This window comes from Nocardia sp. NPDC057272 (genome assembly GCF_042668615.1).
GTDB lineage: Bacteria > Actinomycetota > Actinomycetes > Mycobacteriales > Mycobacteriaceae > Nocardia.
On sequence record NZ_JBHUYK010000007.1, the window covers coordinates 169,729 to 226,340 of the forward strand.

The 56,612-nt window shown below is 69.5% G+C and carries 53 protein-coding genes and 1 pseudogene (2 of these 54 only partly in view); 24 read left to right on the plus strand and 30 right to left on the minus strand.

Annotated elements, in window-relative coordinates; all coding sequences use genetic code 11:
* From ACFULV_RS13355 to ACFULV_RS13370, 4 genes are all read left to right on the plus strand, one after another.
* A protein-coding gene (locus tag ACFULV_RS13355; RefSeq protein WP_378627246.1) for a type VII secretion target crosses the window boundary here: on the plus strand, positions 1-269 show its 3' portion. 61 nt of this gene lie to the left of the window's left edge; only the last 269 of its 330 coding nucleotides appear in the window; the start codon falls outside the window, past its left edge; the stop codon is at positions 267-269.
* A 2-nt stretch (positions 270-271) separates the two neighbouring features.
* Positions 272-1,252, plus strand: a complete 981-nt coding sequence (locus ACFULV_RS13360; protein ID WP_378656227.1) for a hypothetical protein — start codon at positions 272-274, stop codon at positions 1,250-1,252.
* Positions 1,253-1,299: 47 nt separating this feature from the next.
* Positions 1,300-1,971, plus strand: a complete 672-nt coding sequence (locus tag ACFULV_RS13365) for an O-methyltransferase (protein ID WP_378656229.1) — start codon at positions 1,300-1,302, stop codon at positions 1,969-1,971.
* Positions 1,972-2,078: 107 nt separating this feature from the next.
* On the plus strand, positions 2,079-3,008 hold the full coding sequence (locus tag ACFULV_RS13370; RefSeq protein WP_378627250.1) for a LysR family transcriptional regulator: 930 nt from the start codon (positions 2,079-2,081) through the stop codon (positions 3,006-3,008).
* Between the two features lie 9 nt (positions 3,009-3,017).
* Here ACFULV_RS13370 and ACFULV_RS13375 read toward each other — a convergent pair whose 3' ends face one another.
* The 9 genes from ACFULV_RS13375 to ACFULV_RS13415 form a co-directional block, all read right to left on the minus strand.
* Positions 3,018-3,830 (minus strand): carbohydrate ABC transporter permease, encoded by an 813-nt coding sequence (locus ACFULV_RS13375; protein ID WP_378627251.1) that lies wholly within the window; start codon positions 3,828-3,830, stop codon positions 3,018-3,020.
* On the minus strand, positions 3,820-4,767 hold the full coding sequence (locus ACFULV_RS13380) for a carbohydrate ABC transporter permease (RefSeq protein WP_378656232.1): 948 nt from the start codon (positions 4,765-4,767) through the stop codon (positions 3,820-3,822). Before ACFULV_RS13380 ends, ACFULV_RS13375 begins: the two co-directional genes overlap by 11 nt.
* Positions 4,768-5,625 (minus strand): metallophosphoesterase, encoded by an 858-nt coding sequence (locus tag ACFULV_RS13385; protein ID WP_378656235.1) that lies wholly within the window; start codon positions 5,623-5,625, stop codon positions 4,768-4,770.
* Positions 5,622-6,992, minus strand: coding sequence for an ABC transporter substrate-binding protein (locus tag ACFULV_RS13390; RefSeq protein WP_378627254.1), 1,371 nt, complete (start codon positions 6,990-6,992; stop codon positions 5,622-5,624). The genes ACFULV_RS13385 and ACFULV_RS13390 overlap by 4 nt, the downstream gene beginning before the upstream one ends.
* Positions 6,993-7,028: 36 nt before the next feature.
* Positions 7,029-8,150 (minus strand): ABC transporter ATP-binding protein, encoded by a 1,122-nt coding sequence (locus tag ACFULV_RS13395; protein WP_378656238.1) that lies wholly within the window; start codon positions 8,148-8,150, stop codon positions 7,029-7,031.
* A gap of 302 nt (positions 8,151-8,452) precedes the next feature.
* Positions 8,453-9,676, minus strand: a complete 1,224-nt coding sequence (locus tag ACFULV_RS13400; RefSeq protein WP_378656240.1) for a cytochrome P450 — start codon at positions 9,674-9,676, stop codon at positions 8,453-8,455.
* A gap of 89 nt (positions 9,677-9,765) precedes the next feature.
* A complete protein-coding gene (locus ACFULV_RS13405) occupies positions 9,766-10,617 on the minus strand; it encodes an alpha/beta fold hydrolase (RefSeq protein ID WP_378656243.1) in 852 nt (283 codons plus the stop codon).
* A gap of 21 nt (positions 10,618-10,638) precedes the next feature.
* Positions 10,639-11,085, minus strand: coding sequence for a PaaI family thioesterase (locus ACFULV_RS13410; RefSeq protein ID WP_378627261.1), 447 nt, complete (start codon positions 11,083-11,085; stop codon positions 10,639-10,641).
* A gap of 169 nt (positions 11,086-11,254) precedes the next feature.
* Positions 11,255-12,241, minus strand: coding sequence for a zinc-binding dehydrogenase (locus ACFULV_RS13415; RefSeq protein WP_378656246.1), 987 nt, complete (start codon positions 12,239-12,241; stop codon positions 11,255-11,257).
* Between the two features lie 207 nt (positions 12,242-12,448).
* On the opposite strand from ACFULV_RS13415, the gene ACFULV_RS13420 reads away from it, so the two are divergent.
* Positions 12,449-13,669: a DUF418 domain-containing protein gene (locus tag ACFULV_RS13420; RefSeq protein WP_378656249.1), complete on the plus strand. Its 1,221-nt coding sequence runs from the start codon at positions 12,449-12,451 to the stop codon at positions 13,667-13,669.
* A gap of 20 nt (positions 13,670-13,689) precedes the next feature.
* Here the strand turns inward: ACFULV_RS13420 and ACFULV_RS13425 are convergent, their stop codons facing one another.
* From ACFULV_RS13425 to ACFULV_RS13435, 3 genes are all read right to left on the minus strand, one after another.
* Complete coding sequence (locus ACFULV_RS13425; RefSeq protein ID WP_378656251.1) at positions 13,690-14,367, minus strand: class I SAM-dependent methyltransferase; 678 nt, start codon at positions 14,365-14,367, stop codon at positions 13,690-13,692.
* A 150-nt stretch (positions 14,368-14,517) separates the two neighbouring features.
* On the minus strand, positions 14,518-15,489 hold the full coding sequence (locus tag ACFULV_RS13430; RefSeq protein WP_378656254.1) for a zinc-binding dehydrogenase: 972 nt from the start codon (positions 15,487-15,489) through the stop codon (positions 14,518-14,520).
* Between the two features lie 33 nt (positions 15,490-15,522).
* Complete coding sequence (locus tag ACFULV_RS13435; protein WP_378627269.1) at positions 15,523-16,194, minus strand: TetR/AcrR family transcriptional regulator; 672 nt, start codon at positions 16,192-16,194, stop codon at positions 15,523-15,525.
* Between the two features lie 91 nt (positions 16,195-16,285).
* Between ACFULV_RS13435 and ACFULV_RS13440 the strand changes: the two genes are divergently transcribed.
* From ACFULV_RS13440 to ACFULV_RS13455, 4 genes are all read left to right on the plus strand, one after another.
* Entirely contained in the window at positions 16,286-17,773 is a 1,488-nt protein-coding gene (locus tag ACFULV_RS13440; protein ID WP_378656256.1) for an MFS transporter, read from the plus strand.
* 106 nt (positions 17,774-17,879) lie between these two features.
* Positions 17,880-18,530, plus strand: a complete 651-nt coding sequence (locus ACFULV_RS13445; RefSeq protein ID WP_378656259.1) for an urease accessory protein UreF — start codon at positions 17,880-17,882, stop codon at positions 18,528-18,530.
* 31 nt (positions 18,531-18,561) lie between these two features.
* The gene (gene ureG, locus ACFULV_RS13450; protein ID WP_378627274.1) at positions 18,562-19,269 is read left to right on the plus strand and encodes an urease accessory protein UreG; all 708 of its coding nucleotides are present in this window, start codon (positions 18,562-18,564) and stop codon (positions 19,267-19,269) included.
* Positions 19,259-19,927, plus strand: a complete 669-nt coding sequence (locus ACFULV_RS13455; RefSeq protein ID WP_378627275.1) for an urease accessory protein UreD — start codon at positions 19,259-19,261, stop codon at positions 19,925-19,927. The genes ureG and ACFULV_RS13455 overlap by 11 nt, the downstream gene beginning before the upstream one ends.
* 61 nt (positions 19,928-19,988) lie before the next feature.
* On the opposite strand, the gene ACFULV_RS13460 is transcribed toward ACFULV_RS13455, so the two are convergent.
* From ACFULV_RS13460 to ACFULV_RS13475, 4 genes are all read right to left on the minus strand, one after another.
* Positions 19,989-20,768: a hypothetical protein gene (locus tag ACFULV_RS13460; protein ID WP_378627276.1), complete on the minus strand. Its 780-nt coding sequence runs from the start codon at positions 20,766-20,768 to the stop codon at positions 19,989-19,991.
* Positions 20,769-20,973: 205 nt separating this feature from the next.
* Positions 20,974-22,395: an NAD(P)/FAD-dependent oxidoreductase gene (locus ACFULV_RS13465; protein ID WP_378627277.1), complete on the minus strand. Its 1,422-nt coding sequence runs from the start codon at positions 22,393-22,395 to the stop codon at positions 20,974-20,976.
* 157 nt (positions 22,396-22,552) lie between these two features.
* The gene (locus ACFULV_RS13470) at positions 22,553-23,437 is read right to left on the minus strand and encodes a tat pathway signal sequence (protein ID WP_378656261.1); all 885 of its coding nucleotides are present in this window, start codon (positions 23,435-23,437) and stop codon (positions 22,553-22,555) included.
* 129 nt (positions 23,438-23,566) lie between these two features.
* On the minus strand, positions 23,567-23,773 hold the full coding sequence (locus ACFULV_RS13475) for a hypothetical protein (protein WP_101467248.1): 207 nt from the start codon (positions 23,771-23,773) through the stop codon (positions 23,567-23,569).
* 189 nt (positions 23,774-23,962) lie between these two features.
* On the opposite strand from ACFULV_RS13475, the gene recC reads away from it, so the two are divergent.
* From recC to recD, 3 genes are read left to right on the plus strand one after another with little or no spacing between them, the layout of a single operon-like run.
* Positions 23,963-27,418: an exodeoxyribonuclease V subunit gamma gene (recC, locus tag ACFULV_RS13480; RefSeq protein ID WP_378656264.1), complete on the plus strand. Its 3,456-nt coding sequence runs from the start codon at positions 23,963-23,965 to the stop codon at positions 27,416-27,418.
* Positions 27,415-30,777: a UvrD-helicase domain-containing protein gene (locus ACFULV_RS13485; protein ID WP_378656266.1), complete on the plus strand. Its 3,363-nt coding sequence runs from the start codon at positions 27,415-27,417 to the stop codon at positions 30,775-30,777. The genes recC and ACFULV_RS13485 overlap by 4 nt, the downstream gene beginning before the upstream one ends.
* Entirely contained in the window at positions 30,774-32,708 is a 1,935-nt protein-coding gene (gene recD, locus ACFULV_RS13490; RefSeq protein WP_378656269.1) for an exodeoxyribonuclease V subunit alpha, read from the plus strand. The genes ACFULV_RS13485 and recD overlap by 4 nt, the downstream gene beginning before the upstream one ends.
* 49 nt (positions 32,709-32,757) lie before the next feature.
* Here the strand turns inward: recD and ACFULV_RS13495 are convergent, their stop codons facing one another.
* From ACFULV_RS13495 to ACFULV_RS13505, 3 genes are all read right to left on the minus strand, one after another.
* Complete coding sequence (locus tag ACFULV_RS13495; protein ID WP_378656272.1) at positions 32,758-34,695, minus strand: DUF4153 domain-containing protein; 1,938 nt, start codon at positions 34,693-34,695, stop codon at positions 32,758-32,760.
* 72 nt (positions 34,696-34,767) lie between these two features.
* On the minus strand, positions 34,768-35,805 hold the full coding sequence (locus ACFULV_RS13500) for an ATP-binding protein (RefSeq protein ID WP_378656274.1): 1,038 nt from the start codon (positions 35,803-35,805) through the stop codon (positions 34,768-34,770).
* Positions 35,802-36,503 (minus strand): response regulator, encoded by a 702-nt coding sequence (locus tag ACFULV_RS13505; protein ID WP_378656277.1) that lies wholly within the window; start codon positions 36,501-36,503, stop codon positions 35,802-35,804. Before ACFULV_RS13505 ends, ACFULV_RS13500 begins: the two co-directional genes overlap by 4 nt.
* 263 nt (positions 36,504-36,766) lie before the next feature.
* Here ACFULV_RS13505 and ACFULV_RS13510 point away from each other — a divergent pair, with 263 nt between their 5' ends.
* The gene (locus tag ACFULV_RS13510) at positions 36,767-37,684 is read left to right on the plus strand and encodes a DMT family transporter (RefSeq protein WP_378656279.1); all 918 of its coding nucleotides are present in this window, start codon (positions 36,767-36,769) and stop codon (positions 37,682-37,684) included.
* On the opposite strand, the gene ACFULV_RS13515 is transcribed toward ACFULV_RS13510, so the two are convergent.
* The gene (locus ACFULV_RS13515) at positions 37,658-38,338 is read right to left on the minus strand and encodes a TetR/AcrR family transcriptional regulator (RefSeq protein WP_378627293.1); all 681 of its coding nucleotides are present in this window, start codon (positions 38,336-38,338) and stop codon (positions 37,658-37,660) included. The two genes, ACFULV_RS13510 and ACFULV_RS13515, sit on opposite strands and share 27 nt — an antisense overlap.
* Positions 38,339-38,485: 147 nt before the next feature.
* On the opposite strand from ACFULV_RS13515, the gene ACFULV_RS13520 reads away from it, so the two are divergent.
* The gene (locus ACFULV_RS13520; RefSeq protein WP_378656281.1) at positions 38,486-40,060 is read left to right on the plus strand and encodes a succinic semialdehyde dehydrogenase; all 1,575 of its coding nucleotides are present in this window, start codon (positions 38,486-38,488) and stop codon (positions 40,058-40,060) included.
* A gap of 42 nt (positions 40,061-40,102) precedes the next feature.
* Positions 40,103-40,930, plus strand: a complete 828-nt coding sequence (locus ACFULV_RS13525) for an SDR family NAD(P)-dependent oxidoreductase (RefSeq protein WP_378627296.1) — start codon at positions 40,103-40,105, stop codon at positions 40,928-40,930.
* A gap of 135 nt (positions 40,931-41,065) precedes the next feature.
* On the opposite strand, the gene ACFULV_RS13530 is transcribed toward ACFULV_RS13525, so the two are convergent.
* Both ACFULV_RS13530 and ACFULV_RS13535 read right to left on the minus strand, forming a co-directional pair.
* Positions 41,066-41,869, minus strand: a complete 804-nt coding sequence (locus tag ACFULV_RS13530) for a putative protein N(5)-glutamine methyltransferase (protein ID WP_378656283.1) — start codon at positions 41,867-41,869, stop codon at positions 41,066-41,068.
* Between the two features lie 64 nt (positions 41,870-41,933).
* Positions 41,934-42,806 carry a YdcF family protein gene (locus ACFULV_RS13535; RefSeq protein ID WP_378656286.1) on the minus strand — a complete coding sequence of 291 codons (873 nt, stop codon included), beginning with the start codon at positions 42,804-42,806 and terminating at the stop codon, positions 41,934-41,936.
* A 163-nt stretch (positions 42,807-42,969) separates the two neighbouring features.
* On the opposite strand from ACFULV_RS13535, the gene ACFULV_RS13540 reads away from it, so the two are divergent.
* Positions 42,970-43,821 (plus strand): bifunctional 5,10-methylenetetrahydrofolate dehydrogenase/5,10-methenyltetrahydrofolate cyclohydrolase, encoded by an 852-nt coding sequence (locus tag ACFULV_RS13540; protein WP_378656289.1) that lies wholly within the window; start codon positions 42,970-42,972, stop codon positions 43,819-43,821.
* A 180-nt stretch (positions 43,822-44,001) separates the two neighbouring features.
* Here ACFULV_RS13540 and ACFULV_RS13545 read toward each other — a convergent pair whose 3' ends face one another.
* The 3 genes and pseudogenes from ACFULV_RS13545 to ACFULV_RS13555 form a co-directional block, all read right to left on the minus strand.
* On the minus strand, positions 44,002-45,390 hold the full coding sequence (locus ACFULV_RS13545) for a hypothetical protein (protein ID WP_378656291.1): 1,389 nt from the start codon (positions 45,388-45,390) through the stop codon (positions 44,002-44,004).
* A 111-nt stretch (positions 45,391-45,501) separates the two neighbouring features.
* Positions 45,502-45,918 (minus strand): annotated as a pseudogene (locus ACFULV_RS13550) (L,D-transpeptidase); the annotation flags it as partial.
* Between the two features lie 231 nt (positions 45,919-46,149).
* Positions 46,150-46,593, minus strand: a complete 444-nt coding sequence (locus ACFULV_RS13555) for a winged helix-turn-helix transcriptional regulator (RefSeq protein WP_378656294.1) — start codon at positions 46,591-46,593, stop codon at positions 46,150-46,152.
* Between the two features lie 66 nt (positions 46,594-46,659).
* On the opposite strand from ACFULV_RS13555, the gene ACFULV_RS13560 reads away from it, so the two are divergent.
* On the plus strand, positions 46,660-47,553 hold the full coding sequence (locus ACFULV_RS13560) for an NADP-dependent oxidoreductase (protein ID WP_378656297.1): 894 nt from the start codon (positions 46,660-46,662) through the stop codon (positions 47,551-47,553).
* Between the two features lies 1 nt (position 47,554).
* Here the strand turns inward: ACFULV_RS13560 and ACFULV_RS13565 are convergent, their stop codons facing one another.
* The gene (locus ACFULV_RS13565; protein ID WP_378627306.1) at positions 47,555-48,214 is read right to left on the minus strand and encodes a cyclodeaminase/cyclohydrolase family protein; all 660 of its coding nucleotides are present in this window, start codon (positions 48,212-48,214) and stop codon (positions 47,555-47,557) included.
* A 150-nt stretch (positions 48,215-48,364) separates the two neighbouring features.
* Between ACFULV_RS13565 and ACFULV_RS13570 the strand changes: the two genes are divergently transcribed.
* Complete coding sequence (locus ACFULV_RS13570) at positions 48,365-49,402, plus strand: LLM class F420-dependent oxidoreductase (RefSeq protein ID WP_378627308.1); 1,038 nt, start codon at positions 48,365-48,367, stop codon at positions 49,400-49,402.
* 63 nt (positions 49,403-49,465) lie between these two features.
* On the opposite strand, the gene ACFULV_RS13575 is transcribed toward ACFULV_RS13570, so the two are convergent.
* Both ACFULV_RS13575 and ACFULV_RS13580 read right to left on the minus strand, forming a co-directional pair.
* Entirely contained in the window at positions 49,466-49,801 is a 336-nt protein-coding gene (locus tag ACFULV_RS13575; protein ID WP_101468711.1) for an STAS domain-containing protein, read from the minus strand.
* Positions 49,802-49,933: 132 nt separating this feature from the next.
* A complete protein-coding gene (locus tag ACFULV_RS13580; RefSeq protein WP_378656299.1) occupies positions 49,934-51,433 on the minus strand; it encodes a SulP family inorganic anion transporter in 1,500 nt (499 codons plus the stop codon).
* Positions 51,434-51,571: 138 nt separating this feature from the next.
* On the opposite strand from ACFULV_RS13580, the gene ACFULV_RS13585 reads away from it, so the two are divergent.
* Genes ACFULV_RS13585 through ACFULV_RS13595 form a run of 3 tightly spaced genes read left to right on the plus strand, consistent with a single transcriptional unit; the run spans position 51,572 to position 53,797 of the window.
* On the plus strand, positions 51,572-52,051 hold the full coding sequence (locus ACFULV_RS13585; RefSeq protein ID WP_378627311.1) for a cation:proton antiporter regulatory subunit: 480 nt from the start codon (positions 51,572-51,574) through the stop codon (positions 52,049-52,051).
* A 59-nt stretch (positions 52,052-52,110) separates the two neighbouring features.
* Positions 52,111-52,593, plus strand: coding sequence for a cation:proton antiporter regulatory subunit (locus tag ACFULV_RS13590; protein WP_378656301.1), 483 nt, complete (start codon positions 52,111-52,113; stop codon positions 52,591-52,593).
* Between the two features lie 10 nt (positions 52,594-52,603).
* Complete coding sequence (locus tag ACFULV_RS13595; RefSeq protein ID WP_378628328.1) at positions 52,604-53,797, plus strand: cation:proton antiporter; 1,194 nt, start codon at positions 52,604-52,606, stop codon at positions 53,795-53,797.
* Positions 53,798-53,851: 54 nt separating this feature from the next.
* On the opposite strand, the gene ACFULV_RS13600 is transcribed toward ACFULV_RS13595, so the two are convergent.
* Positions 53,852-54,505, minus strand: coding sequence for a response regulator transcription factor (locus ACFULV_RS13600; protein ID WP_364405344.1), 654 nt, complete (start codon positions 54,503-54,505; stop codon positions 53,852-53,854).
* Positions 54,502-55,518 carry a histidine kinase gene (locus ACFULV_RS13605; RefSeq protein ID WP_378656304.1) on the minus strand — a complete coding sequence of 339 codons (1,017 nt, stop codon included), beginning with the start codon at positions 55,516-55,518 and terminating at the stop codon, positions 54,502-54,504. The genes ACFULV_RS13600 and ACFULV_RS13605 overlap by 4 nt, the downstream gene beginning before the upstream one ends.
* 176 nt (positions 55,519-55,694) lie before the next feature.
* Here ACFULV_RS13605 and ACFULV_RS13610 point away from each other — a divergent pair, with 176 nt between their 5' ends.
* The 3 genes in view from ACFULV_RS13610 to ACFULV_RS13620 are tightly spaced (at most 29 nt apart) and all read left to right on the plus strand, a layout consistent with a single transcriptional unit that may run on beyond the window.
* The gene (locus ACFULV_RS13610) at positions 55,695-55,970 is read left to right on the plus strand and encodes a hypothetical protein (RefSeq protein ID WP_378627316.1); all 276 of its coding nucleotides are present in this window, start codon (positions 55,695-55,697) and stop codon (positions 55,968-55,970) included.
* Between the two features lie 29 nt (positions 55,971-55,999).
* Positions 56,000-56,458, plus strand: a complete 459-nt coding sequence (locus ACFULV_RS13615; RefSeq protein ID WP_378656306.1) for a CBS domain-containing protein — start codon at positions 56,000-56,002, stop codon at positions 56,456-56,458.
* A 13-nt stretch (positions 56,459-56,471) separates the two neighbouring features.
* A protein-coding gene (locus ACFULV_RS13620) for an SLC13 family permease (protein ID WP_378656308.1) crosses the window boundary here: on the plus strand, positions 56,472-56,612 show its start. Its footprint extends 1,143 nt past the window's final position; the window shows 141 of its 1,284 coding nt (coding positions 1-141); the start codon lies at positions 56,472-56,474; its stop codon lies off the right edge, out of view.

Below are 56,612 nucleotides of genomic sequence, written 5' to 3' on the forward strand. Positions count from 1 at the left end.
GCGTGTCCGGCGGGGTCGCCAAGGCGCTCGAAGCGGCGAACTATCTCGCCCATGCCGACGACGGCTACGGCCTGCTCGTGAAGCCGTACGCGGTGAGCACCCTCAACTCGCTCCACGACGACATCACCGAGGCACTGGCGCAGCTCGACACCCTGACCACGGAGATGCCGGGCAAACTCCGCACCGCCGCCGACACCTTCGAAACGTGTGACACCACCCGGGCCGGCGATCTGACGGGCAAGACCGCCGAGATCGAAAGGAACGTCTGACCATGGCCGACGGACCCAACGCGGCGGGCACGTTCCTCAACGAGCACACCGTCCTGCCCGGCACGGTGAGCACCTTCGACGACGGCGAAGCTCCCGAGAACGACCTGCTCCAAGACGGCGTCGACTATCGGGACACCTACTATCAGGAAAGCAACTTCCTGTTCAGCAACGTGGGCCGGCCGACGGGTGGGGACGAACCCGACGCGGGCATCATGAAGGGCACGCTCCAGGGTGACACCTGGGAGAACGGCCTCGGCCTCTACAACGCGATGACCGGCGACGGGTCGATCATGACCAAGGTCGACGCCATCTCCAAAGCGGCCGGTACCGCGGGTGATTGGGCGTCGGCGGCGACGATGTTCAGCAAGGCGATCAAGGGCACCTCCACACTGGCGAAGTTCGACCCGTTCAACTTCCTCGGTTCGCAACTGATGAGCTGGATGCTCGAGCACGTCGAACCGATGCGCAAATCACTGGAATCGATCACCGGCAGCCCGGATATGGTCCAGGCGTATTCGGATTCGTGGAAGGCGATCGCCGAGAGTCTGACGACCACCGCGCAGGAGTGGGCTACCGCGCTCGACAGCGGAATCGGTGAATGGGCAGGCGCCGCCGCCGAAGCCTACGTGGCCACCGCGACCGAGCTGACGGGCAAGATCGCCGAGAAGGCGGCCGTCGCCGAGGTGCTGTCGGAGTGCAACGCGGCGATGAAGGGCATCGTCGAGACAGTGCGCGAGATCGTGGTCGAGATCCTGAGCAATCTCGCCGGCATGCTCGCCGAGATGACCGCACTGCTCATCGCCTCCGCCGGAACCGCCACCCCCGCGCTCATCGCCAGGGCGCTGCTCGACATCTCGCTGGCCACGGTGACGGTCTCGCAGATGCTGGTGAAACTGGCGCAGGCGCTGATCGATACGAAGATGCTGGCGCAGAGCGCGGTGAAGATCATCCAGGGCGTGACCGAGGTCGAGACCGCGAAGTAGCGGCCGAGGAAGCCGGCCCGGCCCGTGCTCGGTGGCAGACTGCGTGTATGACGATCAACGATTGGGCCGATGTCGACAGCTACCTCGTCACCACGCTCGTCGGTGACGAGGGAGCGCCCGCACTCACCGCCAACGCCGATGCGGGGCTGCCCGCCATCGACGTCTCCCCACCCCAGGGCAAACTGCTGAACCTGTTGGCCCGCACCGCGAAAGCGCGCCGGGTGCTCGAGATCGGCACGCTCGGCGGCTACAGTACCGAGTGGCTGGCGCGCGCGGTCGGCGACGGTGGTCTTGTCGTCACCCTCGAATTCGAACCCCGCCACGCCAAGGTCGCGCGCGAGAACCTCGACCGCGCCGGCGTGGGGGAGCGCGTCGAGATCCTGGTGGGCGCGGCCCTCGACACCCTGCCCGGTGTCGCCGAGGATCTGACCGAACCGTTCGACCTGGTCTTCATCGACGCCGACAAGGTCAACAACTCCAACTACGTGCAGTGGGCGCTGCGCCTGACCCACCCGGGCTCGGTGATCATCGTCGACAACGTGGTGCGCGCGGGCGCGGTGGCCGACGAGCAGACCGAGGATCCCAATGCTCGAGCGAGCCGCGACCTGATCGAATTGCTCGCCGCCGAACCGAGTGTCGACGCGACCGTCATCCAGACCGTCGGCGCGAAAGGGTGGGACGGATTCGCCTACGCCGTGGTGAACGGCCCGAATTCCTGATCTTCACCGCCCGGTAATGCGCAGGGTCATTGCCGGGCGTCCGGGATTCATCGGGAGGTTGTTCGCTGCCGCTAGCGTGGGACTGTTCGACTTCAGGAGCCGCCATCATGGAATTCCGTCATCTCGTCTCGTTCATCGCGCTCGCCGAGGAATTGCATTTCGGACGGGCGGCGCAGCGCCTGCATCTGACGCAGCCGAGCCTGAGCGCTCAGTTGCAGAAGCTGGAGAAGTCCCTGGAAGTGCAGCTGGTCGCGCGCAATTCGCACGAGGTGCGGCTGACACCGGCGGGCCGGGAGTTCGAGCTGCAGGCCCGCCAGATCATCGCCCAGCTCGACCGGGCCGCCCAGGCCGCGAAGGCGACCGCCGCCGGTCGCGCCGGCAGCCTGAACGTCGGCTACAACCTGCCCGCCAGCAAGCACATCCTGCCCGACGCGCTGGCCCAGCTCACCGACCGCCACCCCGGCATCTCGGTGTCGCTGTGGGAGAAGCGAACCGGGCCGCAGCTGGCCGCGCTGGCCGACGGATCCCTCGACCTGGCCATGGTCTACGGCCACCCCAGCACCGCCGACTTCCGGTACCGGCGTCTGCTGCACCGGATACCGCTGGTGGCGGTGGTCGGCAGGCAGCACCGCTGGGCCCACCGCTCGCACGTGCCGTTCGCCGAACTGCGCGATCAGGACTGCGTGCTGTTCGCCCGCGATCAGTGTCCGGCGATGTACGACGCGATCCTGCGGTCGGCCGCGCAGACCCGGATCTCGCTGAACATCACCCAGATCGCCGACGATCCGGGCGCCACCGCCCACATCGTCTCGGTACGCCCACTGGTCGGATTCGCCTCGCTGCCGCGGGCGGTGTCGGCGGGTATGGGGTCCTCGGACACCGACCCGGTTGCGGTGAAACTGGTCGATCCGGTCCCGACCCTGGATCTGCACGTGGTGTGGCGGGCCGACGAACAGAATCCGGCGGTGGCGATGTTTCTGGACTGTCTCGCGTCCACGGCACCTGCCCTGGCCGACGACCAGGTTCTGACGGCGTGAAGTCGTCGTTCATTTCAGTCCCGACCGCACGAACGCATTGACGATGTGGCGCTGCAGCACCAGATACAGCAGCAGCACCGGCAGACAGGCCAGACCCGCCAGCGCCATCATCGGTCCCCACTGATCACCTTCGGTGCCCATGAAACTACGCAGTCCGAGCTGCAGCACACTGTTGGACTGACGCAGCACGACCGCGGGCCAGAAGTACTCGTTCCACGCGTTGATGAACAGCAGGATGCCGAGTGCGGCCAGTGCGGGTCGCAGGTTCGGCACTACCACGGTCCACAGAATCGACCACGACGAGCGCCCGTCGATCTTCGCGGCGGCGATGAGCTCTTTCGGGAACGCCGACATGTGCTGGCGCAACAGCAGCACCGCCAGCGCCGAGCACAGCGTCGGCAGCACGACGCCGATCAGGGTGTTGATCAGGCCCAGCTGGTTGAGCAGGATGTAGTTGGGCAGCATCGTCACCTGGAACGGCACCAGCCACACCCCCACGAACGCCAGATACAGCAGCTTCTGCAGCGGGAAGGTGTAGATGGCGAACGCGTAGGAGGCCAGCAACGCGATGAGGAGCTGGCCCGCCGCCGAGAGCACCGCGACGAAGAACGTGTTGGCGATCAGACCGGCGATGTCGACCTTCTGCGCCGCGTCGAGGTAGTTGGCCGTCGACAGGGGCCACGGGATCGGCGACAGCGAGGTGACGTCCTCGGGTCGGCGCAGCGACGTCGCGAACAGCCAGTAGATCGGGAACACGCAGACCAGTGCCGTGGCGGCGAGCAGCAGATGGCTGCCCAGCCCGCGCAGTCGTTCAATCGTCATGGACAGCAACCTTTTCCGAGATCCAGACCAGCAGTGCGGCCACCAGACCGAAGCCGACGAACAGCAGCACACCGGCCGCGGCGCTCAGACCGGCGTCGAAACTGTGGAAGGCGTAGTCCCAGAGCAGGTAGTAGATGTTGGTGGTGGCCTGCGCGGGACCGCCCTGGGTCATCGAGTCGATGAGCGGGAAAGTCAGTGTGGGACTGAGCAACACGGTTGTGAGGACGAGGAACAGCACGGTGGGCGAGAGCAGCGGCAGGGTGATCCAGCGCCGGATCTGACCGGGTGAGGCGCCGTCGACCCTGGCCGCTTCGTCGTAGTCGCCGCTGATTCCGGCCAAGCCTGCCCACACCACGAGCACCGCGAAGCCGATCAGGTGCCAGGCGGTGATCGCGATGATCACGCCCTGCGCGGTCGCGGTCTCGTACACCCAGTTGCGGTCCGAACCGGTCACCTGGGCGAGGAAGCCCGTTCCCGGATGCAGCAACCAGCGCCACACCGCCGCCGCCGCGACCGGCGCGACCAGGAACGGCGCGAACACCAGTGCCTGATAGATCGTGCGCGCCCGACCGGTGACCCGTCGGCTCGCCATCGCGATCACGACCGGCAGCACCACCGTGAACGGCAACAGGCCCAGGATCAGTGTCCCGGTGCGACCGAGGGCGCCCCAGAACGGCGGAAGATCCAGCAGCCGTTCGTAATTCGCGGTGCCCACCGGTGTCATCGGCGCGGTCGGCAGCAGGTTCCACGAGTAGGTGGACAGCTGCAGGGCCTGCACCAGCGGTTGATAGGTCCACACCACCAGCAGGAACAGCGCCGGACTCAGGTAGAGGTAGGGCGCGACGAACCGGGCCACATGGCGGCGGGTGAGGCGCCGGCGCACCGGTGTCGCCGCGACCGGCGGTACCGGCGACGCCGGCGCATCGATGACGAACATCTACCGCACCGCCGCCCGCGCGGCGACGATCGCCGCGATCTGCTCGAGCATTTCCGACTCCGGCCGGTCATAGACCTTCGGCGCCGGAGCGGCGTCGATCGCGGTGGCCAGCACAGTCGACTCCAACACGTCGATGCGGCTGAACCCGAAGCCGACGAAGCCGCGGTGCCTGCCCGCCGGTGCCATGGGGTCCACCCGGTAGGCCGCCGCGGGACCGATCCACACCGGGATCCCGGCCAGCGCCGACGCGCCGGTGAGGTGGTTGTGTCCGCACAGGATCATCCGGACATCGGTGCCCGCCACCACTTCGGCCAGCTGTTCGGCATCCTTGAGCCGGAGGAAGTCGAGGGTGGCCAGCGGGGAACGCAGCGGCGGATGGTGCACCACCAGCACGGTGCCGTGCGGGGCGGGGGTGCGCAGTTCCTCGGCCAGCCAGGCCAGCTGCTCCGGTTCGAGCTTGCCGTCGTGCTGGAACGGTGTGGTGCTGTCCAGCACGATGATCCGCACGCCCGCGATCTCGACACATTGGTCGTGCGGAAGCTCCGGGTCCACCGTGTCGCGGCCGAGCAGTTCGGCACCGAAGGCGGTGCGTTCGTCGTGATTGCCCATCGCGTAGACGATCTCGGCGCCGAGTTCGGCCGCGACGGGTTCTACCGCGGTCCGCAACCGCCGGTAGGCCTCGGGTGATCCGTTGTCGCTGAGATCACCGGAGAAGATCAGCACGTCGACGCGCTGCCCGAATTCGCGCAGCCGGTCGAGCACCGCGGTCAGATTGGCGGCGGTGTCGACACCGTGGAGCAGTTCGCCCTCGGGCCGCAGGTGGGTATCGGTGATCTGGACGATCGTCAGCCCGCTCATGACTTCGGCATGAGTTCGGTGCCCGCGGTGCGGGCGGCGGTGAGCGTGGACTGCGGGTCGGCGCCCTGGAACACGACGGCCTCGACGGCGTCCATCATGCCGTCACGCATCTGCAGATAGTTGTTGCCCGGCATCGACACCCACGGCTCCATGTTCGCCAGCTGCGCGACGTTCGGGCGCAGCAGCGGGTTCTGGTCGGCCCAGTCCTTGAGCCCGCCTGCTTCTTCGAGCAGACCGGTGCGCAGCGGCAGGTAGCCGATGTTCTGCGCGATCTTCTTGTAGGAATCCTCGCTGGTCAGGTGCTTGATCAGTTCCCATGCGGCCCGCTGCTTCGCGGGATCGTTGGACAGGATGTGCAGGCCCGCACCGGAATTCGTGGGGATGGCGGGCTTGCTGCCGAAGCCGGGCATCGGCGCCGAACGCAGGTCCCACTTGCCCTTGGACCCGGTGACGAAAACGCTCTGCAGCGCGCTGGTTTCGAGCATCATGCCGATCTCGCCGCGACCGAACGCCTCGTAGCCCTGCTTCTGATTGAGCTTGGGCATGCTGCCGCTGTTCACGAGGTTCTGCGCCATCTTGGTGACCTCGACGGCGGGCGCGTCGGCGAAGGTGAGGGTGTTGCGATCCTCGGAGATCACGCGGCCGCCGTTGGAGCGCACCAGCGACTGGAAGCACCAGTCCTTGGCGGTCTTGGTCAGGCAGTCGATGTAGACCCCGCCCTTGCCGGTGCGGTCGGCGATAGCCTTCGCCGCGGTGGTGACCTCGTCCCAGGTGGTGGGCGGCTTGGCGGGATCGAGACCGGCCTCGGTGAACAGCGACGCGTTCAGATACAGGACGGGCGTGGAGAAGACGAACGGAACGCCGTAGGTGTGGCCGTCCCAGTCGTCGAGGGTGCGGGCCCGGGGCGCGTACGCGTGGCGGGCGCCGTCGAAGTTCTGCTTGACTTCCGGTGCGCCGACCAGCTGGTCGAGCGGCTTGGCCTTGAGCTGGTGGATGGTGAAGTCCAGGTCGGAGAAGCCGAGCTGGGCGACGTCGGGCGGGGTGCCCGCCACCATCTGGTTCTGGATGCTGGAGACGGTGTCGGTGGCCGGGTTGGGGCTGTTGCCCTGCGGCTTCTGCGCGGTGACCTTGATATTGGGGTGCTTGGCGCCGAAGTCGGCGATCAGGGCGTTGAAGGTGTCGGTCCAGGCGCCCGCCACGCCGTAGCTGTAGGACTCGAAGACGATCGAAACCTGTTGGTCGGCAGCCAGTTCGGGAATCTGCGCGGTGGAGGTGGCGTCGGTGGACCCGGTGGTGCCGAGGCCGCAACCGGTGAGGGCGAGGGCGGCGGTGAACACCACGCCCAGCGCGGGCAGTGTGCGTTTCATCGTGGTTCTATCCTTCTCATCGGGGTGGTGCCGAAATCAGGGGACGGGGATCGCGGCCGCGTCGACGGCCGGTTCCGCGGTGGAGCTGGGCGCTTGCCACGTCAGCCGCAGGCCGGTGTCGGGGTCGAACAGGTGGATGTCGGCGGGGTCGACGCGGCAGGCGATGTCCTCGCCCACCCGGACACCGGCCGGACGGGCCGCGCGCACACAGAGGCCGGACTCGAGGTGCACGAGTTCTTCGCTGCCGAGGTTCTCGACCATCCGTACCCGCCCCCGGACATCGGTCGAGGTGTCGTCGATCCGCAGGCGTTCCGGGCGGATTCCGGCGACGACGGCGGTGGCGTCGCCGGAATCCTCGGTGATGTCCAGCGCGGCATCGATGCCGTCGGCCATCACCGTCATATGGCCGTCGCTCGCGGTGACGACGGCGGGGAACAGGTTCATCGGCGGTGAGCCGAGGAAGCCGGCGACGAAGGTCGAGCGCGGGCGATCGTAGAGCTCCTCCGGGGTGCCGCACTGTTCGATGCGGCCCTGGTTGAGCAGCGCGATGCGCGTCGCCATCGTCATCGCCTCGACCTGATCGTGGGTGACGTAGAGGAAGGTCGCGCCGAGGCGCTGGTGCAGCGCGATCAGTTCGGCGCGGGTCGCGCTGCGCAGTTTCGCGTCGAGGTTCGACAGCGGTTCGTCCATCAGGAACGCGCCGGGATCGCGAACCATGGCGCGTGCCAGCGCGACTCGTTGCCGCTGTCCGCCGGACAGGGCGACCGGGCGACGCTCGAGCAGCGCCGAGATCTCCAGCGTCGCCGACACCTCGGCGACCCGCTGCGCGATCTCCGCGCGCGGCCTGCGCCGCGCCCGCAACGGGAACCCGATGTTGCGCGCCACCGATAGATGCGGATACAGCGCGTAACTCTGGAACACCATCGCCAGATCCCGCCGCTGTGGCGCCGCGTCCGTCACGTCGACGTCGCCCACCAGAATCCGCCCCGCGCTCGGCTCCTCCAGCCCCGCGATCATCCGCAACAACGTGGACTTGCCGCAGCCACTGGGCCCCAGCAACACCATGAACTCACCATCGGCGATGTCGAGACTCACCTCGCGCACCGCGTACTCGGCATCGAACTTCTTCGACACCGCTTCGATCTGCAGTCGTGCCATGCGCCCAGTGTCGAGCCCGCCAAGGCCCCCGTGCCGGGGCGATAGTGAACGTCGATCGGTCCAATCATCTCGACCCCACCGACGCACGAACCGCACCATCGGTGCTCGTCGTGCTCGTCAGACGTTGGTGGGGTTCGGCGAGGCTGTCACCGGGTGATCGGCCGATGGTGGAGAGCTCCGCCCCGGGGCGTGGATCTCCATCGTGGTGGCGGTCAGTGCTGTTTTCGGACGGTGGATCATCGAGTTCCGACCACCGCGTTCTCGCAGGTAGGTGTGGTGCGAATCAGATACCAGCCGAGACTTCAGCGCAGCCGGACCGGTAGTTCGAGTAGGCCTCGGATCAGGGTGCTGGTTTGCCAGCGGAGGTCGGCGGTGGGGGCGAGGGTCAGGTCGGGGTAGCGGTGCAGGAGGGCGGTGAAGGCGATTTCGGCTTCTACGCGGGCCAAGGGGGCGCCGACGCAGAAATGGATGCCGTGGCCGAAGGCGAGGTGGCTGGCGGTGGGGGTGTCGGTGGCGAGGGTGTCGGGGGCGGCGAAGCGGGCGGGGTCGCGGTTGGCGGCCGAGAGGGCGACGTAGACGATCTCGCCCGCGGGGATCTCGATGTCGCCCAGCGTGACCGGTTCCGCGGTGTAGCGGGCGGTGGCCATGTCGACGGGGCCGTCGAAGCGCAGGAATTCCTCGATCGCGGCGGGGACACCGGTGGGGTCGGCGCGCAGGGCCCGCCACTGTTCGGGGTGGCGGAGCAGGGCCAGGACGCCGTTGCCGATGAGGTTCACCGTGGTCTCGTGGCCCGCGACCAGCAGCAGGAACGCCATCGACACCAGCTCCTGATCGGTGAGCCGATCGCCCTCGTCGTCCGCGAGGACCAGCTGGGACAGCAGATCCTCGGCGGGCGCGGACTGCTTGGTGCGCACCAGCTTCGCGAGATAGCCGACCATCGCGGCCGACGCGGCGGGACGCTCGTCCTGCTCGCCCTCGCCCACCACCGTGACCAGGGCCTTGGTCCAGGCTTGGAAATCCGCGCGATCCTCGAACGGGACACCGAGCAGCTCGCAGATCACCGTCACCGGAAGGGGATTGGCGAAATCGTTCATCAGATCGACCTCGTCGCGATCACCCATCGCGTCCAGCAGCGACGCGGTGATCTGCTCGATACGTGGTCGCAGCAGGGCGACCTGGCGGCTGGTGAAAGCCTTGTTCACGAGCTTGCGCAGGCGGGTGTGCACGGGCGGGTCGGTGCCGAGCATATGGCTCAGGAGCGCGACGATATTCGGGTCCGTCGCCGTGGTGTCCCGCTTGGTGTGCAGGATCGCGTCGATCCGCACGACATCCTTGCGCAAGCGCGGGTCGGCGAGCGCGATCTTGGCTTCGGGATAGCCGACGACCACCCAGCGGACGACATCGTCGGGGAAGCGAACCCGATGGACGGGACCCTCGGCCCGCCACCGGCGGTACTGCGCGTGCGGATCGTCGAAGAAGTCGGCGCCGATGGACTCGACTGGGGCGGAAGCGGTGAGGTCGGCCATCGAATCGACGGTACCCGCGCCGGGCCCAGCGCGCATCGACCGTGGATACCCGCACCACGGAACACCCTGTGACGAAAGCGAATTCGCGATCAGGTGGGGTGTGGCTCCGCCGTCGAGGTACTCGACTCGACCGATGCCAGGAAATCCCGCAGGAGCTCGGTGACGGTCTCCGGTTGTTCGAGGGAACTCGAGTGACCGCACGCGGGGATCGTGTGGAGCCGGGCATGCGGGATGAGCGAGGCGATGTGGCGGGCATGCGGGAGCGGGGTCGCGGCGTCGTCCTCGCCGACGATGATCTGGGTGGCAACGGTGATCGCCGGGAGTTCGCCGTCGACGGCGCCACGTTCGGTGACACCGTGGACGGCGTTTCGTGTACCGACACGGTCGATCGCGGCCAGGCGACGCGACCACTCGCGAACAACTTCCTTGCCGGTGGGGGAAGCCAGGAAGGCGGGGCCGAACAGGTGCGTGGCCACCCGGCCGGCGATGGGGCGGATGCCGAGCCAGCGCACTGCCAGGGCCAGACGGTGGTATTCGTTGATCTTGGCGGGATCCTCGGCGCGAGCGCTGGTGTCCAGGAGGGTGAGCGATCGCAGGAGTTCGCCGTGCCTGGCGGCCAATCGTTGGCCGACGAAGCCACCCATGGACAGCCCGACCCAGTGCACGGGGCCCGCGTCGAGAGCGCGAATCACGCCTACCGCATCGGCGGCGAGAGTGTCCATGTCATAGCCGCCGGCGGTGGGTGGGGTATCGCCCTGGCCGCGCCAGTCGAGGGTGACGCACCGGTAGTCGCGTTGCAGGGCCGCGAGCTGGGCGCGAAACATCCAGCCACCGAACAGCAATCCGTGGCCGAAGACCACGGTGGCGGCGCCCGGTTTGCCCGCGGGAGCGCCGGTGTCGGTGTAGGAGATCGGAACACTGTCGATCTGAATGATCGGCATGAGGTCACTCGCCGCCGGTGCTCAGGCCGCCGCGAGGCGGACGTTGCGCATCGTCACCAGCGCGGTGGCACACAGGACTTCGCCGGTCTCCTCCACCGAGAACACCTCGGCGGCGGCGATCGTGAGCAGTGCGCCGGGCTTGATCACCCGGCCGCGGGCGACCACGTTCGGGCCTTTGGCGGGCGCGAGAATCTTCACGGTGTAGTCGATGGTCATGTTCACCCAGCCTGCGGGCAGCAGCGTGCCCGCGGCCGAACCGGCGGCGAAATCGGCGAGCGAGCCGAGGACCCCGCCCTGGAAATAGCCGTCGTGCTGGGTGAGTTCGCGCCGGTGTGGTTGCACGATCTCGACATCGCCGGGCTCGACCCGGCTGAAGTGGAAACCCAGGTGCGCGGCGGCGGGCATGGACAGCACGACGCTGGGAACCAGCTGTGCGAAGTCGGGATTGGGGGCCTGTGCTGCGGTCATCGGCTCAGTCCTCTGCTCGGCAGCGGCGCGGCGTCGCCGCTCCTCCTGCGGCGAATCCTGCCCGCTGACGGCGCGCGGGAACAGCCCATCGCCGAAATTTCGCCTGCTGTTGGGAGTCCGGAAAGAGTTCGGCCGGGCGAGTGGCGCGTTCACCCGCCCGGCCGAGCGCTCAGCGAGTTCCGGCGTGCAGGACCACTTTGCCGTTGCGGCCGGGAGTTTCCGACACCACCGCGGCCTCGGCGGCCTGCGCGAGCGCGAAATCGGCCTGGACATCCAGTCGCAGGGTGCCGTTGGCGGCGAGGGTGACGAGTTCGGTGATCAGCCGGACGTAATCGGCGCGGTCGATGTCGGAACTGCGCTGCTGGCCCCAGAACCCTTTCACCACAGCCTGTTTGAAGATGACGGCGCCGGTGTCGATGATCAGCGGTTTGCCCGACAGCGCGCCGAAGGAGATCAGTTCACCGCGCGGGGCGAGCAGCGCCATCAGATCGCCCGCGGCCGGACCGCTGACCTGGTCGACGGCGCGCACGATCGGTTCGCCGCCGGTGATGTCGGCGCCGGTGGCGAGCCAGCCCACCGATTCGGTGTCGAGCACGGGACCATAGCCGAGCTTTTCCAGCGCCTGCACCGACGACTGGCCGCGGACCAGGCTCAGCACCCGCACTCCGCGTTCCTTCGCGAACAGGTTGACCAGGCGACCGACCGCGCCGTTGGCGGCGTTCACCACGATCCACTCACCGGCTCGCACCTGTAGATCGTCGAGCAGCATCAGGGCGCTCAGCGGCATGGCTAGCAGCTGGCAGGCGGTCTCGTCGGGCACGGAATCCGGCATCGGCACCGCTTGCTCGGCGCGGGCGACGAAGGAATCCGCCCAGGCTCCACGGACCCCGGCGATCGCCACCCGCTGACCGACCTGAAGTGCGTCGACACCGGGGCCGACCGCGTCGACGACGCCGGCCGCCTCGGTTCCGGGGATCGCGGGCAGCGGCGGCCGGTAGCCGTAGACGCCGCGGATGATCGCCAGATCGTGATTGTGGATCGGCGACAGCGACATCGCGATCCGCACCTCACCCGGCCCGGGCTCCGGGGTGGGCACCTGCTGCGCGGTGAGCACATCCTTCGGTTCGCCGAATTCGTCGATGACAACTGCCTGCATGTCCGCCTCCGTGGTGGTTGCGAGTCCCTGCCGAGCGTGATCGTGCTCCATTGTGGCACCGTGTCGGTCTCGGGTGGCTCAGGGATGCCCATGCTCGGACCCGGCTGTCAATACCTCGCAGGGCTGAGAGCGGGTCACTCCGACAGGGCCTGAAAATAGCTCGCACGGTGGACGAATGTGACCGGGTGGCGTGCGTACCCTCGGAGCATGGCAGACGCGCTCGGAACACGCTCGCCCGCAGTGCGATCCGGATCGCGGATCGCCGAGGTCGACATCCTGCGTGGGTTCGCCCTGTTCGGGATCCTGATCACCAACGTGGTCGTGGCGACCTCGCTGTGGTCGGTGGTAGGCACGCGCGAGGATCCGGTACTGCGCTTCGACGGCACCGTCGACCTGCTGGTACGAGCCACCGTCGACGCGCTGTTCGCCGGGCGGTTCTACCTGCTGTTCGCGTTTCTGTTCGGGTACTCGTTCACGTTGCAGATCGCGGCGGCCCAGCGTGCGGGGGCTTCGCCGGTGCGGCGGTTGCTGCGGCGGTGTGCCGCGCTGATGGCGATCGGACTCGTCCACGTCTATCTGCTGTGGATCGGGGACATCCTCACCCTCTACGCGTTCCTGTGCCTGACCCTCATCGCGCTGCGCAAAGTGCGGCCGCGGACCGCGGTGATCACCGCGGTGGTGCTGTACGCGGTGTGGTCGGCGTGGAGCTTCCTGCCGGGCAGCGCCGGTCTTCTCGCGTTCGGTGAGTTCGTCGACCTGCCCGCGATATCGGCCGACTACACCGCCGACTTCGGGTCGACGTTCTCCGCGCAGACGGCGCTCGCGCCGGTGTTCCTGCTGCTGATCTGGTTCGGTCAGGGCGTGCCGAGCCTGGCGATGTTCCTGATCGGCATGGCGGCGGGCAAACGAAACCTGTTCGCGGATCCGGATACGCTGCGCCGCTGGTCCTTTCGCGCACTGGTGATCGGCTTCGGCATCGGCCTGCCGATCTCGGCGATGACCTTCGCCGAGTCGATGACCTGGTGGCACGCCCCCGCGGTGATCCACGGCCTGCAAATGCTGGTGAACCCGTTCATGACGTTCGCCTATGTCGCCGCGATCCTGCTAGCCGCGCAGTCCGCACGCCTGGGCCGCTACACCGCCCTGCTCGCCCCGGCCGGGCGCATGGCCGCCACCAACTACATCGGGCAATCCGTGGTGCTGATGCTCGTCTACACCGGATACGGCCTCGCCCTCGCCGATGACATCGCACCCCTGGGCGTCGTCGCGATCGCCCTTCTCACCTTCGCCGCCCAGCTCGCGTTCAGCACCTGGTGGCTGCGCGGTCATTCGTACGGTCCGGTGGAGTGGTTGCTGCGCGCCGCGACCTACCTGACCGTCCCGGCGTGGCGGCGCCCTGCCGTGCGGAATGCTCCGCCCGGCGCCTGAGCCGCCGACTCGGCGCTCTGTCAGCCGGCGGCCGGCTGCGGCGGCCGGTGGAACTCCGCCCGCCAGCGGTGCAGACCTGAGGCGTCGGCACGGGAGATGGTTTCCACCCGGACCAGGGTCAGGTCAGGGGCGGTGAAAGAGTCGATATCGGCGCGGGTGAGCGGCCACGGCGGGCCGGTGGTGGCGGGGGTCTGGCTGATGTCGGAGATCACGAGCAGGGTCGCGTCGGGCGCGAGGAGGTCTCGGATACCGGTGATGGCGTGGGTGCGGACGTCCAGGGGCAGGGATTGAACGGTGATCGACTCGATGACCAGGTCGAAGGCGTGGCGCCAGGTCGGCGGCGGGTGGAGGAGGTCGGCAACCTTGTAGGTGACGGGGGAATGCGGGAAACGGGCGCGGGCGCCACGGATCGCAGTGGGGGAGATGTCGAAGGCGGTGGTTCGGATGCCTTGGGAAGCAACGAATTCGGCGTCGATGCCGTATCCGCAGCCGATCACCACGGCCCGCGCTCCCTGGGGCAGGGTGGCGGTGCGGAGCCAGTCGACCAGCAGGGGATTGGGGACGTCGCGATCCCACGGAACCACCGAGGTCCCTGCGGCGGCCTCGGCGTAGAGCGGTTCGAACCATCCGGTCGGATCGTTCGCGGCCAGCGCCTGAGCGGCGAGGCGACGATCGGCGGACGGCTGCGCGTCGGTCATAGGTCCAGTCTTCACCACCGACGGTCGGCTCGTCGTCCGACATTCGGGGACGCGCCCGACGACCGGTGAGCTGGCCGGTTGATCATCAGGCCCAGGTTGCCGGATATGCCGACCGGATCACCACCACCGGAGCCCGATGATCTCGACCTGTCAGGGGATCAACACGACTTTGCCTGTGGTGGCACGGGATTCGAGACCGTGGTGGGCGGTGGCGGCCTCGGCCAGGGGGAATTCGGTCACCGCGGGGCGGAACAAGCTCGTGCCCGCGTCGGCGAGTGCGCGTTCGGACAGGACGCGCAGGTCACCGCCCGCCCGCTGGATCATCGGCGGGCCGAGCACGGTGTCGGAGGTGATGCCGCGCGTGGCGGTGTCCACCTGTGCTGGAGCACCGGACGACCAGCCGAACACCAGATGGGCGCCGCCGGGGCCGAGCAGATCGACGGCGGCTTCGGCGACGGGCCCGCCGACGCCGTCGAACACGACGGTCGCGGCCCGACCACCCAGCTGGGCGCGCACCCTCGCCGGCCAATCCGGCAGCGTGTAGTCGACCGCGATATCGGCGCCGTTGGCGCGCACCATGGCCACCTTGTCCGGTCCACCCGCGAGCGCGACCACCGTGGCGCCCGCGGCGACGGCGTACTGGACCAGCAGGGTGCCGATCCCGCCGGCGGCCGAGGTCACCACGGCGACGCTGTCGGCATTGAGATCGGTGAACTGGAGAATGCCGAGCGCCGTGCGACCGGTGCCGACCATCGCCACGGCGGCGCTGAAGCTCACGCCGTCCGGAATGGCAAGGAGGCGTTCGGCTTCGGTGACCGCGAGCTCGGCATAGCCACCCGGTGCGGTGCCCAGGTGGGCGACGACGCGCGTACCGAGCAGGGCGCCGTCGACGCCGTCGCCGACGCGGTCCACGACCCCGGCGACCTCGCGGCCGGGGACCGTCGGCAGCGCGGGCACCGGGAACGGGCCCGGCTCACCACGGCGTAACGCGGTGTCGACGAGGTGGACACCGCAGGCCGCCACCTCGATGCGCACCTGACCCGGGCCCGGTGTCGGATCCGGGATCGACTCGTAGCGCAGGTTCTCGGCGGGACCGAACTCGTGGAGCTGAATCGCATGCATGACGTCAGTGTTCAACCTGAACGGTGCTCGAGGTCAAGCGCGACGGGCGGCCCGCGCGGCGAAACCGTCACAGAGCGCTTCGAGACCGAGGAACAGCAGGTCCTCGGAGGTCAGGTCGCTCACCCCGGCGCCTTCGAGATCGGCCAGCGCCGGCGGGACGGGGAAGGAGGGTTTGCCCTCGAGGAGATCGCGCAGGCCGTTGGTGTCGTCGGTGGCGGTGCGCTTCTCGGCGAGCAGTGCGCCGCCGACCACCGGCAAGCTGGCGCCGGAGATGTAGTTCCAGACGGAGAATCCCATCGTGGTGGCCTCGCGGGCGGTCACGCCGAGTTCGCGCAGGCCCTCGACCAGCCATGCCAGGCTGGTCAGGCCCTGCGGGCCGAAGCTGTAGCGGGGGACCGCGAAGGTGAGCAGCACCCAGGGATGCTGCTGATAGAGCTCCCAATCGATCTCCGCGGCGATGCGCACCCGGTCGCGCCACGTCCACCCGCGACCGGCCGGATCGGGGTAGGGATGCCGGGCGGCGATCTCGTCGGTCATGGCCGCGATGAGTTCGTCCTTGTTCGCCACGTGCCGATACAGCGACATGGTGCCCACATCGAGGCGGTCGGCGATGCGGCGCATCGACACCGCGTCGAGTCCGTCGGCGTCGGCGAGGGAGATCGCGGCGTCGACGATCGCCGTGCGGGTGAGCTTCGTCTCGGTCATCCCATGACTCGCTTTCGTAATACAACCTTCATGCGTACACTGTACCCAGCTCTCGCGTACGGCGTACGCACAACCTCGGAAGGATGTCGGAATGACGAAGCTGGAACCGGCGGTGCCCACCGCAGTCGCCGGTGGACGCCGCGCATGGCTCGGATTGGGCGTGCTGCTGCTGCCGGTGCTGCTGGTGTCGATGGACATCTCGGTGCTCTTTCTGGCCATGCCGACCCTCACGGCCGACCTGGATCCCACCGCGTCGCAACAACTCTGGATCCTCGACATCTACGGGTTCATGCTCGCGGGTCTGCTCATCACCATGGGCAACCTCGGCGACCGGATCGGCCGACGCAACATCCTGCTCGCCGGCGCCGCCATCTTCGGTGTCGCGTCGGTGCTCGCCGCGTTCGCGCCCACCGCGCCGATCCTCATCGCGGCCCGCGTACTCATGGGCATCGGCGGTGCGACGCTGCTGCCGTCGAGCCTGGCGCTGATCTCCACCCTGTTCCCCGACACCCGGCAACGGGCCACCGCGATCGGTATCTGGACCGCGTTCTTCGCCGGTGGTTCGGCGGTCGGGCCGATCATCGGCGGCGTCCTGCTGCACCACTTCTGGTGGGGCTCGGTATTCCTGATCAACATCCCGGTACTGGCGATTCTGCTGATCTTCGGGCCGATCCTGCTGCCCGAACATCGCTCCGCCGCGCTGGGACCGATCGATCTGCCCAGCGTCGCGCTGTCGATCGGCGGCATCCTGCCGTTGATCTACGGCATCAAACACATCGCCGCCGAAGGCCTCGACGCGGTGTCGCTGGTGATCGCCATGATCGGCGTCGGGCTGCTCGTGCTGTTCGTGCGCAGGCAGCGGCATCTCACGGAACCGCTGCTCGACCTGTCGCTGTTCACGCGGCCGCTGTTCCGGGTGGCGATCGGGGCCAGCATGGCGGGCATGATGTCGCTCGCCGCGCTGAGTTACCTGACCAGCATCTACCTGCAGTCGGTCACCGGGCGTGACCCGCTGGCCGCCGCGCTGCTCGGCATTCCGATGGCGATCGCGGTGTTCGTGTGCTCGATGAGCGGCGCGCGGCTCGGGCTGCGGCTCGGCGTGCGGGCGACGTTCACGCTCGCGCTCCTGCTGTCGGCGATCGGCAACCTGATGCTGCTCGGCGTCGGTGTCGACGGCGGCCTCGGCTGGTACATCGCGGGCTCGGTGATCGCCGGTATCGGGTACGGCTTCTCGTTCACCCTGGTGTCGGATGTCGCGGTGTCGGCGGTGCCCGCCGAGCGGGCGGGTTCGGCGGTCGGGATCTCCGAAACGAGTTTCGAACTCGGCAACGCGCTCGGTCTCGCCCTGCTCGGCTCGGTGGCCGCGCTGGTGTTCCGTTCCGGCGGCGACTTCGGCGAGACGCTGGGCGACACCCTCCTGGAGTCCGCCGGCGACGACGGGCTGATCCACGCGGCCCGCGAATCCTTCGTCAGCGGCATGCACGTCGCGACCGCGGGCGGCGCACTGCTGCTGATCGCGATGGCGGTCCTGGCCTGGCGCTCGGCTCGCAGCGATACGACGACCACCGACGCGCGCTGAATCGCCCGCCGGTCACGACCACCGGGCGGCGTGATCGCCGCCACGGTGTGCCGGGCCGGGCGGCCTCACCGGGCAGACGTCCAGGTTCGTTGCATAGGATCGGCGGATGCGAAACGAGGGTGCGGCGGGACTGGCGACATTGCTCGCCCTGGCCGATTCGCGCCTGCCCATCGGTGGACACGTGCACTCCGGCGGCGTCGAGGAAGCGGTGTCATCGGGGTTGCTGCGCGACAACGCGAGCGTGGAGCTGTATCTGCGGCGCCGGGTATCGACTTCGGGACTGGTCAGCGCGTCGCTGGCCGCCGCAGTGTGCGGCGCAGCGCTCACGCCCGAACGCGCCGAGCTCGAAGCCGACGCCCGCACGCCCTCGCCCGCCGCGCGAGCGGCGTCGCGCGCGCAAGGCCGGGGGCTGCTCCGCCTGGCCAAACAGCTGTGGCCGCACCATGATTGGGCCGCGGTAGGTCCGCGCCCGCATCTGTCGACGGTGTTCGGCATGGTCGGCGCCGCGAGCGGAGCGAGCACCGAACAGCTGGCGGGTGTGGTCGTCTACACGACGCTCACCGGCGCCGCCACCGCCGCGCAACGACTGCTGGCCCTCGATCCCGCCGCCATCGCCGCGAGCACCGTGCGCCTGGCACCGCTGTGCGACCGGGTCGCCGCCGAGGCCGCCGCCGGCCTCGCCGCCCTGTCCGATCCACTGCAGGACGCCCTCGCCGAACGTCACCTCCAGCGCGACATGCCGTTGTTCGCGTCCTGACCCCCGTGATTCCGAGAAGAATGGAGCCCCCATGCCTCCCCATCTGATCGATGGCGAACCGCACGATCACAGCCACGACCGGCCCAAGCGCGACCGCACCGCCGGTGAAGCGCTGCGCATCGGCATCGGTGGCCCCGTCGGCTCCGGCAAGACCGCGCTGGTGGCGGCTCTGTGCAGGCAGCTGCGCGACGAACTGTCCCTCGCGGTGCTGACCAACGACATCTACACCACCGAGGACGCGGACTTCCTGCGCCGCCACGCCGTGCTTCCCGACGAGCGGATCACCGCCGTGCAGACCGGCGGCTGCCCGCACACCGCCATCCGTGACGACATCACCGCCAACCTCGACGCCATCGACGATCTGGTCGCGGCCAATCCGCCGCTGGACCTGATCCTGGTGGAATCCGGCGGCGACAATCTCACGGCCACCTTCTCGTCGGGCCTGATCGATGTGCAGATCTTCGTCGTCGACGTGGCCGGCGGCGACAAGGTGCCGCGCAAGGGCGGCCCCGGCGTCACCTTCTCCGACCTGCTCGTGGTGAACAAGACCGACCTCGCCCCGCTGGTCGGCGCCGACCTCGGTGTGATGGAGCGTGACGCGGCCAAGGTCCGCGACGGCCGCCCCACCGCCCTGGTCTCGCTGACCGACGACCCGGCCGCCACCCCGGTCCTGGCCTGGGTGCGCGAGCAGCTGCGGGTCGCCGCCGAACAGGACGCGGCCACCGGCGTTGCGCACTGAACTGAGCATCGTCGCCGCACCGGGCAGGCTGCCCCGCATCGACGCGGTCGGCGGCCTGGCCGGGCGGCACACCGGTATCGACACCGTGCACCTGATCGGTACCGCGGCGACCCCGCTCGGCGGGGACGAACTCGACATCACCATCGTCGTGCGCCCCGGCGCCCGGCTGGTGGTTCGTTCGGTGGCGGCGACGATCGCCCTACCGGGCGCGGACACCATGATGTCGAACGCGCACTGGCGTTTCGACATCGGCGAAGGCGCCGAACTGGATTTCGATCCGGAACCTACGATCGTGGCCGGTGGCGCACACCATCAGGTGGTGACCACGGTCCAGGTGGCGCCCGACGCGCGGCTGCGGCTGCGGGAGCGGGTGCAGGTGGGCCGCAGCGGCGAGGACGGCGGCGGGTGGCGCGGTGATCTGCTGGCCGACCTGGGCGACGTGCCGCTGCTTCGGCACCGGCTCGAGCTCGGAGCGGGTTCGTCGACCGACGATCGGCTGAGCGGGGCCCGTGCGCTCGACAGCGAACTGGTCTACCCGGACCATCGTCCTGCCTGGTCGGGCAGCGTGGACGAGGTTCGGCTGCCGCTGGCCGCGGGCGGCTCGCTCGCCACCCGCACGAGCAGCCGCCTGCGCGCGCTCGCGTTCGCGTCCGGATAGCTGACGAAAAGGCGGTGGGAGCCGGGCAGCAAGAGCCCGACTCCCACCGCTGGGAATTCGATCAAGCGTTGACGAGCTCGGCTTCGCTGTCGGCGGCCTCGGGGACCATCCCCCGCGGCGGCGCGAGGAAACCGCTCGCCGCACCCACCGCCGCACCGATACCGGCGCCGACGACCGTGACGGGGATCGACACGGCCATGTACGCGGCCATGCCGCCCAGGATCGGACCCGCGACCAAACCGATCGGCACGAACGGGATTCCGGCGACGAGCCCCGCCAACGCGCCACCCGTGCTCGCCATCATGGCGAACGGGATCGCGACGGTGGAACCGACCGCGGCGCCCCTGGCCGCCGAACCGAGGGTCTCGGAAGCGATCCGGTCCGAGCGGCTGCGCTCGAGCCCGACCGAGTCGAGGAATGTCGCCAGGTTGGCCTCGGTGTTGGCCGCGGCGTCGTTGATCTGGATCGAGGTGTCCACCGGCACGAAGTCCGGCACCGGAACCTGCTGGTCACCGAAGCGGAACTGGCCCGGCGGTGGCAGGATCGGCGGCACCGGCGCGACCGCGGTCGGTGCGTGCAGCGGTCCCACCGGGGACAGGTAATCCATTTCCGGCCCCGTCCGCGACCACTGCAGCGAGCTGCGGGTGTTCGCGGGCATCGGCTGCCCCACGTAAGGGGTGGCGTTGGGCGCCACCGCGTCGAACTCCGGTCCGGGCTGATGCTCGGGCTGGGTCACCGCCGCTTGCGCGGGATCGGCATTCGCGGTGCCCGTGCCGATCAGGGCCATGACCAGGGGTACCGCTCCGGCTGCGACGACCGAACCTACCTTCTGTCGCTGCAAGTTCGGCGCCCTGTGTTTCCCCGTCGCCATAGATCACCTTTCATCCTGGGGATTGGTCACACATATGACCTCCGACATTCGGACCGGCGCCCGACTCGGATGGGTCCGAAACGTCGGCAACCCGCAACAGCGGTCCGAGGAAAGGCAACTGGCACGCGAAAGGCCGGGTGGTTCGACGGAACCACCCGGCCTGCGTAGAGCTGTGTCAGCCGATCTTGCGCTGCTCCGCGGTGAGCGGTTCGGCGGTGGCAGGCGGCGCGCCCACATCGGCCGCGAGTTCCTTGGCCTCCGCCTGATCGGCGTTGACCTCCTCGATCGCGAGCCGCGCGAAGATCCACTGCTCGGTCGCCGCCATCTGACCGCGGTTGCGGCCGAGGAACGACACGAACCAGCCGATCACCGTGACGATTCGGCTGCGGTAGCCGACCAGGTAGTACAGGTGCAGGGCCAGCCAGGCGAGCCAGGCGAGGAACCCGCTGAACTCGAGCTTGCCGATCTGGCAGACGGCGTCGAACCGCGAGATCGTGGCCATCGAGCCCTTGTTGAAGTACTTGAACGGCTTGCGCTCCTCCGGCGTCTGACCGTGCAGCCCGGCCTTGATCGCCTTGGCCGCGTAGGTCGAACCCTGGATGGCGCCCTGTGCCTGCCCCGGGACGCCGGGCACCGACATCAGGTCGCCGACCACGAACACGTTCGGATGACCCTTGACGGTGAGGTCGGGCTCCACGATGACGCGCCCCGCCCGGTCGACCTCGGTGCCCTCGGATCGCTCGGCGATCATCTTGCCCAGCGGGCTGGCCTGCACGCCCGCCGACCACACCTTGCACACGGCCTCGATGCGCCGCGTGCTGCCGTCGGCGTCCTTGACGATCACGCCGTGCGCGTCGACATCGGTCACCATGGCGTTGAGCTGGATCTCCACACCCATCTTCTCGAGCCGCTTGGCCGCCTTGGCGCCCAGCTTGGGACCCATCGGGCCGAGCACCGCGCCGGCGCCCTCGAGCAGGATGACGCGCGCGTCGCGGGGGTCGATGGTGCGGAAGGTGCCGTCGAGGGTGCGGTCGGCGAGCTCGGCGATCTGCCCCGCCAGCTCCACCCCGGTCGGGCCAGCGCCGACGACGATGAACGTCATCAGCCGGTCGCGCTCTTCCTGGGTGGTGGCCAGCTCCGCCTGTTCGAACGAGCCGAGGATGCGCGCCCGCAACTCGAGCGCGTCGTCGATGGTCTTCATGCCGGGCGCGTAGGTGGCGAAGTGGTCGTTGCCGAAGTACGACTGCTGGGCGCCGGTGGCGACGATCAGGCTGTCGTAGGTGGTTTCGGTGTCGCGGTTGAGTAGTCGCGAGGTGACCTTCTTGTTCGCCAGGTCCACGTCGACGACGTCGCCGAGCAGCACCTGCGCGTTCTTCTGCTTGCGCAGCACCAGGCGCGTGGCCGGGGCGATCTCGCCGGTCGAGAGGATACCGGTGGCCACCTGGTACAGCAGCGGCTGGAACAGGTGGGTCGACGTCTTGGAGATGAGCGTGACGTCGACATCGGCTCGGCGCAGATGCCGGGTGCCGAACAAACCGCCGAACCCGGAACCGATCACCACTACGTGGTGCCGCTTCCCGACAGACTCAGTGCTCATCGTCGCGCTCCTCGACAGACTGGGGTGGGCCCCGCGGTGGTGGTGACAGGGTTAACCGTAGTCGGCTCCGGTTGTGACGTCGCAACAAGAACCCGATAGCGGCGTGTGACGCGGTATCTCATCGAACGACAAGATCGACGATACGGGATGCGCCGAGTCAGCGACCTGCGAGAAGGATCTCGGCGACCCGGGTGTCGGTCTCGGCGCCGTCGGTGTATCCGCCTGCTCCGCCGAGCGCGTTCATGATCGACAGCGTGTACCGCTCACCGGCGCCCGCGACGCCGACCGAGTTGACCACCCAGCCGTCGGCCTCGGCCGACCAGCCGTTCTTCAGGCCGGGCCGCATCGACGCACCCGCGCCCCACACGCCCCAGTGCTGATTGGAGTCGACCGAGCGCATCCGGTCGAGCAGGTAGGCGAGATCGTCGGGGTGCATGGTGTCGAGGATGGTGTTCATCAGCCGATCCAGGTCGGCGGCCGTGCACTTCTGGAACGACCAGTCCGGGAACAGGGCGGTCGTGGTCGGCTGCGGGATCAGGCTGACCATGCCGTAAGCGCGGAACGCGTTGTTGTAGGCCATCCGGTCGAAGCCGATGTACTTCTGCCACAGCACATCGGTGGCGTGGTCGTTGGAGGTGGCCAGCATCGCCTCGATGTTGAAGCGGTCCTCGGGGGACAGGCCGATGGCGCCGACGCGGGCCCGGTTGAGCAGGTCGGCGGCGATGGCCAGCTTGATCGTGGACGCGGTCCAGACCTGGTTCTCGGCGTGTTCGTTGGCGTAGATGCCACCGGTCTTGCGGTCGCGCAGCACGTAGCCGACCACACCGGGGCGGCCGGCGAGATAGGCGTCGGCCCGGGCGATCCGGGAGCTCAGGTCGGCGTCGAATCCAGGCACCGACACCTGGGTCAGCGCGGGCGGCGCGGCATGGGCCGGACCGGTGAGGACAGGGACGCCCGGAGTGAGGGCGGCCGCGGCGGCGAGGAGGCAGGCAGTTGCTGCGACTCGGGAAACGACACGGGTGGAGGGGGAACGGTCACGCACGATGGACCACACTCGCACACCGGAGGCCGCAATGCACTACTTCACCCCAAATCAGGCATCAGGCGCGACAACCCCGCCCAGACGCACGCTGTCGTCGCTCAGGGTTGTTGCGGCACAGCGCAATTGCTGTCAGTGATGCGCGGCGTGCGGAGTGGCGATGGTGCAGCCGTTGAGGCGGTGGCAGTGCTCGAACGCTTCGCCGTGCCGGTCCAGCGGCCACGAATGCAGTACCTGATCAGGCCCGTAGCGCCGGGAATTGATCAGCTCCCAGCGCCCGCCCACTCGGCGGACGATGAAGCCGCCACCGGGAACCAGGGGAAACACCTGCGCGATCATGAAACGAAACCAGCCTTTCGCCCGCGGCCGTACTGTCCCACCCGAACCGCCACGATCCCACGCCCGGCGTCGAGGGCGCCGCAGGCGGGGCCGGGACGTCTTGCGGTGTGGCGTATTTCACTAGCCCGGTGCAGTGGTGGTGCCGGGGCCGCGCGATTGCGGGTCGGTCGCTGGGCGTATAAACAACGGATGCCGTTGCACCTCCATCGCGCCGAACGCGCCGACGCGCTGGCCGACGGACTGGGGCGTTTGCTGGGTGATGTTCCCGCCGATCCTTTCGCCACGGAAGTGGTCGCGGTGCCGGCCAAGGGGGTGGAGCGCTGGCTGGCGCAACGGTTGTCGGGCGTGCTCGGGGTCGTCGGCGCCGAGGCCCGCGACGGGGTGGCCGCCAATATCGCGTTTCCCGCGCCCGCGGCGCTGGTGGCCGAGGTGCTGGCCGGTGCGAGTGGGGTCGCGCCCGCCGACGATCCGTGGGCGGGTCAGCGGCTGGTGTGGACGCTGCTGCGGGTGGTCGACGAGGTCGCCGACCAGCCGTGGGCAGCCGTCCTTGCTCGGCATCTCGGCCTGCCCGGTACGGATCACCGTCTCGGCAGGCGCTACTCCACGGCCGCCCACCTCGCGGCCCTCTTCGAGTCCTATGCCGCGCAACGCCCGCATGTCCTGCTCGACTGGGCGGCGGGCGCGGACACCGACGGCGCGGGCGGGCCGGTGCCCGACGACCTCGCCTGGCAACCGCGGTTGTGGCGCGCCCTGCGCAGCGCCGTGGGCGTCCCGAGCCCGGCCGAACGGCTCGCCGATGCCTGCGCCCACCTGCGCGCCGAACCCGCCTCGATCGACCTGCCCGAGCGGCTCTCCCTGTTCGGGCTCACCCGTCTGCCCGCCGATCAGCTGGCCGTGGTCACCGCTCTCGCCGCCCACCGCGAAGTCCACCTCTGGTCGGCGCACCCGAGTCCGGCGATGTGGGCCGCGCTCGGCCGGGTAGCCGTCGGCATCGCGGTGAACGAGGACGCGTCCGTACTCGCGGAGGGTCGACTCGACGAACGGGCTGTCGGGGGCGACGGCACGGCCGACCCGGGCGGCAACGCCGTCGGCGCTGATCGCCGTGCGAACGACGCGGCCGTCCGTCCGCGCGCGGACGACCACACCGCGGATCTGGTGTCCCACCCGCTGCTCTCGGGGCTGGCCCGGGATGTGCGGGAATTGGAGCAGCGCCTGAACCCGGTGCTGGACAGCGATATTCACCTCGCCGGTGAGACGGCCGCGCCCACCCTGCTCGGTGCCTTGCAGACCGCTGTTCGCGCGGACCGCGTCCCCGAGATCGGGGCGGTGCCCGACGGCAGCGTCGAGATCCACGCGTGTCACGGCCCGGCGCGGCAGGTGGAAGTGCTGCGGGATCTGCTGCTGAGCACGTTCGCGGCCGATCCGGCGCTCGAGCCGCGTGACGTGCTGATCATGTGCCCGGACGTGGAGGCGTTCGCGCCGCTGGTGCGCGCGGCGTTCGGTCAGCGCGGGTCCGGGGTGGATCTGCCGGTCGACGGCGAACACCCGGCGCATCAGTTGCGGGTTCGGCTCGCCGATCGCGGGCGGGCGGTGACCAACCCGATGCTGGCGGTGGTGATCGAACTGCTCGAACTGGCCGACGGACGCGTCACGGTGACGCAGGTGCTCGACCTGGCGGCGAGCGAAACCGTCCGCCGCCGTTGCGGTTTCGACGACGACGACATCGAACGGCTGCGCGAGTGGGCGGCCGAATCGGGCGCGCGATGGGGGATCGGGCAGCGTCAACGCGAGGCGTTCGGGCTGGCCGATTTCGCCCAGAACACCCTCAACGCCGCCGTGGACCGCATCCTGCTCGGTGTCACCGCCGACGAATCCGGAGACGACTGGCTCGATCTGGCGTTGCCGCTCGACGATGTCGACTCCAACGACGTCGACCTCGCCGGCCGCTTCGCCGAGTTCATCGACCGCCTCGCGGTGTGCCTGCGCGACCTGCGCGGCCCGCGCCCCGCCGCCGAATGGACCGCGGTGCTGCTGCGCGCGGTCGAGCTGCTCACCGACGTGCCCGACGCGCATGCCTGGATCCGCACCGAAGCACGCCGCGAGATCGTGGCCGCCACCGAACACGCGGGCGACACCCCGCTGCGCCTCGCCGACGTGGCGGTCCTGCTGACCAGCCGCCTGGCGGGCGGCCCCGGCCGCGCGAACTTCCGCACCGGCGAACTCACCGTGTGCACGCTCGTGCCGATGCGGTCGGTGCCCCACCGTGTGGTGGTACTGCTCGGCCTCGACGACGACGTCTTCCCTCGTCCGGGCGGCGTCGACGGTGACGATCTGCTGGCCCGGAACCCGCTGGTCGGCGAACGCGATGCGCGCAGCGAAGACCGGCAACTCCTCCTCGACGCCGTCATGGCCGCGGGGGACAGGCTGCTGATCCTGCACACCGGTGCGGACCCGGTCACCGGCGCCGCTCGTCCGCCCGCTGTCCCCGTCGCCGAGCTGCTCGACGTGCTTGCCACCCATGTGGGTCCGGCGGTGATGGATGCCGTCCACATTCGCCATCCCCTGCAGGCTTTCGACCGGCGCAATTTCGCCCCTGAGAAGCCACGCAGCTTCGACACCGTCGCCTTGGCCGGTGCCCGCGCCGCCGCGCGCCCGTCCCGGCCGCGTCCACCGCTGCTCACGGCGGCGCTGCCACCTGCTGCCGTCGCGGATGTCGCACTGGCGGAACTGATCTCGTTCGCCGAACACCCGGTGCGCGCGTTCCTGTGGCAGCGGCTCGGCCTGCGGGTGCCCGAGGAATCCGAGGACATCGCCGATCAGCTCCCGATCGAACTCGACGGCCTGGCCAAATGGGACCTCGGCGAACGCATGCTGACGGCTCGCCTCACCGGCGCCGACCCGGCCGGGCTGCGCGCCGCCGAATGGCGCCGGGGCACCCTGCCCCCCTTCGGTTTCGGGGCCAGGGTGCTCGACGAAGTGGAGGGCACCGTCGACACCCTCGTGCGGACCGCGCTGCCCGACTACGAGGCGCCGCCGCGCGCCGTCGACATCGCCGTCGACCTCGGCAACGGCCGCACCCTCGCGGGCACCGTGCCCGAGGTTCGCGGCGAAACGCTGGTGCGCACCACCTACTCGCGGCTCGCGCCGAAACACCGGCTCGCGTCCTGGGTGTCGCTGCTGGCCCTCGCCGCCACCGAAGACCGCTCGTGGCAGGCGATCAGCACCGGGCGGGGGCAATTCCGCAGCAGGCCGGTGGCCAGATCGGTGATCACCGCACCCGAAGCGCCTGCCGCGCTGGCGATCCTGCGTGATCTGGTCCGGTTGCGCGACGAGGGGCTGTGCGAACCGCTGCCCTGCGCGCCCGCCGCCACCGCGGCCTACGCCGAGCGACGCTTCCGCGGTGACAGCGTCGCCGACGCCCTGCTCGCCGCCGAACACGCCTTCGACGGCGGGCCCAACGGCCCCGACAAATTCGGCGACCACACCGACCGGTACCTGCGCTACGTCTGGGGCCGCGCACCGCGATTCGCCGGTCTCGCCACCGAAACCAGCCGGCCGGGCGAGCCGGAGAGCACCCACTTCGGTGCGCTCGCGCGCCGCTGGTGGGCGCCGCTGCTCGCCGCCGAAAGTCAGGGACAGCCGTGACGGGAACCGTCTCGGCGCCGACCGCCTTCGATGCCACCGGTCCACTGCCGCAGGGCACCACGGTGCTCGAGGCCAGCGCGGGTACCGGCAAAACGCACGCGATCGTCGGGCTCGCGGTGCGCTATGTCGCCGAGGCGGGCATCGCGATCACCGAACTGCTCCTCGTCACGTTCAGCCGCGCCGCCACCCAGGAATTGCGCGAGCGCACCAGGGACCGTTTCGTCACGGTGGCGACCGCCCTGGCGGAGCCCGATGCCGCACGGCACCATCAGGACGAGCTCGTCCGCGCGATGGCCGACGCCGACCCCGCCACGGTGCGCTTGCGCAGGCACCGATTGCTCACCGCTCTGGCCGATTTCGACGCGGGCACGATCGCGACCACCCACTCGTTCTGCCAGCGGATGCTCGACGAACTCGGCCTGGCCGGCGAACACGATCCCGGCGCTCGGCTGGTCGAATCGGTGGACGAACTCGTCGGCACCGTCGCCGACGACCTGTATCTGGCCCGCTACGCCCGCGACCGCGCCCCGTTCACCTTGCGCGATGCCCACACCCTGGCACTGGCGGCGGTTCACGACCGTCATGCCGACCTCGCGCCACGCACCGACGGCGCGGCGGGGGAGCGTGTCGCCTTCGCGAGCGCCGTGCGCGCCGAGACCGAACGCCGCAAACGCCGTGCGGGACTGCGTGATTTCGACGATCTGCTGGTCCTGCTGCACGACGTGCTGGCCGACGCCGAACACGGGCCGCGCGCCCGCGCCCGGATCAGGCAGCGCTACCGGGTCGCGCTGGTCGACGAGTTCCAGGACACCGATCCGTTGCAGTGGGACATCTTGCGCCTGGCCTTCCATCAACACGCCACCCTCGTCCTGGTCGGCGACCCGAAACAGGCCATCTACGCCTTCCGCGGCGCCGAAGTGCTCAGCTACCTCGACGCCGTGGCGCTGGCCGATCGACGCAGCGAGCTCACCCGCAACTGGCGCAGCGACGCCGAACTGCTGCGCGCCATCGACCACCTGTGTGGCGGTGCGGAATTGGGTCATCCCGAGATCAGCGTCTACCCGGTCACGCCGACGCGGCCGACGACCCGCCTGCACGGTGAGCCGGACGTCATCAGCCCGCTGCGACTCCGGGTGCTCCCACGGACCGGGGCCGGTCCGCGCAATCGGTCGGGGTTCCCGTCGGTGGGCAGGCAGCGGAGCAAGGTCGCCGACGACCTGGCCGCCGATATCGTCACCCTGCTCGAATCCGGTACCACCATCGACGCCAAACCTGTACGCGGCGGGGATCATTCGCTCAACGAGGTCGGCGACGGCCGGGTGCGCAGGCCGATCGGGCCGGGCGATATCGCGGTACTGGTGCGCACCCGATCCCAGATCGATGTGGTGCGTGCGGCTCTGGACCGGGTGGGGGTCGCCTCCGTTCTCGCCGGTGGCACCAGCGTCTTCGCTACCGTCGCCGCGACCGATTGGCTGTGGGTGTTGCGGGCCCTGGAACAACCGCATCGCGGCGACCGGGTGCGGCTGGCCGCGTGCACACCGATCCTCGGTGTGACCGCCGCCGAGATCGACTCGGGCGGTGCGGATCTCGTCGGCCGGGTGTCGACCCAGTTGCGTGACGCCGCGCGCTTGTTCGCGCGCGCCGGATTCGCCGCCGTGTTCGACAAGCTCGCCACCGAGACCGACCTCGCGCCCCGCCTGCTGGCGGTGGACAACGGCGAACGCGAACTCACCGACCTGCGCCACATCGCGCAGCTGCTCGACGAGGTGGCACTGGCCGAGGGGCTCGGCCTGACCGCGCTCACCCGCTGGCTCGCCGACCGCGTGCGCGAGCCGGAGGCCGGTAGCGTGAGCGGCCGCAGCCGCCGCCTCGATCGGGACGCGGCGGCCGTGCAGATCGCCACCGTGCACGCCAGCAAAGGCCTCGAATTCCCGATCGTCTACCTGCCTTTCACCTGGGACAGCGCCAAGAATCCGTATCCGGCGACGCTGCTGTTCCACGACGACAACGGCACCAGGGTGCTCGATATCGGCGGCAAGGAGGCGCCCGGGTACGGCGAGCGCCAGTTGCGGTGTGAGGCCGAGGAATCGGGGGAGGAACTGCGGCTGCTGTATGTGGCGCTGACCCGGGCGATGTGCCAGATCGTCGCGTGGTGGGCGCCCGCGGTGACCACCGGCGCCGCGCCGCTGCACCGGATGATGCTGGGTCGGCGCCCGGGATCGGCGCAGGTACCGCGCCGGGCCGAGATTCCCGCCGACACCGCTGCGGCGCAACGGATTTCCGAATGGGCCGCGTCCGCATCGGAGGTGATCTCGGTGACCGTGGTCGACCGTCCCGAGGATGTGGCGCCCCGGCGGGTGCGCACCGAGCTGCCGACCGGCGAGCTGGCGGCCGCGGGGTTCACCCGCGCGCTCGACCAGCAGTGGCGGCGCACGTCGTATTCGGCGCTCACCGCGGGCGCGCACGACGCACCTGGCGTGGCCGACGAGGAACCCGAGGACGGCCCGGGGCCGGACGACGAGCCGACCGAGGCGCCGGTCGACGCCCTGACCGGCAGCACGGCCGACCCGTCGTTGATGAACGACCTGCCCTATGGTGCCGAGTTCGGCACGCTGGTCCACGGTGTTCTCGAAACGGTCGACACCTCGGTGCCCGATCTCGCTGCCGAGGTCCACCAGCGCTGTGTCGAAGCGGTCGAGCACACGATGGCCGAGCTCGATGTCGATCTGCTCTCGACCGCGCTGCTCGAAGTTCTGCGCACCCCGGCCGATTTTGGATCCCTGGCCGAGATCGCGACCCGTGACCGGCTCAACGAACTGGAATTCGAGCTCCCGCTCGGCGGTGGTGATTCACCCGGACCGCGCTCGGCCGGGATGCACGCCATCGCCGCGCTGCTGCGTACCCACCTGCCCGCCGACGACGACCTTGCCGGCTACGCCGATCATGTTGCCGCACTGCCGGATACGGTGCTGCGCGGCTATCTCACCGGCAGTATCGACGCGGTGCTGCGGGTGCCCGACGAGACAGGTGAGCTGCGCTATCTGATCGTCGACTACAAGACCAACCGGCTCGGGACCGGCGACCTCACCGTCGAGCACTATCGGCGCGACCACATGGTCGCGGAGATGATCCGCTCGCACTATCCGCTGCAAGCGCTGCTGTATGCCGTGGCGCTGCACCGGTACCTGCGCTGGCGGCTGCCCGGTTACGACCCCGATCGCCATCTCGGCGGCGCCCGATACCTGTTCGTGCGGGGCATGATCGGCGCGGCGACCCCACCGGGACACGGCGTCTTCGATTGGCATCCTTCGGCGGAACTCGTCGTCGCGCTGTCGGACCTACTGGCGGGGCGATCATGACATCTATCCAGGTGGCGCAGCGGGGGACCGGGTTGTTGCGGGTCTTCAACGAGGCGGGGGTCCTGTCGGCGGCGGACGTGCACGTGGCGGTGCGGTTGGGTCGCATGGGGCGCGAGGACAGCGAGGACGTGTTGTTCGCGGCGGCGCTGGCCGTGCGCGCGGTGCGCTCGGGATCGGTGTGTCTCGAGTTGGCCCGGATGCGCGAGATCGGCATCGATGCCGACGAAACCCGCGACAGCGTCACGGGAATCGACCCCGCGACCCTGCCGTGGCCGGACACCGACCGGGTGCTCACGGCCCTGCGGCGCAGTCCGCTGATCTGCGGTGGTCAGTCCGGTCCACTGCGCCCGTTGCGGATCGTCGAAGCCGACGCCGAGGGTGGCGCGCTGCTCTACCTCGACCGGTACTACCAGCAGGAGCAGACCCTGCGACGAGTGCTCACCGAACGCAGCGCCGACCACCCCGCGATCGAGACCGAACTGGTGCGCGCACAACTGGATCGGCTCTTCGCCGACCCGCTCGGAGAGGGCCCCGACCGGCAGCGTCTGGCCGCTGCCCTGGCCGCGACCCACTGGACCACCGTCGTCGCCGGTGGCCCCGGCACCGGCAAAACCCACACCATCGCCCGGATCCTGGCCCTGCTCACCGCCCATCGCGCCGCCTCGCCGAAACTGCCCGCCTTGCGGATCGCGCTCGCCGCCCCCACGGGCAAAGCGGCGGCCCGCCTGCAGGAAGCGGTGCGCGAACAAGCCGCCGTCCTCGGCCTGCCCGAACTCACCGCCTCGACCCTGCATCGCCTCCTGGGCTGGCAACGCGGACGCACCACCCGATTCCGCCACCACGAGCACAACCGTCTGCCCTACGACGTCGTCGTGGTCGACGAGACCTCGATGGTGTCGCTGACGATGATGAGCCACCTGTTCTCCGCGCTGCGCCCGGATACTCGCCTCGTGCTCGTCGGCGACCCCGACCAGCTCGCCTCGGTCGACGCGGGTGCCGTGCTGGCCGACCTCGTGGCCGGGCCGGTGAGCGGCGCGCCCAATCCCGCGCTGCGCGAGGTGCTCGGCCTCGATGTCGACGCGGTACCCGGGACTTCCGAAGGATCGCCGGTCGATCCACCAGTGACGCAGGCGCACTCGCTGACGGCTCTCGAGCAGCGGCGGTTGCAGGGCGGGATCGTCCGATTGACCAGGGGGCGCCGATTCGGCGGCCACATCGCCGATTTGGCGGTCGCCGTTCGCGCGGGTGACGCCGATGCGGCGCTGGCGATTCTGCGTGCGGGAGGCGACGACGTGTCGCTGTGCGGCCCCGACGATGTTCGCGCGGTGCGGGCGGACGTGACGACCGCAGCCCTCGCCGTCACGGCCGCCGCCGAAACCGGCGACGCGATCGGCGCACTGACCGCCCTCGAGTCGCATCGCCTGCTCTGCGCCCACCGCCAGGGCCCGTTCGGCGTGGAACGCTGGGACCGCATGGCGGCCGAGTGGGCCGCGGCGGGCGGCGCGGGACCCGAAGGGCCGCAATCGGTCTGGTACCCCGGCCAGCCGCTGCTGGTCACCGCCAACGACCACGAAGCCCGCATCTACAACGGTGACACCGGCGTCATCATCCGCCGCTCCGACGGCTCGCTGCGCGCCGCGCTCCAGCGCGGCAGCGAGCCCTACCTGGTTCACCCGACTCAATTCCCGGCGGTGGTCACGGTTTTCGCCATGACCATCCACCGCAGCCAGGGCAGTCAGTACGACACCGTCTCGGTCGTGCTGCCGGAGCCCGAATCCACGCTGCTCACCAGGGAACTCCTCTACACAGCCATCACCAGGGCGCGTTCCCACGTCCGCGTCATCGGCACCGAGGACGCCATCCGCGCCGCGATCGGCCGCCGGGTCCTGCGAGCCAGCGGATTGTCCAGAACTGTTGCGCCGCAGGGGTAGTGAGTGATGACGCGCGGTCGCCCGTAACGAGCGAGCGTGCCTGCGGCGGTCAGCGGGCTGAGCTGCGAGACCAGTTCCAGGACCACCAGTGGTCGGGGTCGAGGTCGTCGACGACGGGGGTTTCGATCTGTGTCCGCAGGTGTGCGGGCAGCGGGTCGAGGGCGGGAAGGATGTCGGGGGAGAGACCGCTCAGGTAGTCCGCGTCCAGGCGGCCGCTGGTCTGCCAGCGGTCGATATTGCGTTCGGCGACAAGATATTCCGGATTGATCACCGCGAGGGCGATGAGGGTGGCCAACGCCGTGCCGATCGCGGCGCGCGGCACCCAGCTCCAGTGCAGTCGTGCGATGGCGGCCAGCACGAGAACGTAGACGAGGCCGACCCACAGCTCGCAGGTGGTCACCAGCAGGCGCAGCACGGTGAACCCGTAAGCCTGCTGGTAGGTCCACATCCGGCCCAGTGCGGAGCACACGATGACCAGCGCCAGTACGCTCACCGCGCTCAGCAGGACGCGCAGCGACCGGCGGTCGGCAGTGGTTTCCCGCACCGACCAGTGCAGTACCGCGAGGATCACGGCCAGCGTCAGAACGCTCACCGCCGACAACTGCCAGAAGCCGCTGCGTGCGTATTCGGCATAGGTCAGACCGGCGGTGCGCTGCACGTAATCGTCGCCACCGAACAGTGCGACGAACTGCGCGCCGACGAATACCGCGAACAACACCGTCAGCGCCCCGACCGGCAGCATCCACTCACTGCGTGACCACAGCCGCTGCGGCCGCACCGAATCCGCCGCGCGTGAAGGTGGCCCGGCAAGCACATACAGCGCTCCGAGCACACCTACCGTGACGACAGCGAACAAGAAGATCCACTGCCACATGGCCGGGCCGTCCACGGTCGGGACGAGCCCGTTCAGCAGCTCGGCGAAGGTTGCGTCCGCCCCACCGAGCAGCGGCACGAACACCACCAGCAACGCCGCCGTCGCGGCCACCGAGATCCCGTACCGGCGGATACTCGAGGTCCCCACCGACCGCGACTCCCGCAGCCCCGAGAACGCCCACGGCACCGCCCCGAACGATGCCAACGGCACCGCGAACATATCGTGCGCGATGCCGCGCACACTTCGTCGTCCCAACACCGCCAGCGACCCGGCGACGCATGCCGCGAGCACACACAGCACGAACAGCCAGCCCGCCGCCCGAACCGTTCCCACTCCCAGCAGCACCATCGCGGCTGCCGCCCACCAGGCCCGATCGCCGATCGAAACAGCGCGGGAGGCTGCCGCGACGTCGTCGGCGTTGGACGGTGCGAGTGCACCGGTATCCGAAAGTTGCGGTGATTCAGCGGTGTTCGTGCTGACTTCGTCGGCCGCAGCCGGCACCGGCGTGGACGGAGCCGGCGCGGGTGACGTTTCGGCCGTCGGTGCGGAATCCGAGGTGGGCTCGGATGACGGACCGCCGGACCGGGCGCGATAGTCGACGACGCAGAGAGCTCCGGCGATGGCGGTCCCCGCGATCAGCCAGCCGATGCCGGGACGGTCGAGCGGGATCACCGTGGCGCCGATGATTCCGGCGAGTGCCGCGGCCGGGAGGACACCGGGTGGGCGCGCTACCCGCTGCCAGCGTGGGGGGACAGGGGGAATGGGCGGTGGCAGACTCGGCCACGCCGCGGTTCGCAGGTCGGCGGTCCCGGGTGGAGCGGCCAGTAATTTCGCGAACGAGACCGAGACGGGCGGCGTGGCCGGGTCCGGCGAGGTCTTGGTGAGCACAGCTGTCGACTGAGTACCGGAGCCTGTCGCATCGCCGCCCACCTCGGGGTCTGCGGCGGTGCTGCCGGAGTCGGGCACGCCGCCCGCGACTGCCTCGCTTGCCGGGTCGGTCGCGGTTGTGGTCGTGTCGGCGCCGGGCTTGTCGGCGGCTCGTGCCGCGATGTGCTGGTTCTCGGCAGTGCTCTGATCGGGCGTCGGTGCCTCGGGTATCGGCTTGTCGGACATGGTTTCCCCTCCTGGAGATGTGCGGATGCGTCCCGGGACCTAAGTGCCGGGTCGCTGGTTTCGAAGTAGAGGTCAGTCCGTCGGAAGGACGACGCGGATGCGGGAGCCGGGGTCGGCGACGGCGATGGTGCCGCCGTGCAGGTCGATCACCCAGCGGGCGATGGCCAGTCCGAGGCCGGTGCCGCCGCCGTCGGTGCGCCCGCCACGGGTGAAACGGTCGAAGACGGTGGCGCGCTCGGCTTCCGGGATGCCGGGGCCGTCGTCCTGGATCTCGACGACGGTCCCCTCCGGGTGGGTCGATGCCGACACACGGACCTCGCCGCCGGACGGGCCGTGCCTGGCGGCATTGTCGAGCAGGTTGAACAGCACCTGATGCAGACGGGCCCGGTCGGCGAACACGGTCGTGCAGCCGGGTTCGATCCCGGTGGTGAACCGGACACCGCGACCGAGCGCGGCGGTCATCACCTCGGCTTCGGCGATCACCTCCGCCAAGAGTGGTGCCAGCGGCAGGTTCTCGCGATCCAGCGTGAACGCGCCCGCCTCGATGCTGGACAGGTCGAGCAGTTCCGAGACGAGCAGGCCGAGGCGTTCGGTCTGGGCCAGGGCGGTGCGCAGCGTCGCCGGGTCGGGTTCGCTCACCCCGTCGACCAGATTTTCCAGCACGGCGTGCAGCGCGGTCACCGGCGTGCGCAGCTCATGGGACACGTTGGCGATCAGGTCGCGCCGTTGCCGGTCGGCGGCGGCCAGGTCGGCGGCCATCTGGTTGAAGGCGGTCGCGAGCTGACCCACTTCGTCCCGCGAGGACGCCCGCACCCGGAAGCTGTAGTCGCCCTGGGCCATTCGCCGCGCCGCCGCGGTCATCTCGCGCAGCGGCCGGGTGATCCCGTGGGCGAGGAACTGCGAGGTGAGCAGCGCGATCCCGATCGCGGCCACCGTGGTGCGTGGCGGCAGCCAGCCGATCTTCAGCCGGAAGTACCCGAACGCGACACCGCCCGAACACAACATCAACACGGCCAGCTTGAGCTTGATCGACCGCAGCCGGTCCAGCGGCCGCGGCAGCACGTCGGCGATCCGGTCCATCAACTCCGCGGCGCGGTCGGCGGTCGTCATCGCGCGTCCAGGGCGTACCCGACACCGTGTACGGTGCGGATGAGATCGGCACCGAGCTTGCGCCGCAACGCTTTCACGTGCGAATCCACCGCGCGGGTCCCCGCCGCGTCGGACCAGTCCCAGATGTCCTCGAGCAATCGCTCCCTGGCCAGCACCGCCCTCGGACGTTGCGCGAGCCGGGTCAGCAGGTCGAATTCCAGGGGGGTGAGCCGTGCTTCGGTGTCACCGCGCCACACCCGCCGTTCGGCGAGATCTATCCGCAGATCGCCGACGACGATGCTGGTGTCGCCGCGCTCGGCGGCCCGATCCACCCGCCGCAACAGGGCGTGCACCCGGGCGGCGAGCACCCGCATCGAGAACGGCTTGGTGAGATAGTCGTCGGCGCCGACGCCGAGCCCGATGAGCTGGTCGGTCTCGTCGGTGCGCGCGGTGAGCATGAGAACGGGCACGTGGCGCTCGGCCTGGATCCGGCGGCACACCTCCAGCCCGTCGAACCCCGGCAACATCACATCGAGAACCACCAGATCGGGTTCCCCCGCCAGCGCCGCCGCCACCGCGGCGGGCCCGTCGTGTGCCAGGTCGACGGTGAACCCTTCGGCCCGCAACCGCGCGGCCACGGACTCGGCGATCGTCACCTCGTCGTCGACCACCAGGATCCGGCGTGCCGCCTGTCCCGTCCCGCCCCCACTGTTGTCCATGGTGCGACCCTAGCGAGCGGGTGTGGAGGGTTGCGACGCCAAATGTGGAGATTCTGTGTGGAGTACACTCGCGACGTGCACGAGTGCTTCCGTTCCACCCCGCCGCCCGCCTCCTGAGCGAGGTGCCCCGCCGCGCTCGGTAGTAGCGCGCACCGGCCGAACCGGCCCGCCCGTGGTTTCGCCGGGCAGACTCGTCGAGCCTGCTCACTCCAGCACCTCGCTTCTCGCGACCCCCTCACCTTCTGTCGCAGGAGCGCACACCCATGTCTGTTTCGCTGTCCGCCCGCACGGGCACAGCTGATCTCGTCGTCGCCGGAATCCTCTGGGGGACCGGCGGCCTGCTCGGCACCCTCGTCCAACGATCGACCGGCCTGTCCCCGATCGCGGTCGCCGCCGTGCGCCTTGCCGTCGGTGGGCTGCTGCTGGTGGGACTCTGCGTGCTCACCCGCCGGGCGATCCCGCGTGGTGCGCCCGCATGGCGACGCATCGGCGCGATCGCCGTCCTGGCGCCGGTGTTCCAGGGCTGCTATTTCGGCGCGGTGGCACTGTCCTCGGTGAGCCTGGCGACCCTGATCACCATCGGGATGTCGCCGGTCGTCGTCGCGCTGGCCGAGTACCTCACGGGCAGGCGAGCTCTCGATCGCACCCGCGCCTGCGGCATGGCGCTTGCCCTCACCGGCCTCGCGCTGCTGGTCGGCGCACCGGGTGCGGACGGGGCGCGGGCGCTGTGGGGCGCGGCCATGGCCCTGGGCGCGGCCACCGCCTTCGCCGTGCTCACGGTGATCGCCGCGGTTCCGGTAACCGGACTCGACCCCGTCACCGGCACCGGCGTCGGGTTCACCGCGGGCGCGATCCTGCTCGCCCTGCCCGCGGCCATGACCAGCACCGCGCTCGACCCGAATCTGCCCGGCATCCTGGGAGCTCTCGCGCTCGGGCTGTTTCCGACGGCCATCGCGTACACGCGCTACTTCCGCGGCCTCACCGCGGCGGGCGCGGGCACCGGCGCACTGCTGGCGCTGCTCGAACCGCTCACCGGCACGTTGCTGGCGGTGCTGTTGCTGGATGAGCGGCTCGGTCTCGTCGGCTGGTTCGGCGCGGCGCTGCTCTCGCTCGCCCTGGTCACCGCCGGACGCGCGGCCGGGGACCCCGCGGCGCTACGGATCAGGGAACAGGCCGGGTAGTTCCATCGCGTAGGCGAGATCGTCGCGGGTGCCCAGGGTGACCAGCAGGACGCGAATCATGGTCACCCTGGCCTCGGACGCCAGCGCCGGATCGGGATCGCTGCCCGGCTCGCTGCCCGCGGTGAGCCGGTAGACGATGTACTCGCACACGTGCAGTGCCGCGTCCAGGTCCAGCGGTGCGGGGATCGGGCGCCCGAGTTCGCCGAAGGTCTTGCGCACCAGGTCGCGAATGTCGTCGAGGGCGCGTTCGCGATAGCCCGACACGACCGAGCCGGGATCGTGCAACTCGGCGAACAGGGGCCGCAGCATCGGGCCGTGCCCGCGCGCCCAGTCCACATACGCGTCGATCAGCCGGATGCCCAGCTGGACCGGCTCGTCGGTGCCGGCGAGTGCTTCGCGGATGCCGCCGACGAGGCCGTCGTTGGACGCGTCGAGCACCGCGTGCAGCGGCTCGGACGCATTGCCGAAATAGCGGTAGAACGTGGGCCTGGCCAGCCCGGCTTCTTCGATGATCTGGGCGACGCTCAACCCGCGCGAACCGTTGCGGGTGAACACCGCGGCGGTCGCCTCGATGATCCTGGCGCGGACTTCCTCGGCCTGCTCCTGGGTCTGCGGCGGGCGCCCGCGACGCACCGTCGTCGCTTCCTCGGTCATCGCACCTCCCTCACCGCTGGTCCTCGCGCACTGAAAGCTTGACACGAACCAGGGCGCTGGCATTAATCTAACACTAGTGTTCAGTAAATAACCTGAACGTGCGCGACCCGTTCCGCGCGATCCATCTGTTGAGGAGAAGGGCCGACAATGACGACAGCCCCCGAGCTGACCGCCGAACCCACCGCGCTGCCCGCCGCGCTGGTCAAGCCCCTGTTCGAGCGCGGCGTCGCCGGTGGCGCACCGTCGGTCGCGGTTTTCGCGCCGGCCACCGGCCACAAGATCGGCGACCTGCCGCAGTCCTCGGTCGCCGATATCGAACGTGCCTTCGCGGTCGCCCGGCACGCGCAGCGCGACTGGGCCAAGGTCCCGGTGAAGCAGCGTGCCGAGATCGTGCGCCGCTTCCACGACATCGTGCTCGCCGAGCAGGACACCATCCTCGACATCGTGCAGACCGAGACCGGTAAGTCCCGGCCGCACGCCTTCGACGAGATCGCCGACGTCGCGCTGAACGCGCGCTACTACGCCACCGTCGCGCCCAAACTGCTCGCCGACCGCAAGCCGCGCGGCGTGCTGCCGGTACTCACCTCGGTCGAGGTGCACAACCGGCCCAAGGGCGTCGTGGCGGTCATCTCGCCGTGGAACTACCCCCTCGCGCTGGCCGCCTCCGACGCGCTGCCCGCCCTGCTCGCGGGCAACGCGGTCATCGCGCGCCCCGACAACCAGACCGCGCTCACCGCGCTGTGGGCCATCGACGCCGCCGAGCGGGCCGGGCTGCCGCGCGGTCTGTGGCAGGCGGTGCTCGGCCGCGGCCGGGAGATCGGTGGCGAGGTGATCGCGCGCGCCGACTACGTCGACTACACCGGTTCCAGCGCCACCGGCCGGACCATCGCCCAGCAGGCCGGCGAGCGCCTGATCGGCTACTCCCTCGAGCTCGGCGGCAAGAACCCGCTGCTCGTGCTGGCCGACGCCGATGTCTCCAAGGCCGCGAAACTGGCTGTGCGCGCGTGCTTCTCGTCGGCCGGTCAGCTGTGTGAGTCGATGGAGCGCATCTACGTCGACGCCACCGTGTACGACCAGTTCGTCGCGGAATTCGTCGGCAACGTCAAGAACATGTCGCTCGGCGGCGAGCTCGACTACAGCCGGGACATGGGTTCGCTGACCTTCCAGCGTCAGCTCGACACCGTCAGCGGGCACGTCGACGACGCGGTCGCCAAGGGCGCCAAGGTGCTCGCCGGTGGCCGTGCCCGCCCGGATCTCGGCCCGTACTTCTACGAGCCCACCGTGCTCGCCGACGTGGCGCCCGGCATGACGGTCTACCGCGAGGAGACCTTCGGCCCGGTCGTCTCGGTGTACAAGGTCGACTCCGACGAAGCCGCCGTCGAGGCTGCCAACGACACCGCCTACGGCCTCAACGCCAGCGTGTGGAGCCGGGACGTGAACCGCGGCAAGGAGATCGCCGCCCGGATCAACGCCGGCTCGGTGAACGTGAACGAGGGCTTCAGCGCCGCCTGGGGCAGCGTCGACGCGCCCTCGGGTGGTCTCGGCATCTCCGGCCAGGGGCGCCGCCACGGTCCCGAAGGCTTGCTGAAGTACATCGACACCCAGACCATCGCGGTCCAGCGGGTGCTGCCGATCGCGCCGCTGCCCGGCATGTCCGAGCAGATGTGGGCCAAGACGATGACGCTGGTTTTCGGTGTCATGAAGACGCTGCGCCAGAAGTAGATGCGGCAGAAGTAGCAACACGAGCAGGGGTAGGTAGCGAGAATGAAGTTGGAAACGGTCGCAGGCAAGCGGGTCCTCATCACCGGTGCAGCCATGGGACTCGGCAAGTTGTTCGCCGAGAAGGCCGTTGCCGAGGGCGCCGACGCGGTGGTGCTGTGGGATATCAACGAGTTGGCGCTGCGCGAGACCGCGGCGCAGCTGACCGCCGCGGGCGGCAAGGTGCACCACTACGTGGTGGACGTGTCGTCGCAGGACTCGATCCGTGAGGCGGGCGAGGCGGTGCGCAAGGAGGTCGGCGGCATCGACATCCTCGTCAACAACGCGGGCATCGTCCGTGGCAACACCTACTTCTGGGAAACCGAGAACCGCGCCGACATCGACAAGACGATGGCGATCAACTCCTTGGCCCCGATGTACGTCACCCTGGAGTTCCTGCCCGGCATGGTCGCCGGTGCCGGCGAGGGGCGCGTGCTCAATATCGCGTCGTCGGCCGGTCTGGTCGCCAATCCGCGCATGGCCGTGTACGCGGGGTCGAAGTGGGCCGCGCTGGGCTGGTCGGATTCGGTGCGCCTCGAGCTCGAGCAGGCGGGCCACGACCACGTGAAGGTCACCACGGTCTGCCCGACCTACATCAACACCGGCATGTTCGACGGCGCGAAGGGCATTCTGTTCACGCCGATGCTCGAGCAGCACGAGGTCGTCGACACCTCGTGGTCGGAGATGAAGAAGGGCGGCGCCCTGGTGGTGCTCCCGTGGACCTCGCGGATGAACCGGGCACTGACCGGTCTGCTGCCGATCAAGGTTCGCGACTTCTACCTGAACGCGGTGGGCGTGTACCACTCGATGGATCAGTTCACCGGACGCAAGTAGGCATTCGGGACGGGTGCCCCCGTCGACGGGTCGCGCGGCGATCGGTCGACGGGGGCATCGTCGCGTCCGGCGGCAGCGCGCGCGGCCTCGTCGACGGACTACTGATCGGTCTCGACGGACGTGGTGCCCGCGCGATCAGCGATCCCGGGTGCCGAGAACCACCGTGGCGTAGTACTCCTCGGACTCGGCGACGCGCGGCGCGAGACCGTGCGCGGTGAGTACCGAACACGCGGTGTCGACCTGCCCCGCGCCGGTTTCCACCAATACCGTGCCGCCGGGCGCCAGCCAGGTGGCCGCCCCTTCGGCGACCCGGCGGAACACGTCGAGCCCGTCCGCTCCACCGTCGAGCGCGGCGAGCGGCTCGTGCTCGCGTGCCTCCGGTGGCAGATCCGCGACTCGGGCACTCGGCACGTACGGTGTGTTCGCGAGCAGGATGTCGATGCGCCCGCGCAGGTCGCCCGGCAGCGCGTCGAACAGGTCACCGCCGAACACCGGCGCGCTGATCGGCGCGAGATTCTCGCGCGCGCAGGCGACGGCGACGGGGTCGATATCAGCGGCGACGAGCTCGACATCGCACCCACGTGCGGTGAGCTCGGTCGCCGCGCACAGCCCCAGTGCCCCACAGCCACAACACAGGTCGACCACGCAGGCTCGCGCCGTGTCCGGCGCGACGCCGTCGACCGCCTGCTCCACCAGGAACGCCGTGCGCTGACGCGGTACGAAAACGCCAGGACGCACCGCTACCCGCTGCCCCCGGAATTCCACCCAGCCGAGCAGATATTCGAGCGGAGTCCCCGAGACCCGCTGTCCGACCAACGCATCGAGGCGCCCAGGATCGCCGCCGGCCGCCTCGATCAGCAGCGCGGCCTCGTCCTCGGCGAATACACATCCCGCGCGCCGCAACTCGACGACCACCTCGGGAAAACCGGAACCACTCATGCGCCGATTGTTCCTGACCGGGCAACCGAATTTTCACCGCCGGTGACGGTGGGGGCGCGACGAATCAGCGCGCGGTGTCCAGTTCGAAGGTGCGCGTCGCGTCGAGATAGATCCCGCGCTGGGCGTTGCGCGCGGGCGGAGGCAATTGGGAAACCAGCTGTTCGAGCGAGGTCGTGGCGCCGACCACGGTCGTCCCCGCGACGATGAAGTCGGCGACCGCGCGCCGAATGTGATTCGGCGAGGTCACCACCACCGCGCTGGTCGCGCCGAGATCGCGCAGCAGTCGCGTGCTGAACAGCGCGTTCTGCACGGTCGACCCGGCCCGGTCCTCCACATGGATCCGATCGCCCGGCAGCCCGCGCGCCACCAGCCAGCGCCGCATCGCCTCGGCCTCGGAGATGCCGTTCTGCGGATTGCCGCCGGTCACGATCACCGGTGAGAACGGTGCGGCGATCGCCTGCAACCACGCGGCGGTGAGCCGGTTCTCCAGCTCCGGGCGCAACGCGCCGTCGGGCAGCAGCCCGTAGCCGAGGACCACGATGCCGGTCTGTGGACCGACGAGCGCGGGCAGCGGGTTGGGCAGGGTGGCAGCGGCCGCGGTCACCGCGTGCAGCACGCGATTGGTGCCCGCCGCCATGCCCGCGTCGATACCGCCGAGCCGGGCCAGGGCGTCACCGACCGCGGCCCCGTCACCCGCGTAGTGCGACCAGATCGCCTGCAGCGCGAGCGCGTCGGCATCATGGGGATCGGCGGCGATCAGGGCACGCAGGTCGGCGCGTCCCGCGGCGTCGTCACCGTCGGTGAAGTGGCGCTGTGCCGAGTTGTAGAGCGCGGCCACATCGGCTTCCGCGGCGGCCGGGCCGACCGTGGTGCCGGTCAGCGAGGCGGTCGCCACGACAGCGGCGGCCAGGTGTTTCCAGTGTTTCGAGATCTTCACGACAGTCGCAACCCTTCCCGCGAACGGTTCGGTACGTGCTGGCAGAGCAGAGCTGCCGACACCCTACGACCGCCCCTCCGGACCGCGGTGGACCTCGACCAGCTTGCGCGCGTCGCGGCCCGGCGCCACGTCGCCGGTCCGGCGGCGGATAAGGTGTCACACCGTGGATACCGCTTCGCTGACCGGCAAGGAACTCGCCGCCGCCATCAACGCCGACTCGAAGGAGCGCGCGGCCGCGCTCACCGCCGCGGGCACCGCGCCGACGCTGGCGCTGATCGTCGCCAACGACGACCCGGCGAGTACCTGGTACGTGAACTCCCTGCGCAAGGCAGCCGAACGACTCGGAATCGCCTGCGAGCGCATCGATCTCGGTGCCGACGCGAGCGCCGAGACCATCCGTGCCGAGCTGAGCGCGCGCAGCGCCGACCCGGCGACCGACGCGATCATGCTGCAGACCCCGCTGCCCGCGGGCGTGAACCTCGACGACGTGAGTTCGGCGATCGCCGCGACCAAGGACGTCGACGGTGTCAGCCCGCTCTCACTCGGCCTGCTCGCGTCCGGCCTCGACGGTTTCGTCCCCGCCACCTCCGAAGCCGTAGTCGAACTGCTGAAGCATCACGGGATCGCGCTGCAGGGGCGTCTGGTCACCGTGGTCGGCCGCTCCAACATCGTCGGAAAGCCCCTCGCTCAGCTGCTGCTCGCCGAGAACGCGACCGTCACCGTCGCCCATTCACGCACCGCCGATCTGGCCGCGGTGACGACTCCCGCCGATATCGTGGTCGCTGCGGCGGGCCGGATCGGCCTGGTCACCGGTAAGCACATCGGCGACGGCGCCGTGGTGGTCGACGTGGGTACCAACGAGGCCGCGGACGGCAAGATCGTGGGCGATGTCGACGCGGCGTCGGTCACCGGTAAGGCCGCGGCGCTGAGCCCGGTGCCCGGCGGTGTCGGCCCGGTGACCACCGCGTTGCTCATGCGCCATGTGGTCGTCGCGGCCGAGAAAGCACGCGCCTGAGCATCTTTCGCGATTCGCCCGCGGGATCTACCCGCGGGCGAAGTCGATACCGTGTGGTCTCGGCGCGACAGCGCGTCGAGACCAGTCAACGGGCGGTAGACCAGCGGCCGCCTGCTGATCGAGTGCGGACCATGGTCGGTGCCGAGGCGGCCGTAGTCGAGACCGGCCCGCGTTTCGGAGCTAGCGGGGTGCCGCTCCGAATGACGTGATCAGCGTCTTGTTGCCGACCTCGGCGGTCCCCACCAGCTGTGGTGTGTAGGTGCTGGGGGCCGAATCCGGTCGGAACGCGGTGATCTTGACCAGGTACTGCCCGGTGTAGGCGCCCGGGGTGATCTCCACGCAGTGCGTAGTTCCCACCGGAGTGGAGTCGATCCCGGCCTGGATGGCGGCCGCCGACGGCGCCACGGCACCCGGTGCCACGAGGGTCCGTGCTTCGTCGCCGGAGCGCGCGACGTAGTAGGCGTGCTGGAAGGCCATGATCGCCGCGATTCCGGACTCGGTGCCGCCCGCGCCGTTGCCCCGCACCATGGCACCGATCTGTTCGGTGGGGCACTCGGCCGTCACCGGGCTCACCGAACTCGGGATGAGCGGGGTGCTCGCCGCCGTGGAAGCCGGTGCGGGCCCGCGCAGTTGGACATAGGTGCCGCCGAGGAGCACAGCGCCTGCCACCGAGGCGACCAGTGGTGCGACCCAGCGGGGCACCCGCCGTCGCTTGGAGCGGTCGATCATCCGCGCGAAGACTTCGTCGTCACCGTTGTAATCGGGTGCGGCACGCGAAGATTCGTCGTCGGCGCCGTTGTCGGTGTCGTGTGATGACAGGGCGTCCGTCTCCGGGTAACCGGGTGCGAGGCGTGGTGGGAAGGTGTCCGCGCCGAGGTACTCGGGCGCCGGGTGCGGCGGGAAGGTATCCGGACCTCGGTAGTCCGCCGCGGGGCGTGGTGGGAAGGTATCCGCACGGTTCTCGGGTGCGGGGCGTGGTGGGAAGGTATCCGCACGGTTCTCGGGCGCGAGGCGCCGTGGGAACGTGTCCGCGCCGCTGGTCGGCACGGCCGCAGCGCGTGGTGGGAAGGTGTCCGCACCGGGGTACTCGGGTGTGGGACGCGAATGCCAGGTCGACGCGGCGTCGTAGCCGGGCCTCGGATGTTCGAGGGCCGCCCACGCGGGGCCGGAGGCGGTGACGATCGGCAGTTGATCGGTGTCGGGACCGTTGTCGTCGATCGAGAACGCGGTGTCCGGGAGACGGTGGCGGGCACCGGGATCGAACTTTCCACCGACCACGGGCAGCCGATCGGTGACGGTGGCGTCCGCCGGAACGACGGGAACGACCTCGTCGTGTTCGGCGTCGCGAAGCCGGGCCGCCGAGATGACCGGAATACCGGCCGGTGTCGTCGGCCCGCCTTCGATCCGGTGGCGGGCGCCGCCGGCGGGCTGATCGCTCGCCCGGCGGGGCCGTGGCGCGCTCAGGTCGCGGGACCGCCGGATCGGGGTGACAGCCGCGAGCGGAGCACCGGCCGATCCCGGGTCGTGCTGTCGAGCCCCGATCGGTCTGTGCGCTTCCGGTCGATCCATCGCCCCACCTTCATCAGGCTCGTCGCCGTCAGGGTATGTCCCGCAACGATTTCGTTACGGGCACGATACTGCCCTGACGGCGCGTTCGCCGAATGCCACGAGGGAAAATGTTTACCAGTGGATATAGACCTCATCGCCGATGCCGACATTCTCGTAGTACCAGGCGGCGTCGTCGGGTGCGAGGTTGATGCAGCCGTGGCTCACATTGGCGTTGCCCTGCGAGTCCACCGACCACGGAGCCGAGTGCACCATCACGCCACCCCAGGTGAGGCGCACGGCGTATTCACCGTCGATGATGTAGCCCTCGGGGTCGTCGAGCGGGATGCCGATGGTCCGGGAGTCGAACACCACCGACCGATCTTTCTCGAGCACGCTGAACGTGCCGGTGGGAGTTTCGAAGCCGGGCTTGCCCATCGACGCGGGCATCACCCGCACTACCTGTCCACCCTGGCTGACGGTGAAGGTGTGCGTCGACAGGTTGGCCTCGGCGTAGGTGCCACCGCCGTATTGGGTGCGCTGGCCTCCGATCAGGTCCGCGGACGCGGCTCCCGACCAGGCTGCGGCCAGTATTGCCGCCATGATCGCGACGAACAGGACACGAAATGCGCTCCTCATAAACGCCACCCCTTCACTCACTCGTAGGCGGATCCCAAGTCTAGGCCGCCATGATCAACTCGACCTATCGAAGTGGTAACGGCCGACGGGCTCAACGGTGTGTCGTCTTGCGTTCACGCAGGTCGGGGCCCCGATAAACCGTTCTCACTTCGAGACCGGTGACAACGGGTGCCCCGGTTGCGGCACCGGAGCTGGTTCGGCGGTGCGCGCGGCATCGAATTCGGCTCTGGCGGCGGTGATCTCCGCGTGGTGGTCGACCACCCAGGCACCCATCGCCTGGCTGATCCGCCCCAGATCCGCCCCGAGCGCGGTGATGCTGTACTCCACCCGGGGCGGCATCGTGGGGAACACCTCGCGCCGGACCAGGCCGTCGCGTTCCAGGTCGCGCAGCGTTCGGGTGAGTACTTTCTGGGTGATGCCGTCCAGGCGCCTGCGCAAGGCGTTGAAACGCACCGGCCCGCCCGCCTCGCGCAGGCTGCCGAGGACCAGCAGCACCCATTTGTCGGCGAGTACCGACAGCAGTTGCCGCGCGGGGCAGTCCCGCAGGAACGCTTCGACCGAACTCTGATCGCCACTGACGGTATCCACGGGGTACCACGGTATCCGAAAGGTGCCTACTACCGGTGGGACACCACTCGGCGCAGACTCGGCGGTATGTGGCAGATGGTGCAAAGATCCTTCGGCGGTCCGGACGTCTTCGAACGAGCAGAGGTGCCGCGGCCGACACCGGGTCCGGGACAGGTGCTGGTGCGCGTCGTGGCGACCAGCGTCAACGCCGCGGACTGGAAGGTGCGCAGCGGGGTGAACCGGCAGTTGGGGGAGCCACCGCTGGTGCTCGGGCTCGATGTGTCCGGGATCGTCGCCGCCGTGGGTGACGAGGCGACACGTTTCGCGCCGGGAGACGCGGTATACGGCATGGTGTTCGGCGGCGCCAACGCGGAATACGTCGTGGCGCAGCAGAATCGACTGGCCAGCGTGCCCGTCTCGATCGACCCGGTGCACGCGGCCGCCCTGCCGGTGGCCGGGGTCACCGCCTGGCAGGCACTGTCCTCGGTGCGGCCCGGCGAGCGGGTCCTGGTGCACGCGGCGGCCGGTGGCGTCGGGCATCTGGCGGTGCAGATCGCCGCGCGGCGCGGCGCGTCGATCGCCGCCACCGCGCGGACCGGCAATCACGCCTATCTGCGCGCACTCGGCGTCACCGAACCGATCGACTACCGGACCACCGATTTCACCACCGCGGTGCGCGAGGTCGACCTGGTGGTGGACCTGATCGGCGGCGACTACACGGATCGATCATTGACCGTCCTGAGCGAAACCGGACAGGTGGTGGCCGCCGAAGGTCCGGCGACACACCCGGATTCGCGCGTGCGCCGACTCTATGTCGATCCGACGACGGCCGTGCTCGACGAGCTCGCGGCGACGGTCGACCGAGGGGAGCTGACCGTCGACATCGCGCAGATCCTGCCGATCACCGAACTCGCCGCCGCGCATCGGCGCAGCGAATCCGGTCGGGTCCGCGGCAAGATCGTGCTCACCGCGGACCGCTGACTCAGCCGCGGACGGCGTGCAGCACGTCGCCGTGCAGGGCGTCGGCGCGAGCGGCGATGGTATCGACGCGCAACAGCGCGGCGGCGAACGGGTCGCCGAGGTCGGCGGGCAGCGAGCCCACGTTGATCTCGATATTGAGCTGCGAACTCATCGCCGCGGCGCGGGCGGCGTCGGCGGCGGCGCCGATATCGGTGACCACGTTCGGATTGCCGATCGGCAGCAGTTCAGCGGCCAGCGAGAGGATTTCGTCGGCCTCGTCGACCACGGCGGCGGGCACCCGCGCGGCTTCGACGAGTGCCGCGTTGATCGCCGCGGTGCGCGCGGCGATCTCGGCGTCGGTGTCCTTGGGCAGCTTGTAGGCGGCGCCGACGGCGGTGAACGCGGCCGCGTCGGCATCGGCGAGCGCGAGCGACCTGGCCAGCGCGGCGTCGGCGGCCACGATGATCTGGTCGATCACCGGCCGGTTCTGCGCGTCCTTGGCCCGGGTGGTGTAGCGCGCCACCATCGCCACCAGCGCGGCGGCCTGCGCGGCGTGCAGCGCGGCCACGGCCCCGCCACCGGGGGCGGGCACCTTCGCGGCCAGCTCCGACAGGTAGTGCTCCAAGGTCACCGAACCGAAGGAGGGGGCGATCTGCTGCGGCGACACGGTGGGCTGCGACACGACGGGGTGGCCTTTCGATGCGGCGAGAATTGCGTGGAATCTTCCCCTCAACGCTACCGCGTGCCCGCCCACGCACCCCGCTCGACCAGCACCTGTGCCGACAGACCGACCGGTCGGGGTGTGCGTGTTGTCCGGGGCTATGTTGGGTGCATGCGGATCGGATTGAGCATCAACTACACGGACGGTTTCAAGGAGACGGCGGCCGAGGTCGCCGACCTGGAACGCGCCGGCCTCGACATCGTCTTCGTGCCGGAGGCGTACTCGTTCGACGCGGTGAGCGCGCTGGGCTTCCTGGCCGCCCGCACCGAGCGGGTGCAGCTGGCCTCGGGCATCCTGCAGCTCTACACCCGGACCCCCAGCCTCACCGCGATGACCGCGGCGGGCCTGGACTACGTCTCCGACGGCCGTTTCATCCTCGGCATCGGCGCGTCGGGCCCGCAGGTCATCGAGGGCTTCCACGGCGTCCCCTACGACGCCCCGATCGGGCGCACCCGCGAACTCCTCGAAATCTGCCGCACGGTGTGGCGCCGCGAGAAGCTCAACTACCAGGGCAAGTACTACCAGATCCCGCTGCCCGCCGAGCGTGGCACCGGCCTGGGCAAAGAGCTCAAGCTGATCAATCACCCGGTGCGCGCGGACATTCCGGTGCTGCTGGCCGCGCTCGGCCCGAAGAACGTGGAGCTGGCCGCCGAGGTCGCCAACGGCTGGCAGCCGATCTTCTTCCTGCCGGAGAAGGCGAAGGACGTGTGGGGCGACGCGCTCGCCGCCGGCAAGGCCAAGCGTGATCCCGCGCTGGGCGAGCTCGACATCTTCGCCGGTCCCGCACTGGCGATCGGTGAGAATGTCACTCCGCTGCTCGAGTTCGTGAAGCCGCACCTGGCGCTCTACATCGGCGGCATGGGCGCCAAGGGCAAGAACTTCTATCACACCCTCGCCACCAAGTACGGCTACGGCGAGGCCGCCGACCGCATCCAGGAGCTGTACCTGGCGGGCGACAAGCAGGCCGCGACCCAGGCCGTGCCCGACGAGCTGGTGCGCGACGTGTCGCTGATCGGCCCGGAGAGCTTCGTGAAGGAACGCATCGCCGCGATGGCCGAGGCGGGCGTCACCACGCTCAACGTCACGCCGATCGCCGAGAACGCGGCCGGTCGCGTGAAGCTGATCGAGCAGCTGCGCTCGCTCTGCTGACACCCACCGACGACAAACGCGCCGACGTCCGGAGATTCCCGGGCGGCGGCGCGTTGTGTTGTGTCAGGACGTGAACGACGCCAGGGCGGCGTCCAGGGTGGTGTGCATGGCGAACACCTGGTCCAGGCTCGTCATCTTCAGCTGACGGCTGGTGGCGGGTCCGTCGGCCACGACCGCGATCGAGGTGGTCTCGCCTGCCCGCTGATGCGCGGCGACCAGCGTCGCCATGCCCGCCGACGCCAGGAACCCGACCGCGGTCAGGTCGATCACCAGCGCCGCCGGCTTCTCGGCCAGGATGGCCTCGATGGTGGCATCGAGCGCGGGTGCGGTCGCCAGGTCGACCTCGCCGGTCACCGTCAGCACCGTGACGCCGTCGTGTACCGCCGTCGTGGTGGTCATCGTGTCCGTGAGTGGATACGCGTCTCCGGAAGAGTTGGTCACTGTTCAACAACACACAACTTTGCCCGAATACGCAAGCCACAGCGTTTGCTCGCTACGGGATCGCCATGGTCGGGCTCCGTTGCGGCGATGCTAGTTCTCCTCGCCGCCGAGGCCGGACAGCCGTTCGTGCCTGGCTTCGGAGGCGGCGTTGAGCCCGATGATGTCGACCCTCTTGCCCTTGGCGGCGTATTTGGTGGTGATGGCGTCGAGCGCGGCGACGGTGGAGGCGTCCCAGATGTGGCTGTCGGACAGGTCGATCACGATGTTCGCCGGATCGTCGACGTAGTCGAACTGGTAGACGAGATCGTTGCTGGAGGCGAAGAACAGCTCGCCGCGCACCTTGTAGACGCGGATGTCGTCGGCGGTGCGCACCGCCACGACCTCGGTGAAGTGCGCGACCCGATGGGCGAACGCCACCATCGCGACCAGCACTCCCACGATCACGCCGTACGCCAGATTGTGCGTGACAACGGTGACGACCACGGTCACCAGCATCACCGTGGTCTCGGCGAGCGGCATGCGCCGCAAGGTCTTCGGTGCGAGGGAGTGCCAGTCCACGGTCCCCACCGACACCATGATCATCACGGCCACCAGCACCGCCATCGGGATCTGCGCCACGAGCCCGCCGAGCCCGACGACCAGGCCGAGCAGGAACACCCCGGCCAGGAATGTCGAGATCCGGGTCCGCGCGCCGGAGACCTTGACGTTGATCATGGTCTGGCCGATCATCGCGCACCCGCCCATCCCGCCGAAGAACCCGGTGACGAGATTGGCCACGCCCTGACCCCAGCCCTCGCGGGTCTTGTCCGAATGTGAATCGGTGATGCCGTCGACGAGCTTGGCCGTCATCAACGACTCGAGCAGTCCCACCAGCGCCATCGCCAGCGCGAACGGGGCGATGATCCGCAGGGTATCGAGGTTCCACGGCACCTGCGGGAGCCCGAGTGCGGGCAGGCTCGTCGGTAGTGCGCCCTCGTCGCCCACATTCGGCACCTCGAGCGAGCAGGCGATCGTCACCGCCGTGAGCACCACGATCGCGACGAGCGGCGCGGGCACCACGGTGGTGAACTTCGGCAGGAAGAACAGAATCGCCAGGCTCGCCACCAGCATCGGATACACCAGCCACGGCACCCCGATCAGGTGCGGCAGCTGCGTCAGAAAGATCATGATGGCCAGCGCGTTGACGAACCCGACCATCACACTGCGCGGGATGAACCGCATCAGCCTGGCCACGCCGACCACGCTCAACACCACCTGGAACACCCCGGCCAGCAGCACGGTCGCGATCAGATAGTCGATGCCGTGCTCACGCACCAGGGGCGCGATCACCAAGGCCACCGCGCCCGTGGCCGCGGAGATCATGGCGGGCCTGCCGCCGGTGAAGGCGATCGTCACCGCCATCGTGAACGAGGCGAACAGCCCGACCCGGGGATCCACCCCGGCGATGATCGAGAACGAGATCGCCTCCGGAATCAGCGCGAGGGCGACCACCAGGCCGCCGAGCACTTCGGTCCGCAGCCGTGTCGGGCTGCGCAGGGCCGCGAGTACCGAGGTGTCGTCCCGAGCTGGCCGAGGCGCCGACACGGCCATCTCGAACTCCGTTCCGCTAGAGGCCGGAGGTCCGGCAGTCGACAACCTTAACTTCGCGTGAGGTCGGGGTTTCGCCTGGTATGCCCGGTGCGCAGGGTAGGGGGTGGTGTTATTCCCATCTGGTCGTACTGTGAGGGCGTGAACATCGATGTGACGCCTTTACCGGGAATCGGCGTGTGCAAGGACTTTCCGCTGGCGGAGGCGCGCCGCCGGATCGGCGTGATCGAACATCGCGACGGCTCCGTCGACCTGGTCGTCTCGCGAGCGGGCGATTACGACTCGACCACCTCGATTCCCCTGTCCGACACCGAGATCGGTGTGCTGGCCGGCCTGCTCGGCGCACCGCAGGTGGTGCAGAAGACACGCGAGACCCACAGTGCGGGCGAGCTGTCGACCAGGCAGTTCGCGATCGATCGTGGCAGCCCGTTCGACGGTAGGCCGCTGCGCGACACCGAGATGCGCACGCGCACCAAGGCCTCGGTCGTGGCGGTGGTGCGCGCGGGTGAGGTGACTCCTTCGCCGGGAACCGATTTCACCTTCATCCCCGGTGATCTGGTCGTTGTGGTCGGCACCGACGAGGGTCTGGACGCGGCAGGACGGCTTCTCGACGCCGGCTGACAATCCATGCGGATAGTAAAGGGCAGGTAAGGTATCCCTAGCTGAGGTTAGGTGATCCCATGAATGTAGAAGTGACGTCCCTGCCGGGAATCGGTGTCCGCAAAGAGTTTTCACTGTCGAAGGTGGACCGCCGGATCGGCATCGTCGACCACCGCGACGGCGGTACCGACCTGATTTTCACGAAGGTCGGTGACCCGGATTCCACCGTCCAGATTCCACTGTCCGCTGTCGAAGCCCGCACGCTGGCGAGTCTGCTCGGCGCACCGCAGCTGGTCGCGCAATTGCGCGAGGAACATCGCGAACTCGACGGCGTGAGTACGCGGTCGATGCTGGTACCGCCGAACTCGCCCTACGCGTCACGACGTTTGGGCGACACCGAGTTGCGGACCAAGACCCGCGCCTCGATCGTGGCGGTCCTGCGCGCGGGGCAGGTCCTGGCATCGCCGGGACCGGAGTTCGTGTTCGCCGGCGGCGACATGGTTGTCGTGGTCGGCACGAATGCCGGACTCGACGCCGCCGCTTCGATCTTGACCGACGGCTGAGCCGGTGGAGATCAGTGGAACCGCGCTGGCATTGATCCAGCTGGGGGCTGTGTTCTTCGGGTTGGGTGTGCTCGGGCGGATCGCTGCCCGCATCGGCCTCTCGCCCATCCCGCTCTACCTGCTCGGGGGGTTGGTCTTCGGTACGGGCGGTCTGATCGAGTTGCACGAGGTGGAGGACTTCATCCACATCGCCAGCGAGATCGGCGTCGTGCTGCTGCTGTTGCTGCTCGGTTTGGAATACACCGCCGGTGAACTGGTCACCGGCATGCGTAAATCGTGGCCCGCCGGTCTGCTCGACCTGGTGCTCAACGCGACTCCCGGTGTGATCGTGGCGCTGATGCTCGGCCTCGGGCCGACGGGGGCGATCGCGATGGCGGGCGTCACCTACATCTCCTCCTCCGGGATCGTCGCCAAGGTACTCAACGACCTCGGCCGCCTGGGTAACCGGGAGACGCCGACGGTGCTGTCGATCCTGGTGTTCGAGGACCTGGCGATGGCGGTGTACCTGCCGGTGCTCACCGCGGTCCTGGCCGGTGTCGGATTCGTGGCGGGGATGACCACGGTCGGTATCGCGCTGGTCGCGGTGACCCTGGTGCTCATCGTCGCGCTGCGCTACGGCCGGTACGTCTCGGCGATCGTGGCGAGTGAGGATCGGGAGATCTTCCTGCTCAAGCTGCTCGGTTCGGCGCTGCTGGTGGCGGGTATCGCCTCGGCGGTGCAGGTGTCGGCGGCGGTCGGTGCGTTCCTGCTCGGTATCGCGATCTCGGATTCGACCGCGCACGATGCCACCAAGATCCTCGAACCGTTGCGTGACCTGTTCGCGGCGATGTTCTTCGTGCTGTTCGGTTTGAGTACCGATCCGGCGAGTATTCCGCCGGTGCTGGGCTGGGCGGTGCTGCTGGCGGTGGTCACCACGGTCACCAAGATCGCCACGGGGTGGTGGGCGGCCAAACGGGCGGGGGCCTCGCAACTGGGCCGCGCCCGCGCGGGGACCGCGTTGGTCGCGCGCGGTGAGTTCTCGATCGTCATCGCCGGTCTGGCGGTGGCCGCGGGTGCGGTGCCGGCCGAGTTCGCCGCGCTCGCCACCACGTACGTGCTGTTGATGGCCATCATCGGCCCGATCGGCGCCCGCATCGTGGAACCGGTGATGCGGCTGGTGGTCGGTCGCAAGCAGCGTGTGAAGGTCGACCCGCACGCAGAATGACGACCCGTGTCCGGGCCCCCGCGCGATCGTTCGGTGCGGGGGCCCTCGGTGTTCTCACGGCTCGATCAATCCGGCGCGGATGGCGTATCTGGTCAGGTCGAGCCGGTCGCGCAGGCCGAGTTTCTGCAGGATGTTGGCGCGATGGCGGTCGACGGTCTTCGCGCTGATCACCAGCTCGGCGGCGATCTCGCGCGCCGAGTACCCCTCGGCGATCAGCTTGAGCACCTCCTCTTCGCGGGGGGTGAGGATCGTTTCCGGCAGCGCGGAGCCCTGCCGGGCGAGTTGCAGGTAATCGCGCACGAGTGCGGTGACCGCGCCCGGGTAGAGGAACGATTCGCCGCGCATCGTGGCCCGGCACGCCTCGATGAGGTCGCGATCGGCCACCGACTTCAGCACGTAGCCGGAGGCGCCCGCCTTCAGCGACTCGAAGAAGTACTGCTCGTTGTCGTACATCGACAGCATCAGGATGCGCACAGGATGGTTGTTCCTGGTGATCTCGCGGGCGGCCTGGATGCCGGTCATCCGCGGCATGGCGATGTCGAGGATCACCAGGTCGATGCCGTCGTCGGCGAGGGCGGTGACCGCGTCCAGCCCGTTGGCGGCCTCGGCGACCACGAGCAGGTCCGGTTCGTTGTCGAGGATCATGCGCAACCCGCTGCGCACCAGGGCGTGGTCGTCGGCCAGCAGAATCCGGGTCGGCGCGCTCATGCGGGCACTGCTTCGCGTGCGGCGACCGGGACGATCAGTTCGACCGCGGTACCGCCCGAGGCCGGAGACGTGATGGTCAGCGTGGCGTCGATCAGCATCGCGCGCTCGCGCATCCCGCGGATGCCCGCCCCGTCCTCGACCGCGCCACCGCGACCGTTGTCGGTCACCCGCAGCATCACGGTGTCGGTTCTCGGTGCGATCAGCAAGCTCACCTCGTCGGCGTCGGCGTGGCGCAACACGTTCGTCAAACTCTCCTGGGCGACCCGGTAGCAGACGAGTTCGATGTCGGGGTCGAGGCGGCTGATCGCCGGGTCGACCTCGCGACGCACGGAAATGCCTGCCGTGCGGCTGAATTCGTGACACAGCGCGGTGATCGCGCTGTGCAGGCCGAGTTCTTCGAGCACGTCGGGCCGCAGCCGCGCGGCGATCCCGCGCACCTCGTCCAGACAACCGCGCACTGTTTCCTGGGCCGCCTCGACTTCTTCGCGCAGGTCGGCGGGTGCCCGGTCGACGACCCGTTTGAGCCGTAACAGCGCCACGGTCAGGCTCTGGCCGATCTCGTCGTGCAGTTCGCGGGCGATGCGCCGCCGCTCACCCTCCTGGGCGGCCAGCGCGGTCCCACCGGCGACCGAACGCTCGGCCTCCAAGCGGTCGAGCATCGCGTTGAACGTCTCGATCAGCTGATGGAAGTCCCCGCTCGCCCCGTGCTCGAGGCGGACAGCGCGCCGGGGCGGGTCGACGCGGCGCATGGAGGCGACCAGCTCGTCGAGCGGAGCCAGCGACGTGCGCAGCGCTACGGCGTTCGCGGTCAGGATCACCGCCAGCCCGATCACCAGCACCGGCACCTCGGTCAGGCGCAGCCGGGCCGACACCGTGGCCGGGGAGAAGGCCAGGATCAGCGTGCCGAGGGTGAAGATCACGCCGTTGAGCACGCAGATCCGCCAGAACAACGCCGTCACCGGCGTTCGGATTCGCCGCGAGCGTCCTGCTCGCAGCGCTGCGAGACGGTTCATGACACCAGCATGCTGGCGCCCCCGCGTTCTGTCCATGGTGCCCAGCACCCATCCCGCACCCGGTGACCGGCGCCGACCCGCCCAGGAAATGGGTGTCACGGCCGATAGTGCCCGCCACCTGCGCGAACCAGACTTCGATCAGACGCTTTCGACGAGCCGAGGAAGGACCGCCGGCCATGGACATCGACCGGACGACGATCCCGGGAGCAGGTGTGCTGCACAGCTTCCACACCCGCCACGGCATCCGATTCGCCCTGCTGACGCATACGTCGGGCACGCGACGGCTGCTCGCCTATGCAGGGGGTGGCGACGAACCCACGGTCGACATCGAGCTCGAACCCGACGAAGCCGACCAGGTCGCCGAGCTGATGCGTTCGCGGCCCTTCGGCGACCGGCTCGCTCGCCTCGAACAACGCCTGGACCACCTGACCGGACGGCAGGCCCACCCGTGAGCACCGTCGAATCCCCCCGGAGCCATGCCATGCGCGCACGCGACATCGCGATGAACCTGCCGACCGTTCGCACCAGCGACCCCGTCGCCCGCGCGGTGCGGCTCATGGTCGTCAACCGGTTGCCCGGTCTGATCGTCGTCGACGAGCTCGACCGGCCGGTGGCGGTCCTGCCGGGAACTCAGGTGCTGCGCCTGGCGATTCCCGCCTCCTACCACGACGACCCGACACTGGTCCGCACGATCGACGAGGTGCACGCCGACCTGTTCTGGCAGGAACCCGGCAGCCTCACCGTGGGCGACTGCCTGCCCGACGGCGCGAGCAAGCCTGCCACCGTCACCCCCGACGCGACCCTGCTCGAAATCGCGATCCTGATGGCGCGCAAGCACAGTCCGCTCATCGCCGTGGTCGACCGTTCGCGCACCCTGCGCGGCGCGATCACCCTGGAACGGTTGCTGACCAGCCTCGCTGTCGTCGGCCCCGGCGACTGAACGCCACGCGCTCATGGCCGCAGCGCTTGCCGTCACCATCTTCGTGGTCGCCTTGTTCTTCATCGCCACGGAGAAAGCCGACAAGGTCAAAACCGTCCTGATCGCCGCGGGGGCGATGGCTCTGCTCGGCCTGATTCCCGGCGACGAGGTCTTC

Bases quoted from the DNA above. Each gene is read 5' to 3' on its own strand.
- ACFULV_RS13500 (WP_378656274.1), bottom strand. From the start codon at position 35,805: ATGACGACCGCCGACCGCGCCGCGGAGTTGATGGACCGGATCGCCGAC.
- ACFULV_RS13615 (WP_378656306.1), top strand. From the start codon at position 56,000: ATGCGCGCACGCGACATCGCGATGAACCTGCCGACCGTTCGCACCAGC.
- ACFULV_RS13605 (WP_378656304.1), bottom strand. From the start codon at position 55,518: ATGAACCGTCTCGCAGCGCTGCGAGCAGGACGCTCGCGGCGAATCCGA.
- ACFULV_RS13405 (WP_378656243.1), bottom strand. From the start codon at position 10,617: ATGCCGATCATTCAGATCGACAGTGTTCCGATCTCCTACACCGACACC.
- ACFULV_RS13415 (WP_378656246.1), bottom strand. From the start codon at position 12,241: ATGCAGGCAGTTGTCATCGACGAATTCGGCGAACCGAAGGATGTGCTC.
- ACFULV_RS13440 (WP_378656256.1), top strand. From the start codon at position 16,286: ATGACGAAGCTGGAACCGGCGGTGCCCACCGCAGTCGCCGGTGGACGC.
- ACFULV_RS13510 (WP_378656279.1), top strand. From the start codon at position 36,767: ATGTCTGTTTCGCTGTCCGCCCGCACGGGCACAGCTGATCTCGTCGTC.
- ACFULV_RS13600 (WP_364405344.1), bottom strand. From the start codon at position 54,505: ATGAGCGCGCCGACCCGGATTCTGCTGGCCGACGACCACGCCCTGGTG.
- ACFULV_RS13420 (WP_378656249.1), top strand. From the start codon at position 12,449: ATGGCAGACGCGCTCGGAACACGCTCGCCCGCAGTGCGATCCGGATCG.
- ACFULV_RS13505 (WP_378656277.1), bottom strand. From the start codon at position 36,503: ATGGACAACAGTGGGGGCGGGACGGGACAGGCGGCACGCCGGATCCTG.
- ACFULV_RS13430 (WP_378656254.1), bottom strand. From the start codon at position 15,489: ATGCATGCGATTCAGCTCCACGAGTTCGGTCCCGCCGAGAACCTGCGC.
- ureG (WP_378627274.1), top strand. From the start codon at position 18,562: ATGCCTCCCCATCTGATCGATGGCGAACCGCACGATCACAGCCACGAC.
- ACFULV_RS13400 (WP_378656240.1), bottom strand. From the start codon at position 9,676: ATGGCCGACCTCACCGCTTCCGCCCCAGTCGAGTCCATCGGCGCCGAC.
- ACFULV_RS13465 (WP_378627277.1), bottom strand. From the start codon at position 22,395: ATGAGCACTGAGTCTGTCGGGAAGCGGCACCACGTAGTGGTGATCGGT.
- ACFULV_RS13560 (WP_378656297.1), top strand. From the start codon at position 46,660: ATGTGGCAGATGGTGCAAAGATCCTTCGGCGGTCCGGACGTCTTCGAA.
- ACFULV_RS13375 (WP_378627251.1), bottom strand. From the start codon at position 3,830: ATGACGATTGAACGACTGCGCGGGCTGGGCAGCCATCTGCTGCTCGCC.
- ACFULV_RS13530 (WP_378656283.1), bottom strand. From the start codon at position 41,869: ATGAGTGGTTCCGGTTTTCCCGAGGTGGTCGTCGAGTTGCGGCGCGCG.
- ACFULV_RS13590 (WP_378656301.1), top strand. From the start codon at position 52,111: ATGAATGTAGAAGTGACGTCCCTGCCGGGAATCGGTGTCCGCAAAGAG.
- ACFULV_RS13385 (WP_378656235.1), bottom strand. From the start codon at position 5,625: ATGAGCGGGCTGACGATCGTCCAGATCACCGATACCCACCTGCGGCCC.
- ACFULV_RS13365 (WP_378656229.1), top strand. From the start codon at position 1,300: ATGACGATCAACGATTGGGCCGATGTCGACAGCTACCTCGTCACCACG.
- recC (WP_378656264.1), top strand. From the start codon at position 23,963: ATGCCGTTGCACCTCCATCGCGCCGAACGCGCCGACGCGCTGGCCGAC.
- ACFULV_RS13370 (WP_378627250.1), top strand. From the start codon at position 2,079: ATGGAATTCCGTCATCTCGTCTCGTTCATCGCGCTCGCCGAGGAATTG.
- ACFULV_RS13395 (WP_378656238.1), bottom strand. From the start codon at position 8,150: ATGGCACGACTGCAGATCGAAGCGGTGTCGAAGAAGTTCGATGCCGAG.
- ACFULV_RS13580 (WP_378656299.1), bottom strand. From the start codon at position 51,433: ATGGCCGTGTCGGCGCCTCGGCCAGCTCGGGACGACACCTCGGTACTC.
- ACFULV_RS13575 (WP_101468711.1), bottom strand. From the start codon at position 49,801: ATGACCACCACGACGGCGGTACACGACGGCGTCACGGTGCTGACGGTG.
- ACFULV_RS13380 (WP_378656232.1), bottom strand. From the start codon at position 4,767: ATGTTCGTCATCGATGCGCCGGCGTCGCCGGTACCGCCGGTCGCGGCG.
- ACFULV_RS13520 (WP_378656281.1), top strand. From the start codon at position 38,486: ATGACGACAGCCCCCGAGCTGACCGCCGAACCCACCGCGCTGCCCGCC.
- recD (WP_378656269.1), top strand. From the start codon at position 30,774: ATGACATCTATCCAGGTGGCGCAGCGGGGGACCGGGTTGTTGCGGGTC.
- ACFULV_RS13570 (WP_378627308.1), top strand. From the start codon at position 48,365: ATGCGGATCGGATTGAGCATCAACTACACGGACGGTTTCAAGGAGACG.
- ACFULV_RS13515 (WP_378627293.1), bottom strand. From the start codon at position 38,338: ATGACCGAGGAAGCGACGACGGTGCGTCGCGGGCGCCCGCCGCAGACC.
- ACFULV_RS13425 (WP_378656251.1), bottom strand. From the start codon at position 14,367: ATGACCGACGCGCAGCCGTCCGCCGATCGTCGCCTCGCCGCTCAGGCG.
- ACFULV_RS13360 (WP_378656227.1), top strand. From the start codon at position 272: ATGGCCGACGGACCCAACGCGGCGGGCACGTTCCTCAACGAGCACACC.
- ACFULV_RS13475 (WP_101467248.1), bottom strand. From the start codon at position 23,773: ATGATCGCGCAGGTGTTTCCCCTGGTTCCCGGTGGCGGCTTCATCGTC.
- ACFULV_RS13445 (WP_378656259.1), top strand. From the start codon at position 17,880: ATGCGAAACGAGGGTGCGGCGGGACTGGCGACATTGCTCGCCCTGGCC.
- ACFULV_RS13525 (WP_378627296.1), top strand. From the start codon at position 40,103: ATGAAGTTGGAAACGGTCGCAGGCAAGCGGGTCCTCATCACCGGTGCA.
- ACFULV_RS13410 (WP_378627261.1), bottom strand. From the start codon at position 11,085: ATGACCGCAGCACAGGCCCCCAATCCCGACTTCGCACAGCTGGTTCCC.
- ACFULV_RS13435 (WP_378627269.1), bottom strand. From the start codon at position 16,194: ATGACCGAGACGAAGCTCACCCGCACGGCGATCGTCGACGCCGCGATC.
- ACFULV_RS13495 (WP_378656272.1), bottom strand. From the start codon at position 34,695: ATGTCCGACAAGCCGATACCCGAGGCACCGACGCCCGATCAGAGCACT.
- ACFULV_RS13545 (WP_378656291.1), bottom strand. From the start codon at position 45,390: ATGGATCGACCGGAAGCGCACAGACCGATCGGGGCTCGACAGCACGAC.
- ACFULV_RS13390 (WP_378627254.1), bottom strand. From the start codon at position 6,992: ATGAAACGCACACTGCCCGCGCTGGGCGTGGTGTTCACCGCCGCCCTC.
- ACFULV_RS13610 (WP_378627316.1), top strand. From the start codon at position 55,695: ATGGACATCGACCGGACGACGATCCCGGGAGCAGGTGTGCTGCACAGC.